The following is a 57,671-nucleotide window of genomic DNA, read 5'->3' as shown; positions in this document are numbered from 1 at the left end:
GCGTTTAAGCCGGCCCGGGAAACCTGAAGTCAGAAACCCGCCGTCAGAAGTCGACCGGCGCGCGGAAGGTCATCGCGTTGCCGAAAGCGGGATGGGTGATGGTCAGCATCTCCGCGTGCAGCAGCAGGCGCGGGGCCATAGCCAGCGCTTCCGGCGTCGCATAAAAGCGGTCGCCGAGAATCGGGTGACCGAGGGCCAGCATATGCACGCGCAGCTGGTGCGAACGCCCGGTAATCGGCTTCAGGCGCACGCGGGCGCTGTTATCATCCGCGTACTCCAGCACCTCATACTCGGTTTGCGCCGCCTTGCCGGTTTCGTAGCACACCTTCTGCTTTGGCCGGTTCGGCCAGTCGCAAATCAGCGGCAAATCCACCAGGCCTTCTGCTTTCTGCGGGTGACCCCACACGCGGGCGACGTACTGCTTCTTCGGCTCACGCTCGCGAAACTGACGCTTCAGCTCGCGCTCCGCCGCTTTGGTCAGCGCCACCACAATCACGCCGCTGGTGGCCATATCCAGCCGGTGAACCGACTCGGCCTGCGGAAAGTCGCGCTGCACGCGCGTCATCACGCTGTCTTTATGCTCCTCCAGCCGCCCCGGCACGGACAACAGGCCGCTCGGCTTGTTGACCACCATAATGTGCTCATCCTGATAGAGGATAACCAGCCAGGGGTCCTGCGGCGGATTGTAGTTTTCCATCGCCATATTCGCGTTCCGTTACTGGTGAGTGACGACGATTAAGCGCAGCGCATCGAGACGCCAGCCGGCCTGGGACAGCGCATCCATCACCTGTTGACGGTTGCTCTCAATGGCCGACAGTTCGTCATCGCGGATGTTCGGGTTCACCGCCTTAAGCGCTTCCAGACGCGACAGCTCCGCCGACAGCTTGTCGTTAGCCTCATCGCGCGCCGCGTCGATTAGCGCCTGAGCGGCTTTAGCGACCTGCGCTTCGCCGAGCTGGAGGATCGCGTGAACGTCCTGCTGCACCGCGTTGACCAGCTTGCTGCCGGTATGGCGGTTAACGGCGCTCAGCTGGCGGTTGAAGCTCTCGAACTCCACCTGGCCGGCGAGGTTGTTGCCGTTCTTATCCAGCAGCATACGCACCGGCGTGGCCGGCAGGAAGCGATTAAGCTGCAGCTGCTTCGGCGCCTGCGCTTCGACGACGTAAATCAGCTCGAGCAGCAGCGTGCCGACCGGCAGCGCCTTGTTCTTCAGCAGCGAGATGGTGCTGCTGCCGGTATCGCCGGAGAGGATCAGGTCCAGGCCGTTGATAATCAGCGGATGCTCCCAGGTGACGAACTGCGCGTCTTCGCGGGAGAGCGCGACGTCGCGCTCAAAGGTGATGGTGCAGCCGTCTTCCGGCAGGCCCGGGAAGTCCGGAACCAGCATATGATCGGACGGGGTCAGCACGATCAGGTTCTCGCCGCGATCGTCCTGGTTGACGCCGACGATATCAAACAGGTTCATGGCAAAGGCGATCAGGCTGGTGTCGTCATCCTGCTCTTCAATGCTTTCGGCGAGCGCCAGCGCCCCTTCGCCGCCGTTAGAGTGGATCTCCAGCAGGCGGTCGCGGCCCTGCTCCAGCTGCGCTTTCAGCGCATCGTGCTGCTGGCGGCAGGATTTAATCAGCTCGTCGAAGCCGTCGGTGGTTTCCGGCGCGGCAAGATAGTTAATCAGCTGGTCATGGACGCTATCGTAAACGGTACGGCCGGTCGGGCAGGTGTGCTCGAAGGCATCAAGCCCTTCGTGATACCAGCGGACCAGCACCGACTGGGCGGTTCTTTCCAGGTACGGCACGTGGATCTGAATATCGTGCGCCTGGCCGATACGGTCCAGACGGCCAATACGCTGCTCCAGCAGATCCGGGTTAAACGGCAGATCGAACATCACCAGGTTGCTGGCGAACTGGAAGTTGCGGCCTTCGGAGCCAATTTCAGAACACAGCAGCACCTGCGCGCCGGTGTCCTCTTCGGCAAACCACGCGGCGGCGCGGTCGCGTTCGATGATCGACATGCCTTCGTGGAAGACCGCAGCGCGAATACCTTCACGCTCGCGCAGCACCTGTTCCAGCTGCAGCGCGGTGGCGGCTTTCGCGCAGATCACCAGCACCTTCTGCGAACGGTGGCTGGTCAGGTGGCCCATCAGCCACTCGACGCGCGGGTCGAAGTTCCACCAGGTTCCGCTATCGCCTTCAAACTCCTGATAGATCTGCTCCGGATAGAGCATGTCGCGAGCGCGCTCTTCGGCGGTTTTACGCGCGCCCATAATGCCGGAGACCTTGATGGCCGTCTGGTACTGCATCGGCAGCGGCAGGCGAATGGTGTGCAGTTCGCGTTTCGGGAAGCCTTTCACGCCGTTACGGGTGTTACGGAACAGAACGCGGCTGGTGCCGTGGCGGTCCATGAGCATGGAGACCAGCTCCTGACGCGCGGACTGGGCTCCGTCGCGATCGCTGTTGGCGGTCTGCAGCAGCGGCTCGATATCCTGCTCGCCGATCAGCTCGCCGAGCATATTCAGATCGGCATCGCTCAGCCTGTTGCCTGCCAGCAGCAGGGCGACGGCGTCGGCCACCGGGCGGTAGTTCTGCTGCTCTTCAACGAACTGGGCAAAGTCGTGGAAACGGTTTGGATCCAGCAGGCGCAAACGGGCGAAATGGCTCTCCATTCCCAGCTGCTCCGGCGTGGCGGTCAGCAGGAGGATCCCCGGCACGCGCTCGGCCAGCTGTTCAATGGCCTGGTATTCACGGCTCGGCGCATCTTCGCTCCACACCAGGTGGTGCGCCTCATCGACGATCATCAGATCCCATTCGGCGTCGCACAGGTGCTCAAGGCGCTGCTTGCTGCGGCGCACGAAGTCCAGGGAGCAGATCACCAGCTGCTCGGTTTCAAACGGATTATAAGCGTCGTGCTGCGCTTCGGCGTAGCGCTCGTCGTCAAACAGCGAGAAGCGCAGGTTGAAGCGGCGCAGCATTTCGACCAGCCACTGGTGCTGCAGGGTTTCCGGGACGACGATCAGCACGCGCTCGGCGGCGCCGGCCAGCAGCTGCTGATGCAGGATCATCCCGGCTTCGATGGTTTTACCGAGCCCGACCTCATCCGCCAGCAGCACGCGCGGGGCGTGGCGACGGCCAACGTCGTGGGCGATGTGCAGCTGGTGCGGGATCAGGCTGGTGCGCTGGCCGCGCAGGCCGCTCCACGGCATCCGGTACTGCTCGCTCTGATATTTACGCGCGCGGTAGCGCAGCGCAAAGCGGTCCATACGGTCGATCTGCCCGGCGAACAGGCGATCCTGCGGCTTGCTGAAAACCAGCTTGCTGTCGAGCAGCACTTCACGCAGAACCACGTTGGCTTCCTCGGTATCCAGACGGGTACCGGTATAGGCCAGCAGGCCGTTCTCTTCATTAACTTCGTCAACCTGGAGCTGCCAGCCTTCGTGGCTGGTGATGGTGTCGCCCGGATTAAACATCACGCGGGTGATCGGGGAGTCGTTGCGTGCGTACAGACGATTTTCGCCGATGGCGGGGAAAAGAAGGGTAACCATGCGCGCATCCAGCGCTACGACCGTCCCTAATCCCAGTTCGCTCTCTGTGTCGCTAATCCAGCGTTGACCAAGTGTAAAAGGCATATGTGTTCGGCTCTTTAGTTCTTAAATTGCAGGCAATAGTTGATCATCTCCGAATAGGCTGGAGAGGGATCAAGATTGGGTCCAGGAGTGGAAAGGGCGCTATGGTACTGGATGCCGCGGTGATAGTCACCTGTCAAAATAGCCCCAGCTGCCCTGTCACTATTGTAGCAAAATCATCGTCGACAAAGGGAAGTATTCCTTCCGCGACCGGCTGTAATTGTTTCGACAAATAGTGCTCGTAATCGAGCGGCGACTGCTGATAATCGACCGGCTCCGGCCCGCCGATGGTCCAGACATATTTGATGCTGCCGCGCTGCTGGTACTGCTGCGGCCTGCCCAGCCTGACGTTGTGCTCGTCGGCGAGCCTTGCCGCGCGGACGTGCGGCGGAACGTTGCGCTGATATTCCGCCAGCGGCCGGCGCAGCCGCTTACGGTAGATCAGCCGATCGTCGAGCTCGCCGTTCATCAGCCGATTAATCGTCTCCAGGACGTAGTCGCGATAGGGCTGGTTGCGGAAAATGCGCAGGTACAGCTCCTGCTGAAACTGCTGGGCCAGCGGCGTCCAGTCGGTTCGCACCGTCTCCAGCCCTTTAAAGACCATTCTCTGCTCCTGCGCCTCCTGAATCATTCCGGCGTAGCGCTTTTTGCTGCCGGTATCGGCGCCGCGGATGGTCGGCATTAAAAAGCGGCAGAAGTGGGTTTCAAACTCCAGCTCGAGGGTGCTGGTGAGGCGCGATTTCCCCAGCTCGGTGGCCCACCAGCTGTTGACGTAAGCCACCAGCGACCGGCCGATTTTCGCCGCCTCTTGTTCATCATGGGCGCGCCTGAGCCAGACAAAGGTGGAGTCGGTGTCGCCGTAGATAACGTCATAGCCCTGCGACTCAATCAGCGCTTTGGTCTGGCGCATGATGGCGTGGCCGCGCATGGTGATTGACGAGGCCAGCCGCGGGTCGAAAAAGCGACAGGCGCTGGTGCCGAGCACGCCGTAAAAGGCGTTCATAATGATCTTCAACGCCTGCGACAGCGGCTTGTTTTTATGCCGCTTGGCGTCGTCGCGCCCGTGCCAAATCTGGCCGACGATATCCGGCAGACAGTGCTTCTCGCGGGAGAAGCGCGCGCCGAGAAAGCCTTCGGTGCTGTGCTCGTCGTCGGGCAAGGCGCCGCCTTCGACGAGCCCCACCGGGTCAATCAGGAAGGTGCGGATAATCGAGGGGTACAGGCTTTTGTAGTCCAGCACCAGCACCGAATCGTACAGGCCGGGGCGGGAGTCCATCACGTAGCCGCCGGGGCTGGCCTGCGGCGGCACTTCGCCGAGATTGGGCGCAACGTAGCCCAGCCGGTGCATGCGTGGAAAATAGAGGTGGCTAAAGGCGGCCACCGACCCGCCGTGGCGGTCGGCAGGCAGGCCGTTAACCGTGGCGCGCTCCAGCAGAAAGGGCACGATCTCCGTTTTCTGGAAGATGCGCGTCACCAGCTCGCAGTCCTGCAGGTTGTAGGTTGCCAGCGCCGGCTTATCCTCGCTGAAGCGGCGGTCGATTTCGTCCATCCGATCCCAGGGATTATCGATGGCTTTGCCTTCACCCAGCAGCTCGCGCGCTACCGCCTCAAGTGAAAAAGAGGGGAAGCTCCAGAACGCGGATTTCAGCGCCTCAATGCCGTCGATAATCAGCCGCCCGCTGGCCTGGGCGAAGAATACGCCATTTTTAAAACCGTGCTCGCGCCACTCCAGCTCGCTGTTGCCGCGGCCGAGCAGCAGCGGAATACGGTAGCGCTCGGCGTGTTTTTGCAGCACGCGCAGGTCGAACTGCACCACGTTCCAGCCGATCAGGATGTCCGGGTCGTGGGCGGCAAACCAGGCGTTGAGCTTTTCCAGCAGCTGCGGGCGGCTGGCGACATACTCCAGCTGAAAATCAACCGCGGGAGCGGCCGCCGGCTCTGGGCCGAGCATGTAGACAACCCGCTGGCCGCAGCCCTCCAGGCCGATGCAGTACAGCTCGCCGTGGCGGCTGGTTTCGATATCCAGCGAGACCCACTTCAGCGGCGGTCGGTAGTGCGGGCTGGCCTTCATGCGGGCGTTGATCAACCCTGCGCCGCGCGCTTCGCCTTCGACCCAAACCGGAGCGGTAATAAAGCGCTCCATCAGATAGCGTTCCGGCGGGCGGATATCGCCTTCGTAGACGGTAACGCCCTGTTCGCGCAGCTTCTTTTCCAGGCGCATCAGCTGGCGATGGGCGCGGCAGTAAAGGCCAAAAACCGGCTGGCGGTGAAAGTCTTTTAGGCTTAGCGGGGCGAGGCGCAGGCCGTTTTCGCCCTGCAGCAGGCGCTCAGCCTGGGCACGCTGCGCTTCGGGGATAAAGGCCACGGACTCCTGCGGCGGCAGGGTGACCTGAAGGGGACCGTCGTCGGTTGCCAGCCAAAAGGTCAGCTCCGTGCCCTGGGGGGTATCCCGCCAGTGACGGGTCAATAAAAAACCTTCTCGTGGCTGAGTCACGCCGCGCTCTCATCAAGTCAAACCAGGCCTGAGTATAGCCTGGTTGATGACAAGGTGCTGGGGTTTTATACAGGCGTTTGACGCTACTGCCCGTAATAGGCCTTCGCGCCGTGCTTGCGCAAATAGTGCTTATCCAGCAGGGTTTGCTGCATATCCGGCAGCTGCGGCGCCAGCTGGCGGCAGAAAATCCCCATATAGGCGATCTCTTCCAGCACGATGGCGTTATGCACCGCGTCTTCCGCGTTTTTGCCCCACGCGAACGGGCCGTGGGAGTGCACCAGCACGCCGGGCATTTGCGCCGGGTCGATGGCGTTCTCGCGGAAGGTTTCGACGATAACGCGCCCGGTTTCCCACTCATACTCCCCGTTGATTTCGCCGTCGGTCATCAGGCGGGTGCAGGGAACCGCGCCGTAGAAGTAGTCGGCGTGGGTGGTGCCGGTTGCCGGGATCGACTGGCCCGCCTGCGCCCAGATGGTCGCGTGGCGCGAATGGGTATGGACGATACCGCCGAGGGTCGGGAAGGCCTGGTACAGCAGGCGATGGGTTGGGGTATCCGACGAAGGTTTCTTTTTCCCTTCCACCACTTCGCCGGTTTCGAGGCTCACCACCACCATATCCTCAGCGCTCATCGCGCTATAGTCGACGCCCGACGGCTTGATCACCAGCAGGCCGCGCTCGCGGTCGACGGCGCTGACGTTGCCCCAGGTTAAGGTCACCAGGTTGTGCCTGGGCAGCGCGAGGTTTGCTTCCAGCACCTGACGTTTCAGATCTTCTAACATTGTGTACTCCGAATTGCGGGTCAGCGCGGTTTCCCCTTTTCCCCTCTTTGCCGCGGCGCAGAGGGAGAAAAGGGGCGACCTCTTAACGTTTACCGGCGTAATAAACTTCGTTCCAGCGCAGCGCGTCTTTGAAAGAAGGCAGGCGGGTTTCGCTATCAATGACGGTCAGCTCGATATCCTGCAGCTCCGCAAACTGGCGCATATCGTCGAGCGTCAGGGAGTGGCTGAAGACCGTATGGTGCGCGCCGCCGGCAATGATCCAGGCTTCGGAGGCGGTGCGGAGATCCGGCTGCGCTTTCCACAGCGCGTTGGCAACCGGCAGCTTCGGCAGTTCGTGCGGGGTCGGCACCGTTTCAACGGTGTTAACCAGCAGGCGATAGCGATCGCCGAGATCGATCAGGCTGGCGACGATCGCCGGGCCGGTCTGGGTGTTGAAGATCAGGCGCGCAGGGTCGGCTTTACCGCCGATGCCCAGCGGCTGGACGTCGAGGATCGGTTTTTCCGCCGTGGAGATGGTTGGGCAGACCTCCAGCATATGCGAGCCGAGCACCAGATCGTTGCCGTTGTCGAAGTGGTAGGTGTAATCCTCCATAAAGGAGGTGCCGCCCTGCAGACCGGTTGACATCACCTTCATGATGCGAAGCAGGGCGGCGGTTTTCCAGTCGCCTTCGCCCGCAAAGCCGTAGCCCTGCTGCATCAGACGCTGCACGGCGAGGCCCGGAAGCTGCTTCAGGCCGTGTAAATCTTCAAAGGTAGTGGTGAAGGCGTGGAAGCCGCCCTGCTGCAGGAAGCGCTGCATTCCCAGCTCGATACTCGCGGCATCGAGAACGTTCTGCCGCTTATCGCCGCGGACCTGCGCCGCCGCGGTCAGGCGGTAGCTGCTTTCATACTCATCAACCAGGGCGCTGATATCGCCTTCGCTGACGTCGTTGACCACCTGCACCAGATCGCCCACCGGCCAGGTATTGACCGAGAAGCCGAATTTGATCTGCGCGGCGACCTTATCGCCATCGGTGACCGCCACTTCGCGCATGTTATCGCCAAAGCGGCAGACTTTCAGATGACGGGTATCCTGCTTCGAGACCGCCTGGCGCATCCACGAGCCGATGCGCTCATGGGCGTCGCGATCCTGCCAGTGGCCGGTCACCACGCTATGCTGCTGGCGCATACGGGCGCCAATAAAGCCGAACTCGCGGCCGCCGTGCGCGGTCTGGTTGAGGTTCATAAAGTCCATATCGATGCTGTCCCACGGCAGCGACGCGTTGTACTGGGTGTGGAACTGCAGCAGCGGTTTATTGAGGATGGTCAGGCCGTTAATCCACATCTTGGCCGGAGAGAAGGTGTGCAGCCACACCACCATGCCGGCGCATTTATCATCGTAGTTAGCGTCGCGGCAGATGTGGGTGATTTCGTCCGGCGTGGTGCCCAGCGGCTTTAATACCAGCCGGCACGGCAGTTTTGCCTCGGCGTTCAGGCTGTTCACCACGTGCTCGGCATGCTTTGTGACCTGACGCAGCGCTTCCGCGCCGTACAGATGCTGGCTGCCAATCACGAACCAGACTTCATAGTTAGCAAAAATCGTCATTTTGGTGTCCTTAATGGGTGAGAGCTGGCTGAGATTGCGAGGCTTTTTCCGCCCGTGCAGCCGAAGGGAGATACTGTTGTTCAGCGCTGACTGACCATTGCTGGTAGCGCTGATAGAGCTGTTCGAAGCGCTGTGCCTCGGCCGGACGCGGCTGCAGGGTGCTTTCGACCCGGCTTGCCATATGCTGCTGGGCCGTTGGAATATCGCGATACACGCCGGCGGAGACGGCGGCAAAGATGGCCGCACCCAGCGCACAGCACTGATCGGAGGCGACAATCTGCAGCGGGCGGTTCAGCACGTCGCAGCAGGCCTGCATGATGACCGGGTTTTTGCGCGCGATGCCGCCCAGCGCCATCACGTTGTTGACCGGGATCCCCTGGTCGGTGAAGCACTCCATAATGGCGCGCGCGCCGAAGGCGGTTGCCGCCACCAGGCCGCCAAACAGCGCCGGCGCATCGGTGGCGAGATTCAGATCGGTTATTACGCCTTTCAGGCGCTGGTTAGCGTTTGGGGTGCGCCGTCCGTTGAACCAGTCCAGCACCACCGGCAGATGGTCGAGGGAGGGATTTTTCGCCCACGCCTCGGTCAGCGCCGGCAGCAGCTGCTTCTGGCTGGCGCGGATCGGCTCTTTCAGCTCCGGATGGGCAAGCGCCAGCTGCTCCAGCGGCCAGCCGAGAATGCGGCCAAACCAGGCGTAGATATCGCCAAAGGCCGACTGCCCGGCTTCCAGACCGATAAAATCGGGCACTACGCTGCCGTCGACCTGGCCGCAGATGCCTTTCACCGTGCGGGAGCCAACGCTGTGCTTATCGGCAATGAGGATGTCGCAGGTGGAGGTGCCGATAACCTTAACCAGCGTATTCGGCTGCGCGCCGGCGCCCACCGCGCCCATATGGCAGTCGAAGGCGCCGCCGGAGATGGTCACCGTTTCCGCCAGGCCCAGGCGCTGCGCCCATTCGGCGCTGAGCGTGCCGACCGGCACGTCGGCGGTCCAGGTGTCGCTAAACAGCGGCCAGCTGAGGTGCTGATTGATAATCGGGTCGAGTTCGTCGAAGAAGCTGGCCGGCGGCAGGCCGCCCCAGTCGGCGTGCCACAGGGATTTGTGCCCGGCGCTGCAGCGGCCGCGGCGAATATCCTGCGGGCGGGTGGTCGCGGAGAGCAGCGCCGGAACCCAGTCGCACAGCTCAATCCATGAGGATGCTGCCTGCGCAACGGCGCTATCCTGACGGGTGACGTGGAGGATCTTGGCCCAGAACCATTCGCTGGAGTAGATGCCGCCGATATAGCGGGAGTAGTCCTCTTTGCCCGGCTGGTGGCACAGGCGGGTGATGGCCTCCGCCTCTTCCACCGAGGTATGGTCTTTCCACAGCACGAACATCGCATTCGGGTTGTTAGCGAACTCTTCCCGCAGGGCCAGCACGTTGCCGTCGGCGTCAATCGGCGCCGGCGTCGAGCCGGTGCTGTCAACGCCGATACCGACGACGGCGGCGCGCTGCTCGGGGCTCAGCAGCGCCAGCACGCTTTTCAGCGCGGCTTCCATTGATTCAATGTAATCACGCGGGTGGTGGCGAAACTGATTATTCGGGGCGTCGCAAAACAGCCCCTCCTGCCAGCGCGGGTACCACTCTACGCCGGAGGCGAGCTCTTCGCCGGTGGCGCATTCCACCGCCAGAGCGCGAACTGAATCACTACCAAAATCGAGGCCAATCGCAATTGCCATGCTGTTACTCCATGCTGAAAACCATTCATGGTGAAACAGTAGATATCCTCAGGAAAAACCGTCAGGCCGTATTCGCTAATCTTATGGATTATATTGCTATGCCATCGCAAAGTGTGACGCCGTGCAAATATTCAATGTGGACTTTCCTGCCGTATTTATAGACACTTTTGTTATGCGCTGGAATGGCTTACATTGAGCGTTGTTGTCGATTTTTGCTGAAGTCAGGCGGGTTTTAATTCGAATTTCAACCCGCATCCCATTACGGGAAGCGCGCTTAGCGATAAAATAACGAATATGGACAATTGGTGTCCAGTACCTCTCCGGGAGAGCTGAGTTTATGGCTGAAACACAAAACGATCCTTTGCTACCGGGCTACTCTTTTAACGCCCACCTGGTGACGGGGCTGACGCCGATTGATGCGGAAGGCTATCTGGATTTCTTTATTGACCGCCCGCTCGGCATGAAGGGCTTCATCCTCAATCTGACGATCCGCGGGGAAGGGGTGATCAACAACCAGGACGAACAGTTTGTCTGCCGGCCTGGCGATATTCTACTCTTCCCTCCGGGGGAAATTCATCACTACGGCCGCCACCCGGATGCCCGCGAGTGGTATCACCAGTGGGTCTACTTCCGCCCGCGGGCCTACTGGCATGAGTGGCTGAACTGGCCGACGATTTTCGCCCACACCGGATTTTTCCGTCCCGATGAGCAGTGGCAGGCGCGCTTTGGCGAGCTTTTCGGCCAGATCGTCGACGCCGGGCAGGGGGCCGGGCGCTACTCTGAGCTGCTGGCGATCAATCTGCTGGAACAGCTGCTGCTGCGGCGCATGGAGGCGATTAACGAATCCCTCTATCCGCCGCTGGATAACCGGGTTCGCGACGCCTGCCAGTACATTAGCGATCGCCTGGCGGACAGCCATTTTGATATTGCCAGCGTCGCCCAGCACGTCTGCCTGTCGCCGTCGCGGCTGTCGCACCTGTTCCGCCAGCAGCTGGGCATCAGCGTGCTGGGGTGGCGGGAAGATCAGCGCATCAGCCAGGCCAAGCTGCTGCTGAGCACCACGCGAATGCCCATCGCGACGGTGGGACGCAACGTTGGCTTTGAAGATCAGCTCTATTTCTCGCGGGTATTTAAAAAATGCACCGGCGCCAGCCCGAGCGAATTCCGCGCAGGATGTGAATAAAACGTAAATAAAGTGAAATGATGCCCCGGAAAATTGTCACAACCGGTAAACTATTCAGACAATTGATGGCTTGACGAAGGCGCGACGGCTCTGGAGAATCCGTGCTTCGTTTTTAAACCGGGCACACTATGCAAGCATTGCTGGAACATTTTATCACCCAATCCACGGTCTACTCGCTGATAGCCGTGATGCTGGTCGCCTTTCTTGAATCGCTGGCGCTGGTCGGGCTGATACTGCCGGGCACGGTGATGATGGCCGGGCTGGGCGCGCTGATCGGCAGCGGTGAGGTTAACTTCTGGCAGGCGTGGCTGGCGGGGATTGTCGGCTGTTTATTCGGCGACTGGATCTCATTCTGGCTTGGCTGGCGGTTTAAAAAACCGCTGCATCGCTGGTCGTTTATGAAGAAAAACAAGGCGCTGCTTGATAAGACCGAGCACGCGCTGCACCAGCACAGCATGGTCACGATCCTGATCGGACGCTTCGTCGGGCCGACGCGGCCGCTGGTGCCGATGGTTGCCGGAATGCTTGACCTGCCGGTGGCGAAATTTATTCTGCCGAATATTATCGGCTGCCTGCTGTGGCCGCCGCTCTACTTTTTGCCGGGCATTCTTGCCGGCGCGGCCATTGATATTCCCGCCGATGAGAACAGCGCCAGCTTTAAGTGGCTGCTGCTGGGCGCCGCGCTGCTGGCGTGGCTGGCGGGCTGGCTCTGCTGGCGCCTGTGGCGTAGCGCGAAAACAAGCGATCGTCTGACCCGGCTGCTGCCGCGTACGCGTCTGCTGTGGCTGTCGCCGCTGGCGCTGGTGCTGGCGGGCGTGGCGTTAACCCTGGTGATTCGCCACCCGCTGATGCCGGTCTATCTCAATATTCTGCACCACGTTATCGCGCGCTGATCCCGAGCAGATGCGAGGCGCTGCTGCTGCCGCTTAAGAGCGCATCGGTGGCACCATCCCAGGCGATGCGCCCGTCGGCCACCACCAGCGACCGAGGGGCGATGCGGGCGGCATCCTCCACGCTATGCGACACCATCAGCAGCGTCAAATTCCGGCGCTGGCAAACCTCCGCAACCAAAATCAGCATCTCCTGGCGCAGCGCCGGATCGAGCGCGGAAAACGGCTCATCCAGCAGCAGTATCGGCTGCTCGCGGACCAGACAGCGCGCCAGCGCCGCGCGCTGGCGCTGGCCACCGGAGAGCTCGCCGGGAAGCCTCTCCAGCAGGGAATCGATGCCCATCTGTTCGGCAATGGCCAGCAGGCTGGCGTTTTGCCCGGCGCTCAGCTTAAGGCCGGGGTGCATGCCGAGGCCGATGTTCTGGTGGATGGTGAGATGGTTGAAGAGGTTATTTTCCTGAAACAGCATTGATACCGGGCGACGGGCGGGCGGCGTCGCGGTATGCGGCTCGCCGTCGATGACGATGCTGCCGCTCGCCGGCGGCAAAAAGCCGGCAATCAGGTTCAGCAGCGTGCTTTTCCCCGCCCCGCTGGGGCCGAGCACCGCAATGCGTTCGCCGCGCCGTACGGAAAGGGTGAAACGCATCGGCAGGTGCTGATACAGCCAGGTTACATCATTCAGTTTTAACATCACGCCCCGGTAGCTTCTCAATCACGGTAAAGAGGACAAAGCACAGCGCCAGCAGCAGCAGGGCGGTCACGGCACCGTCCTGGCTGCGATAGGCGCCAATCTGCTGATACAGATAGAACGGCAGGGTGCGGAAATCGTCGTTGCCGAACAGCGCCACCACGCCGAAATCACCGATCGACAGCACGCAGGCAAAGGCCAGCGCCTGGGCCAGCGGACGCTTCAGGGCGCGGAGCTCAACGACCCTCAGGCGGGTAAAGCCGCTGATTCCCAGCGAGTGGCAGAGCATGCCGTAGCGCACGGCGACGTCGCGCATCGGATTTTCCAGCACCTTCAGCGCATAGGGGATCGCCATCAGCGCATTGGTGAAGATAACGATGCCGTCGGCGGAGTCGGGCAGGCCAACGCTATTATTGAGCAGTAAAAAGAAGCCGGTCGCGAGCACAATTCCCGGCATGGCGAGGATCAGCATTCCGCTGAGCTCCAGCGCCTGGCCGGCCAGCGGTCGGCTGCGGATGCGCAGCTCGCGGCTGCTCCACAGCAGCATCATCGTCAGAACAACGCTGAGTATGCCGGCGGCCAGCGCGATACGCAGGGAGGTCGATAAGGCTTGCCATAGCGCAGGCTGGGCCAGCACCCGCGGCAGATTGTTATTCAGGCCATCGATGACGACCGCCAGCAGCGGCGGCAGCAGCAGCAGCAGTGCGATCGCGATGAGCACGAAATCGGTCAGGCGGCTGTGCAGGCGATCGTCGGGGTCGCGCCAGCCGCGCACGTGGGTCACGCCGATCGCCACGGTCTTGCTCAGGCGCTGGCTGAGCAGCACCAGCCCGAGGCAGCAGCTCATCTGGATCAGCGCCAGCATCGCCGCGCGGGCCGGATCGTAATCAAAGCTCAGCGCCTGGTAGATCGCCAGCTCGATGGTAGTGGCCCGCGGGCCGCCGCCAAGGGAGAGGACGGTCGCGAAGCTGGCAAAGCAGAGCATAAAGATTAGCGCCGCCACCGGAGGAATTTGCCGCCGCAGCCACGGCCACTCGACGAAGCGGAAAAAGTGAAAGCCGCGCATGCCAAGCTGGGCCGCTATTTGCCGCTGTTCGCCGGGGATATTCTCCAGCGCCTGCAGCAGCAGGCGGGTCGCCATCGGCATATTGAAGAAGACGTGCGCCAGCAGAATTCCCTGCAGCCCGTAGGGGGAGAAATCCCACCGCCATCCCAGCGCGCTAAATGCCGCCGCCAGCCAGCCCTGGCGGCCGTAAACGCTCAGGATGCCAAATACCGCCACCAGTACCGGCAGGATGAGCGTCATCGCGCACAGGCGCAGCAGCAGCGTGCGGCCGGGAAAGCGGCGCCGGTAAAGGGCGCGGGCAAGAAAAATAGCCGGTACCACCGAAAGCAGCGCCGAGAGAAACGCCTGCCAGAAGGAGAAGCGGACGACGTGCCAGAGATAGCTGTCGCGAACGATCGCCAGCCAGGCCGCCTCCGGCGCGCTGCTCCAGAGCGCCAGAAAAGCAGCCAGCGCCACCACGACCAGCACGGCGGCGGCCGTCAGGCCCGGCAGCAGCCAGCCGATAGTTAGCGGCTGACGGCGCGTTGCCATGCGTTAATCCAGTTCTGTCGTTCGCCAGCGACCTGCTGCGGAGTGAACTCCAGGGTGGTCTGCGGTTTGATCAGCGCGTCAAAGCCGGCAGGGAGCGTCACCTGGGTGACGGGGTACATCCAGTTGCCCGCCGGAATCGCATTCTGGAATCCCGGAGAGACCATAAACTTAAGGAACTTCTCCGCCAGCTCCGGCTGCTTGCTGGCCGCGGTGCGGGCCGCCACTTCGACCTGCAGGTAGTGGCCTTCGCTGAAGCCGGCCGCCGCATAGTTATCTTTTTTCTCTTCGATGATGTGATAGGCCGGAGAGGTGGTATAGCTCAGCACCAGGTCGCTTTCCCCCTTCAGGAACAGGCCGTAGGCCTCGCTCCAGCCCTTGGTCACGGTGACGGTTTTCGCCGCCAGCTTCTCCCACGCCTGCGGGGATTTGTCGCCGTACACTTTCTGCATCCACAGCAGCAGGCCGAGCCCCGGCGTGCTGGTGCGCGGATCTTCATAGATCACCCGCCATTTTTGGTCGCTCTCAACCAACTCCTTCAGACTTTTGGGCGGGTTTTTGAGCTTGTTTTTATCGTAGACGAAGGCGAAATAGCCGTAATCAAAGGGGACGAAGGTATCGTTGTTCCAGCCGCCGGGCACCGTAAGCGCGTCGGTCGGCACGTTGCTTTTGGCGAACAGCTTGCTTTGCGCCGCCGCTTCCAGCAGGTTGTTGTCCAGTCCGAGCACCACGTCGGCTTTGCTGTTTTTGCCTTCCATGCGCAGGCGATTCAGCAGCGAGACGCCATCTTCCAGCGCCACGAACTTCAGCTCGCAGCCGCAGTCGGCTTCAAAGGCCTTTTTGACGGCCGGGCCCGGCCCCCAGTCCGCGGAAAAGGAGTCGTAGGTATAGACGGTGAGAACGGGTTTTGCCAACGCGGGAGCGGCGACCAGCACCAGCAGCGGGAGTAATTTTTTCAACACTTTGCACCTCACAAAAAAGGGGTGGCAAAGGATTTTGAGTGAGCCTCAAATCCCTTCGCCGGCGTTATCCGGATCAGGTTCGACGGGTATTTTCTCAGCCCATACGCTTCATCCTGCAGGCTGTCTCAATGCAACCTGAATGAAGCGGCGTATGTTTATTAGCACCCCGTTGAGAACGGCGACCAGTGTAATGATTTTGTTAGCGGACCGAAAGTGCTTAAGCGCCCGCCGGGGAAGGCGCTAGGGTTCCGGCGGCGCAAACCACGCCGATTTAAAATCAAACCAGCCGAGGGTGTTCATCCTCACGCCGCGCATGCTGCGCTGGCCCTGGATCATCAGCCAGTGGTGGATCAACGGGACGATCGTTTGGTTGGCCAGCAGCTGCTGGCTCCAGGTCGCAGGGTTTAACTCGCCCGCATGCCAGCGGCCGGCGTCCTCCTCCCAGTCAATTGGGATGCAGTGACGAATGAGCGGGACTTCATACAGCCAGGCGAAGAGGGAGAAGTCGATCGGCAGGGTAAAGTTGGCGCTGTTTAACCAGATGTCGCTGACCACCTCGCCGCGGTGCCACTCCGCGTATTCCAGCTCGCGGATCTCCAGCCTGACCTGATGCTCGGCTAACAGCGTCGCCATAATGCCGCCGATCGCGCGATGCTCAATGTGGTCCTGATAATAGGTCAGCGTCACCGACTCGAGGCCCGCGGGCTTCTCGCAGGCGTGGCTGCGCGCGTGGTGCCAGCGCGGCAGCAGGCCGTAGGCCGGGAACCAGTTTCCCTGGTAATGTTCGCCCGCGTGGTAGAGCAGGTTCGCCGGCTGGAACAGGTAGCTCAGCCACTGGCGGACGGCGGCATTGGCGCCAAGCGGGCTGCGGGAATCAAACAGCAGGTAGTAGCAGCCCTCTTCCAGGCGGCTTTCGACGGCTTTCTCGCTCTGGGTGGTGCCCTGCAGGGTTAAGCCGCCGTTCGACTCTTCGCCAATCTCCGGCAGCACCCAGACGTTGACCTCGTCAATTAATGCCCGATAGCCGAAGTAGTCGTCGAAGGCGTGGATCTTCAGCTGGTTTTGGTTATTGCGCGCGACGGCATAAGGGCCGGTACCGATCGGCATCGCGGAGTAGTTCTCCATCGACTGCCATTCGCGCGGCAGTATCACCGCCGAAACCTGGCCCAGCAGCCACGGTAGCCAGCGATCCGGCTGCGTCAGATGGATATCCAGCGTCCAGGCGGTCGGCGAGACGATGCGCTCAATATGGGCGTACAGCGGCAGGGCGTTGCTGCGCAGCAAAGAGGCGATCACGTCCTCCATTTCCAGCTCGCGCCCGTGGTGAAAGTGGATGCCGGGACGCAAAAAAAAGCGCCAGTGGGTGGCCGATAGCTGCTGCCAGTGGTGGGCAATATCGGCTTCCAGTTCCCCGTTTTCCTCATTTACCCGCGTCAGGGCGCTAAAGATTTGCCGGGCGATATGGTTTTCCGAGCGGCGCAGCGCGCTGCCGGGGAGCAGATTTTTCATCGGCCGGTAGTAGAGCACGCGCAGAATATGCCGCCCCTGGCGAAAGCTCCGTCCGAGGTGGGAGACCAGCATCTGGCGCACGGCGGCCTTATCGCCGACCAGCTGCACCAGCTGATCGATGCGATCCTGCTCCAGCAGATCTTCCGCCCGCTGCTGCTGCAGCGCCAGGCCGGTGTAGAGGAAAGCCAGCTTCGAGCGCTTACCGCGACCCGCTTCCGCCTCCCAGGTTAGCCAGCCGCGCTCTTCCATCATGTTCAGCAGGGTTCGCATATGGCGGCGCGAGCAGCTTAGCATCTCAGCCAGCTCGTTGAGCGTCGTCTCCTGCGACCTCCCTTCGCAGCATTGCCACAGGCGGATGAACTGTTGTTGCAGACGGGCAGAAGACATAAAAGGGGAACTCCTGATGAAAACTCAGCAATTTATTAATCCTCATATTAGGCCAATAATAGATTTCGATGAAGCGAGGAGATGAATATGACGAGGTCAACCGCTAAACAGTTCTACCAACGCTACTTTTCTGCGACGCAGGATGCGTCATGGCTAGCCCGCCTGATGGCAGGACGACAGCAGGAAATACTCGGCGAGCTGATGCAGTGGGGAGTTACGTCGCCGACCTCCGATCGTTAACTTGCCGATATCATGTGTGACTGAGTATTGGTGCGTACCTGTCCGCTTTCGCGTTCCCGGCATTAGCGCGGCCTGCTTGTAGCGGCCGCCGGCCTGTAACCTGAAGCAGATAGAGTATAAAATCACCCGCCAGCAGATGACTTCTGCTGGCTTTTTTCGTTTTCTTCGCGTGCTAAGGACATGACATGCTGTGGTTAATGACGATGGGACGGCGGCTTAACGGCGTCTATGCGGCTTTTATGCTGGTCGCTTTTATGATGGGGATTGCCGGTGCGCTGCAGGCCCCGACGCTCAGCCTGTTTCTCAGCCGTGAGGTGGGCGCGCAGCCTTTCTGGGTCGGTCTGTTTTACACCGTTAACGCCATTGCCGGGATCGCGGTCAGCCTGGCGCTGGCGAAGCGCTCCGACAGCCAGGGCGACCGCCGCCGGCTGATTATGTTCTGCTGCCTGATGGCCGTGGGCAACGCGCTGCTGTTTGCCTTCAATCGCCACTACTTAACCCTGATTACCTGCGGCGTGATGCTGGCATCCATCGCCAATGCCGCGATGCCGCAGCTGTTCGCCCTGGCGCGGGAGTATGCCGACAGCTCGGCGCGGGAAGTGGTGATGTTCAGTTCGATCATGCGCGCCCAGCTGTCGCTGGCGTGGGTTATCGGCCCGCCGCTGGCCTTTATGCTGGCGCTGAACTACGGCTTTACCACCATGTTCTCCATTGCGGCCGCTATTTTTGTGATTAGCCTGGTGCTGATCGCCTGCAAGCTGCCGTCGGTGGCGAGGGTGGAGCAGCCTTCGGAGGCGGCAGGTGCGTTGGCGCAGGCCGGCGGCTGGCAGGATAAAAACGTGCGCATGCTGTTTATCGCCTCGACGCTGATGTGGACCTGCAACACCATGTACATCATCGATATGCCGCTGTGGATCAGCAGCGATCTCGGCCTGCCGGATAGCCTGGCGGGGATCCTCATGGGCACCGCGGCCGGTCTGGAGATCCCGGCGATGATTCTGGCGGGCTACTACGTCAAACGCTGGGGCAAGCGTCGCATGATGGTCGCCGCCGTGGCCGCCGGGGTGCTGTTCTACGCCGGACTGATCCTGTTCCACGACCGTACGGCGCTGCTGGCGCTGCAGCTGTTTAATGCGATTTTTATCGGTATTGTCGCCGGGATCGGTATGCTGTGGTTCCAGGACCTGATGCCGGGACGCGCGGGAGCGGCCACCACGCTGTTTACCAACAGTATTTCCACTGGCGTGATCCTGGCCGGCGTGCTGCAGGGGGCGCTGTCGCAGAGCTACGGCCACGCCAGCGTTTACTGGGCGATCGCGGCGATTTCGCTGGTGACCCTGTTTTTAACCGGCAAAGTGAAAGATATTTAGCCCGTTATCCGCCCGCGGATCGCCGCGGGCGGGCGAGTTCAGGAGAGGATATCGATCGTTTCCCGCAGCTGGCGGATGGCGATTTGCCCCGGCGCAGAGGCCTGGCCCGCGCTGCCGAACGTCATCGCTGAACCAAATAGTCGCCCGGTAACCCGGCTGATGCCACCCATTTTGCCCATCGACATGGTGACGATCGGGCCGGTAGCGTGCTTCTCCTTCATCGCCAGCGTGGCGGAGAGGAGCGTCAGCACATCCTGCGGAGACTGCGGCATGACCGCTATTTTCGGCAGGTCGGCGCCCAGCTCCTGCATGCGGCAGAGGCGGCGAATAATCTCCTCTTCGGGCGGTGTTTTCTGGAAATCATGATTGCTGACGATCGCCTTCACGCCGGCGGCGTGGGCATCGTCGATCAGCGATCGGATCTGCGTCTCATCGTTAAAGAGCTCGATATCAATCATCTCGACCAGCCCGCTGAGCGCGACCTGACGATTAAGGGCAAAGTACTCCGCCTCGTCGAGCTGCGCCTCGCCGCCCTCCTTTTGGCTGCGGAAGGTGAACAGCAGCGGCGTATCGGCGAGGATCTGGCGAACTTCAGCCAGCGCCAGCAGTACCTGTTCGCTCCTGCCGGCCTGGGCAAAGCCGTCGGCGCGCCATTCGATAATATCGGCGTCGACTTCTACCAGCGCCCGGGCACGAGCCTTCAGCTCATTGAGGGTTTGGCCCATCAGCGGGACGCAGATTCGGGTGGTACCTTCCTGGAAGGTGAGGTTCTTAACCGTTACGGTTGTCGTCATATCGGCGCCTGTGCGAATTTCCTGAGGACTTCTCAGCTCAGAAGGCATAAAAAAATGCCCGGTCATGGACCGGGCAGGGGAGCCGCTGGCGGCTTTAGTTCATAAAGGCCGGCTGCTTGTTCTCGTAGGCGGAGATCGCCTCTTCGTGCTGCAGCGTCAGGCCGATGCTATCGAGGCCGTTCAGCATGCAGTGGCGGCGGAAGGCGTCGATTTTAAAGCTGTACGATTTGTCGCCCGCTTTCACCACTTCGGATTCCAGATCCACCTCGAAGGTAATGCCCGGGTTGGCCTGCACCAGCTTAAACATCTCGTCGACCTGCTCGTCGCTCAGGGTCACCGGCAGCAGCTGGTTGTTAAAGCTGTTGCCGTAGAAGATGTCGGCAAAGCTGGGGGCGATAACCACCTTAAAGCCGTAATCGGTCAAAGCCCAGGGCGCGTGTTCGCGCGATGAGCCGCAGCCGAAGTTTTCCCGCGCCAGCAGAATAGAGGCGCCCTTGTACTCCGGGAAGTTGAGGACGAATTCCGGATTCGGCTGCTGCCCCTGGTCATCGAGGAAGCGCCAGTCGTTGAACAGATGCGCGCCAAAACCGGTGCGGGTCACTTTCTGCAGGAACTGCTTGGGAATGATCGCATCGGTATCGACGTTTGCGGCATCCAGCGGAACCACCAGGCCAGTATGTTGGGTAAATTTCTCTGCCATGATGGTCTCCTTATTTAATGTCGCGAATGTCGGCGAAATGGCCGCTGACGGCCGCCGCTGCGGCCATGGCCGGGCTGACTAAGTGGGTACGTCCGCCGCGGCCCTGGCGGCCTTCAAAGTTACGGTTGCTGGTGGATGCGCAGCGCTCGCCGGGGTTCAGGCGGTCGTTGTTCATCGCCAGGCACATGGAGCAGCCCGGCAGACGCCATTCAAAGCCGGCTTCGATAAAGATCTTATCCAGGCCTTCCGCTTCCGCCTGCGCCTTCACCGGGCCGGAGCCTGGGACAACCAGCGCCTGCACGCCCGGCGCGACTTTACGCCCTTTGGCAATTTCGGCCGCCGCGCGTAAGTCTTCAATACGCGAGTTGGTACAGGAGCCGATAAAGACTTTATCAATCGCGACGTCGGTCAGCGGGATGCCCGGCTTCAGGCCCATATAGGCCAGCGCTTTTTCCGCGCTTGCGCGCTCTACCGGATCGGCGAAAGAGGCAGGGTCGGGAATCATGTCGGTGACGGAGATAACCTGGCCCGGGTTGGTTCCCCAGGTGACCTGCGGAGCAATCTCTGCGGCCTGTAAGGTGACGACGGTGTCAAAGGTAGCGTCGGCGTCGGTGGTCAGGGTTTCCCAATAGGCGACCGCGTCGCTAAAGTCCTGGCCTTTAGGCGCGTGCAGACGGCCCTTCACGTAATCAAAGGTGGTCGCGTCCGGCGCTACCAGGCCCGCTTTCGCGCCCATCTCGATGGCCATATTGCACAGGGTCATGCGACCTTCCATGCTCAGGTTGCGAATGGCTTCGCCGCAGAATTCGACCACGTGGCCGGTACCGCCGGCGCTGCCGGTTTTGCCGATGATCGCCAGCACGATATCCTTCGCAGTGATCCCTGGCGCCGCCTGGCCCCGAACTTCAATCTTCATCGTTTTGGCGCGGCCCTGCTTCAGGGTCTGGGTGGCCAGCACGTGCTCGACTTCGGAGGTCCCGATGCCGAAAGCCAGCGCGCCGAACGCGCCGTGGGTCGCGGTATGGGAGTCGCCGCAAACGATGGTCATCCCCGGCAGGGTTACGCCCTGCTCGGGGCCCATTACGTGAACGATCCCCTGATACGGGTGGTTCAGGTCATACAGCTCAACGCCGAATTCGTTACAGTTCTTAATCAGCTCCTGCATCTGGATACGCGCCATTTCGCCGGACGCGTTGATGTCTTTGGTCTGAGTCGAAACGTTATGATCCATGGTGGCGAAGGTTTTCCCCGGCTGGCGAACCTGGCGGTTGTGCGCGCGCAGGCCGTCAAACGCCTGCGGGGAGGTTACTTCGTGTACCAGATGACGGTCGATGTACAGCAGCGGGGTTTCGTTTTGCGCTTCATAAACCACGTGAGCATCAAACAATTTTTCATACAACGTCTTCGCCATGATTACACCCCTTCAGCGACATAGCGGGCAATGATGTCGCCCATTTCATCGGTACTGACAGCCGCCGCGCCGCGCGCTAAATCGCCGGTACGGATGCCTTCTTCTAATGCGCGGTTGATCGCGCTTTCGATAGCCGTTGCCGCCGCGTCCGCGTCGAGGCTGTAGCGCAGCAGCAGCGCCAGCGACAGGATTTGGGCTATCGGGTTAGCGATGTTCTTGCCGGCGATATCCGGCGCCGAGCCGCCTGCGGGCTCGTACAGGCCAAAGCCTTGTTCATTGAGGCTGGCGGAGGGTAGCATGCCCATTGAGCCGGTGATCATCGCGCATTCGTCGGACAGGATGTCGCCGAACAGGTTGGAGCACAGCAGCACGTCGAACTGGGACGGGTCTTTAATCAGCTGCATGGTGGCGTTGTCGATATACATGTGCGCCAGCTCAACGTCCGGGTACTCTTTGGCGATTTCGCCGACGATTTCTCGCCACAGAATGGAGGACTGCAGCACGTTGGCTTTGTCGATAGAGGTCACTTTGCTCCGGCGCTTGCGGGCCGATTCAAACGCGATGTGCGCAATGCGCTCGATCTCAAAGCGGTGGTAAACCTCGGTATCAAACGCTTTCTCGTGATGGCCGCTGCCTTCACGACCCTTCGGCTGGCCGAAGTAAATGCCGCCGGTCAGTTCACGGACGCACAGGATATCGAAGCCGTTGGCGGCGATATCCGCGCGCAGCGGGCAAAACTCTTCCAGCCCCTGATACAGCTTCGCCGGACGCAGGTTGCTGAACAGCTTGAAATGTTTACGCAGCGGCAGCAGCGCGCCGCGCTCCGGCTGCTCTGCGGGCGGCAGGTGCTCCCATTTTGGGCCACCGACCGAGCCGAACAGAATGGCGTCTGCCTGCTCGCAGCCGTCTACGGTTGCCTGCGGCAGCGGGGTGCCCTGGCGGTCGATGGCGATGCCGCCAACGTCATACTGGCTGGTGGTAATGCGCATATCAAAACGGTTACGGACGGCTTCCAGTACTTTCATCGCCTGGTTCATGACTTCCGGGCCAATGCCATCACCTGGCAAAACAGCAATATGATAATTCTTCGACATTACACGGTTTCCTTATTGTTCTCGTTATTCTGAGCTTTGCGTTGCAACTCTTTTTCGACTTCAGCGGCGCGCCAGATGTTGTTCAGGACGTGAACCATCGCCTTCGCCGAGGACTCCACGATATCCGTCGCCAGCCCGACGCCGTGGAAGCGGCGGCCGTTGTAGTTAACGACGATATCCACCTGGCCCAGCGCGTCTTTACCGTGGCCCTTGGCGCTTAAACCATACTTAACCAGCTCGATGTCATACGCCGTAACGCGGTTGATGGCCTGATATACGGCATCGACCGGGCCGTTGCCGTTAGCCGCTTCGGACTTCACTTCGTCGCCGCAGGCCAGCTTGACGGAGGCGGTGGCGATGGCGTTGGAGCCGGACTGCACGCTGAAGTAGTCCAGGCGGAAATGCTCAGGCTCTTCCTGCTGCTTGTTAATAAAGGCCAGCGCCTCCAGGTCGTAGTCGAAGACCTGACCTTTTTTGTCCGCCAGCTTCAGGAAGGCGTCATACAGGTGGTCCATGTTGTAGTCGCTTTCCTTGTAGCCCATCTCTTCCATGCGGTGCTTCACCGCCGCGCGGCCGGAGCGGGAGGTCAGGTTCAGCTGCACCTGATTCAGGCCGATGGATTCCGGGGTCATGATTTCGTAGTTTTCGCGGTTCTTCAGCACGCCGTCCTGGTGAATACCGGAAGAGTGGGCGAAAGCGCCGGTGCCGACGATGGCTTTGTTCGCCGGGATCGGCATGTTGCAAATCTGGCTGACGGTCTGGCTGGTGCGCCAGATTTCGCTGTGATTGATGCGGGTGCGTACGTCCATAATATCTTTACGCACCTTGATGGCCATGATCACTTCTTCCAGCGAACAGTTGCCCGCACGTTCGCCGATGCCGTTCATGGCGCCTTCAACCTGGCGCGCGCCGGCGTGGACGGCGGCAATGGCGTTGCCGACGGCTAAGCCCAAATCGTCATGGGTGTGAACTGAAATGATCGCTTTGTCGATGTTCGGCACGCGCTCGTACAGGCCGGTAATGATGTTGGAGAATTCGAACGGCATGGTATAGCCGACGGTATCCGGGATGTTAATGGTGGTAGCGCCGGCGCGGATGGCGGCTTCAACGACGCGCGCCAGGTCAGCAATCGGCGTACGGCCGGCATCTTCGCAGGAGAACTCAACGTCGTCGGTATAGTTACGGGCGCGTTTAATCATATAGATCGAACGCTCAATCACCTCATCGAGGGTGCTGCGCAGCTTGGTGGCGATGTGCATCGGCGAGGTGGCGATAAACGTATGAATACGGAACGCTTCGGCGATTTTTAAGGATTCGGCCGCGACATCGATATCTTTCTCTACGCAGCGCGCCAGGGCGCAGACGCGGCTGTTTTTGATGGTGCGCGCGATGGTCTGTACGGATTCAAAGTCGCCCGGAGATGAGACAGGGAAGCCGACTTCCATCACGTCTACGCCCATACGCTCAAGGGCCAGGGCAATCTGCAGCTTCTCTTTAACGCTCAGGCTGGCCTGTAACGCTTGTTCCCCGTCACGTAAGGTCGTATCGAAAATAATGACTTGCTGGCTCATGGTTAAATCCTTAATCGGTGTCCTGGGCGCCTTGCTGACGAGCATAAAAAAACCCGCGCAATGGCGCGGGTTTTATAGTCTTACTGGAAGATGACTAACGCTTAACGTCGCCCAGCAGCCTACCGCGCAAATTGGATGCGTTTAGTAGTAGTAGGCTGGTGAAACGAGTGCTGCGAATCATTGCGTCATGCTCCAGATGAAATCGATATGCTCTTAGAGTTACTGGATACGCCTTTTGATGTCAACCCCGGAGGGGGAAAAACGCCTTTTTACCTTGTCACTGAATTAGCTAATTGTGCTGAAGATCGCGCTTTTTTGCCGACAATCGTTTTTAGCGCCGCGGCAGGGGCGAGGCCATTTAAAACATTCGCACAATTTCCTTTTCATTCAAGGCCTCACGCTGGCGGGGTGGCAACGGCAGCCATCTTAATGAAAAGACTGAGGATATTTGCCATGTGAATATATTTAAATGAGTCCAGGCTAATTATCTATGATAACGACATGTTAATTTTAATAGCGTATTCAATCGATACTTTAATACCGCTTAAATTTAAGTTAACTATTCCTGCCGTTGTTTATCCTTATAACTTATGAGTAAACTGAGCGCCATCAAGTAATCGATATAGTTAAAATGAAACGGCCATTTTCTAATTCTGCTTATTTTTGCTGAAATCATAACTTTGATATATTCCTAAAATTCATTTTTACCCTTTTGCAAATTTCATATGCGTGCTAAATGATATTTTCAGCATTAATTACTGTACTTGTGCAAAGGGAATTTAGCCTGATGGTGAAATTAGATATGATAATTGAAAGTATTGAATATCAAGCAGCCCCGGCGGCGGAGGTGACGAAACCTCAGCTACGCATGGTCGATCTCAATCTGCTCACCGTCTTTGATGCGGTGATGCAGGAGCAGAATATCACTCGCGCGGCGCATTCTCTGGGGATGTCGCAGCCGGCGGTCAGCAACGCCGTATCGCGTCTGAAGGTGATGTTTAATGACGAGCTGTTCGTTCGCTACGGCCGCGGAATTCAGCCAACGGCGCGTGCGTTCCAGCTGTTTGGCTCGGTACGCCAGGCTCTGCAGCTGGTGCAGAACGAGCTGCCGGGCTCCGGCTTTGAGCCAATAAGCAGCGAGCGGGTGTTTAATTTATGCGTGTGCAGCCCGCTGGATAACTATTTGACCGCCACAATCCTCAATAAGGTTAGCGAAACCGCGCCAAATATTCATTTGATTTTTAAATCGGCGCTGAATCAAAATACCGACCATCAATTACGTTATCAGGAAATTGAATTCGTGGTGGGCTATGAAGAGTTTCGTCGTCCTGAATTTGCCTGCGTGCCGCTGTTTAACGATGAGATGGTATTAGTCGCCAGTCGTCAGCATCCGCGTATTAGCGGATTGCTGGCAGAAGAGGACATTTATCGGGAAGAGCACGCGGTTGTGGCCCTGGATCGCTATGCTTCATTCAGCCAGCCCTGGTATGACACTCTCGATAAACAGGCGCGAATTGCCTATCAGGGCAATGCGATGGTCAGCGTATTAAACGTGATTTCGCAAACGCAAATGGTGGCTATTGCGCCGCGTTGGCTGGCGGCTGAATTCGCGGATAAGCTTAACCTGCAGCTGGTCACGCTGCCGCTGCAGGTTAATAGCCGGACCTGCTATCTCTCATGGCACGAAGCCGCGGGTCGCGATAAAGGCCACCAGTGGATGGAAGAACTGCTGGTCAGTATCTGCCGGCGCTAATCTGTGCGTATATCACCACAAACGGGAGCCGCGGCTCCTGCTTTGTGAGCGGGCTGCAGGGGATATTTGGGCCTGCCGCTGACCGGGGCTAACGCCGCGGTGCTTTACGGATGGTTTTATCTATTATTAAGTAATAATCCAGAATTTTATTCTGTTTATCTGCGGCGGCTGGCGGCAGATTCAGATGAAAAATGGATGATTTCCTGCGGTGTGGCAATTTGTCCGAGTAATGATTTGCGTCAATTCCTGTCGGTGAAGTTTTCCACCTGATTTTTTATCAAATCTTATTTTTTATTCTTTTAATACCTCTCATGTACCCGCGGTGGCGAATTGCCTGCCCGTTAGCGACCAGTTATGGTAAAGGCACGCAGTCCATTCACCTCAATGCGAAGACGAAACTCTGCGCATTGTGCGAGCGCGCGGAAATTGAGTTCCGCTGTCGTTAAAAACAATAAGCCGGGAGGCAAACCATGGAGATGTTGTCAGGAGCCGAGATGGTCGTCCAGTCGCTTGTCGATCAGGGCGTCAAGCAAGTATTCGGTTATCCAGGGGGGGCGGTCCTCGATATCTATGATGCTCTACATACCCTCGGCGGTATCGATCATATTTTGGTCCGCCACGAGCAGGCCGCGGTGCATATGGCGGACGGTCTCGCCCGCGCAACGGGCGAGGTCGGGGTCGTACTGGTGACCTCCGGGCCCGGGGCCACGAACGCCATTACCGGCATTGCGACGGCGTACATGGACTCTATCCCTCTGGTGATCCTCTCCGGACAGGTGGCGACTTCCCTGATTGGTTACGACGCTTTCCAGGAGTGCGACATGGTCGGTATTTCCCGACCGGTGGTGAAGCACAGCTTCCTGGTTAAGCAAACCGAAGATATCCCCGGCGTCCTGAAGAAAGCCTTCTGGCTGGCGGCCAGCGGCCGTCCCGGCCCGGTTGTCGTCGATCTGCCGAAAGATATCCTCAACCCGGCGAACAAGCTGCCGTACGTCTGGCCGGATGCGGTCAGCATGCGCTCCTATAACCCGACAACCAGCGGGCATAAAGGACAAATTAAACGCGCTCTGCAAACGCTGATCGCGGCCAAACACCCGGTGGTATACGTTGGCGGCGGGGCGATTAACGCTCAATGCGAAGAGCAGCTGTATAGCCTGGTGGAGAAACTGAATCTGCCGGTCGCGTCGTCGCTGATGGGGCTGGGCGCTTTCCCGGCCTCGCACCAGCAGGCGCTGGGCATGCTGGGCATGCACGGCACCTATGAAGCCAACATGACGATGCATCACTCCGACGTGATTTTCGCCGTTGGCGTCCGCTTTGACGATCGCACGACCAACAATCTGGCAAAATACTGCCCGAATGCCACGGTGCTGCATATCGACATCGATCCGACGTCAATTTCGAAAACGGTGCCGGCGGACGTGCCGATCGTTGGCGATGCTCGCCTGGTGCTGGAGCAGATGCTGGAGCTGCTGGAGCAGGAAGAGGCGCTGCAGCCGCTGGATGAGCTTCGCGACTGGTGGCGGCAGATCGAGCAGTGGCGCGCGCGTCACTGTCTGCAATACGATACGCAAAGCGGCAAGATCAAACCGCAGGCGGTGATCGAGACCATCTGGCGTCTGACCAACGGGGATGCCTACGTCACCTCCGACGTCGGTCAGCATCAGATGTTTGCCGCGCTCTATTATCCCTTTGATAAGCCGAGACGCTGGATCAACTCCGGCGGCCTGGGCACGATGGGCTTTGGCCTGCCCGCGGCGCTCGGCGTGAAGATGGCGCTGCCGGATGAGACCGTTATTTGCGTCACCGGCGACGGCAGTATTCAGATGAATATCCAGGAGCTTTCCACCGCGCTGCAGTACGAACTGCCGGTTCTGGTGCTGAACCTGAACAATCGCTATCTCGGAATGGTGAAACAGTGGCAGGACATGATCTATTCCGGCCGCCACTCGCAGTCGTATATGGAGTCGCTCCCGGATTTTGTCCGCCTCGCAGAAGCGTATGGTCACGTAGGGATTCGCATTAACGAGCCGCAGGAGCTGGAGTCGAAGCTGACCGAAGCGCTGGAGCAGGTGCGTAATAATCGTCTGGTCTTCGTCGACGTAACGGTTGACGGCAGCGAGCACGTGTATCCGATGCATATCCGCGGCGGCGGGATGGACGAGATGTGGTTGAGCAAAACGGAGAGAACCTGATTATGCGCCGGATATTATCGGTATTACTGGAAAACGAATCGGGCGCCTTATCGCGCGTTATTGGTCTCTTTGCGCAGCGTGGGTATAACATTGAAAGCCTGACGGTGGCACCCACCGATGACCCGACGCTCTCGCGGATGACGATTCAGACCGTGGGCGATGAGAAAGCGATCGAGCAGATCGAAAAGCAGCTGCATAAGCTGGTGGACGTGCTGCGCGTCAGCGAGCTCGGACAAAACTCGCACGTTGAGCGCGAGATCATGCTGGTGAAGGTGCAGGCCAGCGGTTTTGGCCGCGAGGAGGTCAAGCGTAACACCGAGATCTTCCGCGGGCAGATTATTGACGTCACCCCGTCTATCTACACCGTTCAGCTGGTTGGCACCAGCGATAAGCTGGATGCATTCATCGCCTCGCTGCGTGACGTTGCGAGAATCGTTGAAGTTGCGCGCTCGGGCGTCGTTGGCCTGTCGCGCGGCGACAAAATAATGCGCTGAGTCGCTGAAATTGAGCTAAAAATAGCCCGGCACAAACTGTCGGGCTATTTTTTTGCGAAATCGGTAGGAACTGGAGACAAAACCGGTTGCTGTGCTAACTGTTCTGCGTTTAGATGTTATGAAAATGAATCCATACCTGAAGAAAGGTTATGTTCTGTACTAAATTACCCAAGGGGCAATTGTGAAACTGGATGAAATCGCCCGGCTGGCCGGTGTCTCGCGAACCACCGCTAGCTATGTGATTAACGGTAAAGCGAAGCAGTACCGCGTGAGCGATAAAACGGTCGAAAAGGTGATGGCTGTGGTTCGTGAACACAACTATCATCCGAATGCGGTCGCTGCCGGCCTGCGTGCAGGACGCACGCGTTCTATTGGTCTGGTCATTCCGGATCTGGAAAACACCAGCTATACCCGCATTGCTAACTACCTCGAGCGGCAGGCGCGCCAGCGCGGCTATCAGCTGCTGATCGCCTGTTCGGAAGATCAGCCCGATAACGAGATGCGCTGCATTGAGCACCTGCTGCAGCGCCAGGTCGATGCGATTATCGTGTCGACCTCATTACCGCCCGAGCACCCGTTCTATCAGCGCTGGGCCAACGATCCGTTCCCGATAGTCGCGCTCGATCGCGCGCTCGATCGCGAACACTTCACCAGCGTTGTCGGCGCCGATCGCGACGATGCGGAAATGCTCGGCGCCGAGCTGCGTAAATTCCCCGGCGACAGCGTGCTGTATCTTGGCGCTCTGCCTGAGCTGTCGGTGAGCTTCCTGCGCGAGCAGGGCTTCCGGACCGCGTGGCAGGACGATCCGCGTGAGGTGCAGTATCTCTACGCTAACAGCTACGAGCGCGAAGCGGCGGGTCAGCTGTTCGAGAAGTGGCTGGAAACCCATCCGATGCCGCAGGCGCTGTTTACCACCTCCTTCCCACTGCTGCAGGGCGTGATGGACGTGACGCTGCGTCGGGAAGGCAAGCTGCCCTCCGAGCTGGCGATTGCGACCTTCGGCGATAACGAACTGCTGGATTTCCTCCAGTGTCCGGTACTGGCGGTGGCTCAGCGCCACCGTGACGTTGCCGAGCGCGTGCTGGAGATCGTCCTCGCCAGCCTCGACGAACCGCGCAAGCCAAAGCCTGGCCTAAGCCGGATTCGCCGGAATTTGTATCGCCGCGGGAGCCTGAACCGCCGTTGAATATTTCCGGCAGCGGGCTGCCGGGATAATTCTGCCGCTGCTCGCCAGACGGATGCACGTCTGGCGATAATCCATACAAATTGCCTTAAAAATGCAAAACTGAATATCTTTCAGACAAATCCCTAAACTTCTTTACGCATTATTTTGTTTTATTCTGGAGTAGGGGCTTTCTTGCACCTGATGGGTATAAGAAAAGATCTCCCGGCCGATATTTGTATTATTTTGTTACATTCACTAAGTTAATCGCTGAATTAACACTCATTTTATCGCAGACAATACCCCCAATCTTCTCTACCCCGCGACAAGAGAGCCTCTCCGCAGACATCAGGCACTGTTAACGGGCATCAGAATCGCCTAAAATGCCGCTCGCGTCGCAAACTGACACTTTATATTTTCCCGCCGAAGATATTTTGTTGCTTTTAACTGTTACGAATTTGTTGGTTGTTTTCTTACACGTATTCATGACGTTAATTTGCCTCGTTTGTTGGTGATTTTATCATCAGGCCTAATATCGGCGGCAAATAATGGGTTTTTAAGCTTCGTTGGTATTCGTGCTGGCTTGACAAGCTTTTCCTCCGCTCCGTAAACTCCTTCTGGTGGGAATTTGTGGGTTAAAGTGGCGAAAAGGGGTGAGGCTGGCATGTTCCGTGGGGCAACGTTAGTCAATCTCGACAGCAAAGGCCGTCTGGCCGTACCGACGCGTTACCGCGACGGGCTGATTGAGAGCGCTTCCGGTCAATTGGTTTGCACCATTGACATTCATCACCCGTGCCTGCTGCTTTACCCCTTGCCTGAATGGGAAATCATCGAGCAAAAATTGTCGCGTTTGTCGAGCATGAATCCCGCTGAGCGGCGCGTACAGCGTCTGCTTCTGGGACATGCCAGCGAATGTCAGATGGATAATGCCGGGCGGCTATTGATCGCTCCGGTGTTACGGCAGCATGCCGGGCTGACAAAAGAAGTGATGCTGGTCGGGCAGTTCAATAAGTTTGAGCTGTGGGATGAAACGACCTGGTATCAACGGGTCAAGGAAGATATCGACGCTGAGCAGTCCGCAACCGGGGAACTGCCGGAGCGACTGCAGGATTTGTCTTTATAAAATGATGGAAAATTTTAAACATACTTCGGTACTTCTGGATGAAGCCGTTAACGGCCTGAATATTCGCCCGGATGGTATCTACATTGATGGCACTTTTGGTCGCGGTGGTCACTCGCGCCTGATCCTCTCCCAGCTGGGAGCGGAAGGTCGTCTGCTGGCAATCGATCGCGATCCGCAGGCAATCGCCGTGGCGAAGACCATTGATGACCCCCGTTTTTCCATCGTACACGGACCTTTTTCTGCGCTTGCAGATTATGTTAGTGAGCGCGAACTGACGGGCAAGATCGACGGGATTCTTCTCGATCTTGGCGTCTCGTCGCCGCAGCTGGATGACGCGGAGCGCGGCTTCTCGTTTATGCGCGACGGCCCGCTGGATATGCGCATGGATCCGACGCGCGGCCAGTCGGCCGCCGAATGGCTGCAGACGGCCGAAGAGGCCGATATCGCCTGGGTGATTAAGACCTTTGGCGAAGAGCGCTTCGGTAAGCGCATCGCGCGCGCCATCGTCGAGCGCAACCGCATTGAGCCGATGACCCGCACCAAAGAGCTGGCGGAAGTGGTGACGGCGGCAACGCCGGTGAAGGATAAGTTCAAACATCCCGCGACCCGTACCTTCCAGGCGGTGCGCATTTGGGTGAACAGTGAACTGGAGGAGATAGAGCAGGCGCTAAAAAGCTCGCTCAGCGTGCTGGCCCCGGGCGGGCGGCTTTCGATCATCAGTTTCCACTCGCTGGAAGACCGTATTGTGAAGCGCTTTATGCGCGAGCAAAGCCGCGGTCCGCAGGTTCCGGCAGGGCTACCGATGACCGAAGAGCAGCTGCGTAAACTGGGCGGCCGTGAGCTGCGAGCATTAGGCAAGTTGATGCCGGGCGAAGAAGAGGTAGCTGAAAATCCTCGTGCCCGTAGTTCAGTTCTGCGCATTGCAGAGAGGACGAACGCATGATCGGCAGAGTGACAGAAGCCCTAAGCAAGGTTAAAGGGTCGATAGGAAGCAACGAGCGCCATGCCTTGCCTGGCGTGATCGGAGACGACCTTCTGCGGTTTGGGAAGCTGCCACTCTGTCTGTTCATTTGCATCATCATTACGGCGATTACGGTGGTAACGACGGCGCACCATACCCGCTTGTTAACCGCCCAGCGCGAGCAGTTAGTTCTGGAACGTGACGCGCTGGATATTGAATGGCGCAACCTGATCCTCGAAGAGAACGCCCTGGGCGATCACAGTCGGGTTGAGCGGATCGCGACCGAGAAGTTGCAGATGCAACACGTCGATCCATCACAAGAAAATATCGTTGTACAAAAATAAGGATTATTGCGACGCATGAAAGCAGCGCCGAAAACGCCAAGACCAAAACGTCAGGAAGAACAGGCCAACTTTATCAGTTGGCGTTTTGCGTTGCTGTGCGGCTGTATTCTGCTGGCTCTGACTTTCCTGCTGGGCCGCGTGGCGTGGCTGCAGGTTATCAGTCCGGACATGCTGGTGCGTCAGGGCGATATGCGCTCCCTGCGCGTGCAGGAAGTGTCGACCGCGCGCGGGATGATTACCGACCGCTCGGGCCGCCCGCTGGCGGTGAGCGTGCCGGTGAAGGCGATCTGGGCCGATCCGAAAGAGCTGCACGATGCCGGCGGCGTCACCCTCGACAACCGCTGGAAAGCGCTGGCGGATGCGCTGAATATGCCGCTGGATCAGCTGGCGTCGCGCATCAATACCAACCCGAGAATGCGCTTTATCTATCTGGCTCGTCAGGTCAATCCTGATATGGCCGACTACATCAGAAAGCTCAAGCTGCCGGGGATCCACCTGCGCGAAGAGTCGCGCCGCTACTACCCGTCAGGCGAAGTCACCTCTCACCTTATCGGTTTTACCAACGTCGATAGCCAGGGCATTGAGGGCGTTGAGAAGAGCTTTGACAAATGGCTTACCGGCCAGCCGGGCGAGCGTATCGTGCGTAAAGACCGCTATGGCCGCGTCATCGAGGATATCTCTTCCACCGACAGCCAGGCCGCGCATAACCTCGCGCTGAGCATCGACGAGCGCCTGCAGGCGCTGGTTTATCGCGAACTGAACAACGCGGTGGCGTTTAACAAGGCGGAGTCGGGAAGCGCGGTGCTGGTTGACGTCAGCACCGGCGAAGTGCTGGCGATGGCCAACAGCCCGTCCTACAACCCGAATAATTTCTCCGGCACGGCAAAAGACATCATGCGTAACCGCGCCATCACCGACGTCTTCGAGCCGGGTTCCACGGTGAAGCCGATGGTGGTGATGACGGCGCTCCAGCGCGGGATCGTCAACGAAAACACCGTGCTGAATACCATTCCTTACCGTATTAACGGCCACGAAATCAAAGACGTGGCGCGCTATAGCGAATTGACCCTGACCGGGGTACTACAGAAGTCGAGTAACGTCGGTGTTTCCAAGCTGGCGTTAGCGATGCCGTCCTCAGCGTTAGTAGATACTTACTCACGTTTTGGGCTCGGAAAAGCGACCAATTTGGGGTTGGTCGGAGAACGCAGTGGCTTATACCCTCAAAAACAACGGTGGTCTGACATAGAGAGGGCCACCTTTTCTTTCGGCTATGGGCTAATGGTAACCCCGTTACAGTTAGCGCGAGTCTACGCAACGATCGGCAGCTACGGCGTGTATCGCCCGCTGTCGATTACTAAAGTTGATCCACCGGTTCCGGGCGAGCGAGTCTTCCCGGAACCTCTCGTTCGTACCGTTGTGCACATGATGGAAAGCGTGGCGCTGCCGGGCGGCGGCGGCGTGAAGGCGGCGATTAAGGGCTATCGCATCGCGATCAAAACCGGTACGGCGAAAAAAGTGGGGCCAGACGGTCGCTACATCAACAAATATATTGCTTACACCGCAGGCGTTGCGCCCGCCAGCCACCCGCGTTTCGCGCTGGTGGTGGTGATCAACGACCCGCAGGCGGGTAAATACTACGGCGGCGCCGTTTCCGCGCCGGTCTTCGGTGCCATCATGGGCGGCGTTCTGCGCACCATGAACATCGAACCGGATGCGCTGGCAACGGGCGAAAAAAGTGAATTTGTGATTAATCAAGGCGAGGGAACAGGTGGCAGATCGTAATTTGCGCGACCTTCTCGCTCCGTGGGTGCCAAATGCGCCGGAGCGAATTCTGCGAGAGATGACGCTGGACAGCCGGGTGGCTGCTTCCGGGGATCTCTTTATCGCGGTATTAGGTCATCAGGCGGACGGGCGTCGTTATATCCCGCAGGCGATAGCGCAAGGTGTTGCTGCCATTATAGCTGAGGCCAAAGATGAGGCTGGCGACGGTGAAATCCGTGAAATGCACGGCGTGCCGGTCATTTATCTTAGCCAGCTCAACGAGCGCCTGTCGGCGCTGGCCGGGCGTTTTTACCATCAGCCTTCGCAGCAGCTGCGCCTGATCGGCGTAACCGGGACCAACGGCAAAACCACCACCACTCAGCTACTGGCGCAGTGGGGCCAGCTGCTCGGCGAAACCAGTGCGGTCATGGGTACGGTAGGTAACGGCCTGCTGGACAAGGTTATCCCGACGGAAAATACCACCGGCTCTGCGGTAGACGTTCAGCACGTGCTGTCCGGGCTGGCAGGGCAGGGCGCGACCCTGGCGGCGATGGAGGTTTCTTCCCACGGCCTGGTTCAGCACCGCGTAGCCGCGCTGCAGTTTGCCGCCTCGGTGTTTACCAACCTGAGCCGCGATCACCTGGACTATCACGGTGATATGGCGCACTACGAAGCGGCGAAATGGCTGCTCTATTCCACCCACCACTGCGGTCAGGCGATCGTCAACGCCGATGATGAAGTGGGCCGTCGCTGGCTGGCGAAGCTGCCGGATGCGGTTGCGGTATCGATGGAAGACCATATCAATCCGAACTGCCACGGCCGCTGGCTGAAGGCAACCGCGGTGAGCTATCACGACAGCGGGGCGACCGTTCAGTTTGATTCCAGCTGGGGCAAGGGCGAAGTCGAAAGTCGCCTGATGGGCGCCTTTAACGTCAGCAACCTGCTGCTGGCGCTGGCTACCCTGCTGGCGCTGGGCTATCCGCTGGCCGAGCTGCTGAAAACGGCTTCTCGTCTGCAGCCGGTTTGCGGGCGTATGGAAGTGTTTAGCGCGCCGGGCAAAGCGACCGTGGTGGTGGATTACGCTCATACGCCTGATGCGCTTGAAAAAGCGCTGCAGGCCGCGCGTCTGCACTGCAACGGTAAGCTGTGGTGCGTATTTGGCTGCGGCGGCGATCGCGATAAGGGCAAACGTCCGCTGATGGGCGCTATCGCCGAAGAGTTCGCCGATATTGCCGTTGTCACCGACGATAACCCGCGTACCGAAGATCCTCGCGCCATTATCAACGATATCCTGGCCGGCATGCTTGATGCCGGGCACGCGAAGGTGATGGAAGGTCGGGCGGAAGCCGTGACCAATGCCGTTATGCTGGCGAAAGAGGGGGACGTGGTGCTGGTCGCCGGTAAGGGCCACGAGGATTACCAGATTGTTGGCAATCGCCGCCTGGACTACTCCGATCGCGTGACCGTCGCGCGTTTACTGGGGACGGTAGCATGATTCGCTTTACGCTTTCTCAGCTTGCCGACATCGCCAGCGGCGAACTGCAGGGTAGCGATCTGGCCATCGATGAGGTCACATCGGATACCCGCAAAATAACGGCGGGCTGCCTGTTTGTAGCCCTCAAAGGCGAGCGCTTCGACGCCCACGACTTTGCCGCGCAGGCAAAACAGGCCGGCGCCGGCGCGCTGCTGGTCAGCCGCAGGCTGGAGTGCGATTTACCCCAGGTGGTGGTGAAAGATACCCGGCAGGCTTTCGGCGAGCTGGCCGCGTGGGTTCGCCAGCAGGTACCGACCCGCGTGGTCGCGCTGACCGGCTCCTCCGGGAAAACCTCGGTGAAAGAGATGACCGCGGCGATCCTCGGGCAGTGCGGCACCACGCTGTATACCGCCGGCAACCTGAATAACGATATTGGCGTCCCGATGACGCTGCTGCGCCTGACTCACGAGCACCGGTATGCGGTGATTGAGCTGGGCGCCAACCACCAGGGTGAAATTGCCTGGACCGTGAGTTTGACGCGTCCGGAAGCCGCGCTGGTGAATAACCTGGCCGCCGCGCACCTTGAGGGCTTCGGCTCGCTGGCGGGCGTGGCGAAGGCGAAAGGCGAAATCTTTACCGGCCTGCCGGCAAACGGCATCGCCATTCTCAACGCCGACAATAACGACTGGCTGAACTGGCAGAGCGTCATTGGCGATCGTAAGGTTTGGCGCTTCTCGCCCAACGCCGCCAACAGCGACTTTACGGCGACCAATATTCATGTCACCAGCCACGGTACGGAATTTACCCTGCAAACCCCAACGGGGAGCGTGGACGTTCTGCTGCCGCTGCCGGGCCGCCACAATATCGCCAACGCGCTGGCAGCAGCCTCGCTGGCAATGGCGGTCGGCGCTGATTTAGCCGCGGTGAAGGCCGGACTGGCTCAGCTTACCGCGGTGCCGGGGCGCCTGTTCCCGATCCGGCTTACGGAAAATCAGCTGCTGCTTGATGATTCCTATAACGCCAACGTCGGCTCGATGACCGCCGCGGTGCAGGTACTGTCCGAAATGCCGGGCTACCGGGTGCTGGTGGTTGGCGATATGGCCGAGCTCGGCGCGGAAAGCGCCGCCTGCCATCGCCAGGTTGGCGAAGCGGCGAAGGCGGCAGGGCTCGATCGCGTACTGAGCGTCGGCGCGCTGAGCGCTGATATCAGCTCCGCCAGCGGCGTGGGTGAGCACTTTAGCGAGAAATCCGCGCTGGTGGCTCGTCTGCGCGAGCTTATCGCAGAGCATAAAATTCTGACCGTTTTAGTGAAGGGTTCACGTAGTGCCGCCATGGAAGAGGTAGTACGCGCATTACAGGAGAATGGAACATGTTAGTATGGCTGGCCGAACATTTGGTCAAATATTATTCAGGCTTTAACGTCTTTTCCTACCTGACGTTTCGCGCCATCGTCAGCCTGCTGACCGCGCTGTTCATCTCTTTGTGGATGGGCCCGCGTATGATCGCTCGTCTGCAAAAACTCGCTTTCGGCCAGGTTGTGCGCAACGACGGTCCGGAATCTCACTTCAGCAAACGCGGTACGCCGACCATGGGCGGGATCATGATCCTCACCGCGATTGTGGTATCGGTCCTGCTGTGGGCTTATCCCTCTAACCCGTACGTCTGGTGCGTTCTGACGGTGCTGATAGGCTACGGCATCATTGGCTTCGTTGATGACTATCGCAAAGTGGTGCGCAAAGACACCAAGGGCCTGATTGCCCGCTGGAAATACTTCTGGATGTCGGTGATTGCGCTGGGCGTTGCCTTTGCGCTCTATATGGCCGGGAAAGACACGCCGGCTACTCAGCTGGTGGTGCCGTTCTTCAAGGACATCATGCCGCAGCTGGGGCTGCTGTACATTCTGCTGGCCTACTTCGTGATTGTCGGTACCGGCAACGCGGTTAACCTCACCGATGGTCTCGACGGCCTGGCGATTATGCCAACCGTGTTTGTGGCCGCCGGTTTCGCGCTGGTGGCGTGGGCGTCGGGCAACATGAACTTCGCCAACTACCTGCATATTCCCTATCTGCGTCACGCCGGCGAGCTGGTTATCGTCTGTACGGCGATCGTCGGTGCGGGCCTTGGCTTCCTGTGGTTTAACACCTATCCGGCTCAGGTCTTTATGGGCGACGTGGGTTCACTGGCCCTCGGCGGCGCGCTGGGCATCATTGCCGTGCTGCTGCGTCAGGAATTCCTGCTGGTTATTATGGGTGGCGTTTTTGTTGTTGAGACCCTGTCGGTCATTCTGCAGGTCGGCTCCTTCAAGCTGCGCGGTCAGCGCATCTTCCGAATGGCGCCGATTCATCACCACTATGAACTGAAAGGCTGGCCGGAACCGCGCGTGATCGTGCGCTTCTGGATTATTTCGCTGATGCTGGTGCTGATTGGCCTGGCGACGCTGAAGGTACGTTAATCATGGCAGATTATCAGGGTAAGAAAGTCGTCATTATTGGGCTGGGTATGACCGGCCTGTCTTGCGTGGACTTTTTCATGGCCCGCGGCGTGACGCCGCGCGTCATGGATACTCGCGCTGCGCCTTCCGGCCTGGATAAGCTGCCGGAAGAAGTGGAGCGCTACGTTGGCGGCCTGAACGAGGATTGGCTGCTGGCGGCCGATCTGATCGTGGCAAGCCCGGGTATCGCCCTGGCGCATCCCTCTCTGAGTGCGGCGATGGACGCCGGCGTGGAAATCGTTGGCGACATCGAGCTGTTCTGCCGCGAGGCGCAGGCGCCGATTGTGGCGATTACCGGTTCAAACGGTAAAAGCACCGTCACCACCCTGGTGGGTGAAATGGCGAAAGCGGCCGGCGTAAACGTCGGCGTCGGCGGCAATATTGGCCTGCCGGCCCTGATGCTGCTGGATGCTGAACGCGAGCTGTACGTTCTCGAACTTTCCAGCTTCCAGCTGGAAACCACCTCCAGCCTGCGGGCGGTTGCCGCGACGATCCTCAACGTGACCGAAGATCATATGGACCGCTACCCGCTCGGCCTGCAGCAGTATCGGGCGGCCAAGCTGCGCGTCTATGAAAATGCGAAGAGCTGCATTGTGAATGCCGATGACGGATTGACGATGCCGGTGCGCGGGGCCGATGACCGCTGCATTAGCTTTGGCGTTGACGTCGGCGACTACCACCTTAACCGCCAGCAGGGAGAAACCTGGCTGAGGGTGAAGGGTGAGAAAGTGCTGAACGTCAAAGAGATGCCGATAACCGGCCAGCATAACTACAGCAACGCCCTGGCGGCGCTGGCGCTGGCGGATGCCGCGGGTCTGCCGCGAGCCAGCAGCCTCAAGGCGTTGACCACCTTTACCGGCCTGGCGCACCGTTTCCAGCTGGCGCTGGACCATAACGGCGTGCGCTGGATAAACGATTCCAAAGCCACCAACGTTGGCAGCACCGAAGCGGCGCTGAACGGCCTGCATCTGGAGGGCACGCTGTATCTGCTGCTCGGCGGTGACGGCAAATCCGCTGATTTCGCGCCGCTGAAGCGCTACCTGGCCGGGGATAATATCCGCCTGTACTGCTTCGGTCGCGACGGCGAGCAGCTGGCGGCGCTGCGCCCTGAGGCGGCGACGCAGACGGAAACCATGGAGCAGGCGATGCGTCAGATTGCGCCGCTGCTGAAGCCGGGCGATATGGTGCTGCTGTCACCGGCCTGCGCCAGCCTCGATCAGTTTAAAAGCTTTGAACAACGGGGGGATATCTTTACCCGCCTGGCGAAGGAGTTAGGCTGATGCGTCTCTCTCTCCCGCGCCTGAGAATGCCCCGACTGACGCTGCCGCGTTTGCCGGGAATGCGTATCTTCTCCTGGCTGTTTGCCGCGCTGAAGGGCTGGGTGATGGGCTCGCGGCAGAAAGATAACGACAGCCTGGTGATGTATGACCGGATGCTGCTGTGGCTGACGTTTGGCCTGGCGGCGGTCGGTTTCATCATGGTGACCTCGGCCTCGATGCCGGTGGGCCAGCGTCTGGCAAACGATCCGTTTTTGTTTGCCAAGCGCGACGGACTCTACATTCTGCTGGCGCTGGGGCTTGCGCTGGTGACCCTGCGCCTGCCGATGGAATTTTGGCAGCGGCACAGTACCGCGATGCTGATCGCCTCGATAGTGATGCTGCTGATCGTGCTGGTGGTCGGGAGCTCGGTAAACGGGGCATCGCGCTGGATTGCGCTGGGCCCGCTGCGCATTCAGCCCGCGGAGTTTACCAAGCTGTCGCTGTTCTGCTACATCGCCAACTACCTGGTGCGTAAGGGCGATGAGGTGCGTAATAACCTGCGCGGCTTCCTGAAACCGATGGGCGTGATTTTCGTGCTGGCGATCCTGCTGCTGGCGCAGCCGGACCTCGGAACGGTGGTGGTGCTGTTCGTGACGACTCTGGCGATGCTGTTCCTCGCCGGCGCCAAGCTGTGGCAGTTCATTGCCATTATCGGTATGGGGATCTCGGCGGTGGTGCTGCTGATCCTCGCCGAGCCGTATCGTATTCGCCGCGTAACCTCCTTCTGGAACCCGTGGGAGGATCCGTTTGGCAGCGGCTACCAGCTGACCCAGTCGCTGATGGCCTTTGGCCGCGGCGAAATGTGGGGCCAGGGCTTAGGCAACTCGGTACAAAAACTGGAGTATTTACCGGAGGCGCACACTGACTTCATCTTCGCCATCATCGGCGAAGAACTCGGTTATATCGGTGTGGTACTGGCCCTTTTAATGGTATTCTTCGTCGCTTTTCGCGCCATGTCCATCGGCCGCAAAGCGCTGGAGATTGACCACCGTTTCTCCGGCTTTCTGGCCTGTGCGATCGGGATCTGGTTTAGCTTCCAGGCGCTGGTTAACGTCGGCGCGGCTGCGGGCATGCTGCCGACCAAGGGCCTGACGCTGCCGCTGATCAGCTACGGCGGCTCCAGCCTGCTGATTATGTCGACGGCGATCATGTTGCTGTTGCGTATTGATTATGAAACGCGTCTGGAAAAAGCCCAGGCGTTTACACGGGGTGTTCGATGAGCGGTCAGGAAAAGCGGTTAATGGTGATGGCGGGCGGTACCGGCGGGCATGTGTTCCCGGGACTGGCGGTCGCGCACCATTTAATGGACCAGGGCTGGCAGGTTCGCTGGCTGGGTACCGCCGATCGTATGGAAGCGGACTTAGTGCCGAAGCACGGTATTGAGATCGATTTTATCCGCATCTCCGGCCTGCGTGGCAAAGGCCTGAAGGCGCAGCTGCTGGCGCCGGTGCGTATTTTCAACGCCTGGCGTCAGGCGCGCGCGATTATGCAGCGTTTCAAGCCGGACGTCGTGCTGGGGATGGGCGGATACGTTTCCGGCCCCGGCGGGCTGGCGGCATGGTCGCTGGGCATTCCGGTGGTGCTGCACGAACAGAATGGTATTGCCGGCCTGACCAATAAATGGCTGGCAAAAATTGCGAAGAAAGTGATGCAGGCGTTTCCCGGCGCGTTCCCCCACGCTGACGTGGTGGGAAACCCGGTGCGCACCGATGTGCTCGCGCTGCCTCTGCCGGAGCAGCGGCTGGTTGGGCGTCAGGGGCCGACCCGCGTTTTAGTGGTTGGCGGCTCGCAGGGTGCCCGCGTACTGAACCAGACTATGCCGCTGGTGGCCGGGAAGCTGAACGGCGCGGTCACCATCTGGCACCAGAGCGGCAAAGGCGCCCAGCAGACGGTACAGCAGGCGTACGCTGATGCCGGGCAGCCGCAGCACAAGGTGACCGAATTTATTGATGACATGGCGGCAGCATATGCCTGGGCCGACGTGGTGGTATGTCGTTCCGGCGCGCTGACGGTGAGCGAAATCGCCGCCGCAGGATTACCGGCGCTGTTTGTGCCGTTTCAGCATAAGGATCGTCAGCAGTACTGGAACGCGCTGCCGCTGGAAAAAGCGGGAGCCGCGAAAATTCTCGAACAGCCCCAGTTCACGGTGGATGCCGTGGCGCAAACCCTGGCCGGCTGGGATCGTGAAACGCTGCTGGATATGGCGGAACGAGCGCGTAGAGCCTCGATTCCGGATGCTACCGAGCGGGTAGCGGAAGAAGTGAGCGCCGCAGCACTGGCGCGCTAATCGCGGTGAATCTCACCGCCCGAATAGAGAAGTTGATGGCGTAACGAATGAATACACAAGATTTGGCAAAACTGCGTTCCATAGTGCCCGAGATGCGTCGCGTCCGGCACATTCACTTTGTTGGCATTGGCGGTGCCGGTATGGGCGGTATTGCCGAAGTTCTGGCCAACGAAGGCTACCAGATTTCCGGCTCCGACCTGGCGCCGAATCCGGTTACGCAGCAGCTGGCTAAGCTTGGCGCCACTATCTATTTCAACCATCGTCCTGAAAACGTGCGCGATGCCAGCGTGGTGGTGGTTTCCAGCGCAATCTCTGCGGAAAATCCGGAGATTGTTGCCGCTCATGAAGCGCGTATTCCGGTTATCCGTCGCGCAGAGATGCTGGCGGAGCTGATGCGTTTTCGCCACGGCATCGCTATCGCCGGCACGCACGGTAAAACCACGACCACCGCGATGGTCTCGAGTATTTATGCGGAGGCCGGCCTCGATCCGACTTTCGTCAACGGTGGGCTGGTTAAGGCCGCGGGCGTGCACGCCCGTCTTGGGCACAGCCGCTATCTGATTGCGGAAGCGGATGAGAGCGACGCATCGTTCCTGCATCTGCAGCCGATGGTTGCCATTGTGACCAATATCGAAGCCGATCACATGGATACCTACCACGGTGATTTTGAAAACTTAAAGCAGACGTTCGTTAACTTCCTGCACAACCTGCCGTTCTACGGACGCGCGGTGATGTGCGTGGACGATCCGGTCATTCGTGAACTGCTGCCGCGCGTCGGCCGCCAGACGACGACCTACGGCTTTAGCGACGATGCCGACGTGCGTATTGAAGAGTATCGCCAGCTTGGCGCGCAGGGCCATTTCCGCCTGGTGCGCCAGGACAAAGAGGTTATTCAGGTCACGCTAAACGCACCGGGTCGCCATAATGCCCTGAATGCGGCGGCGGCCGTGGCGGTGGCGACGGAAGAGGGCATTGAAGACGACGCGATCCTGCGGGCGCTGGAAGCCTTCCAGGGCACCGGCCGTCGCTTTGATTTCCTCGGCGAATATCCGCTGGCTGAGGTCAACGGTAAAAGCGGCAGCGCGATGCTGATTGATGATTACGGCCATCACCCGACGGAGGTGGATGCGACCATCAAGGCGGCCCGCGCCGGCTGGCCGGATAAAAATCTGGTGATGCTGTTCCAGCCGCACCGCTTTACCCGTACGCGCGATCTGTACGACGATTTTGCCAACGTGCTGACCCAGGTCGACGCGCTGCTGATGCTGGACGTTTACTCCGCCGGCGAAGCGCCGATCCCGGGGGCGGATAGCCGCTCCCTGTGCCGCACAATTCGCGGCCGCGGCAAGGTGGACCCGATTCTGCTTTCTGACCCGGCCCAGGCGGCAGAGATGCTGGCATCGGTGCTGACCGGGAACGATCTGGTGCTGGTGCAGGGCGCGGGGAATATCGGAAAAATTGCCCGCCACCTGGCTGAAATCAAACTCATGCCGCATAAAGCGGAGGAGGAGCGCCGTGGCTGATAAGATCGCGGTTCTTTTCGGCGGGACCTCCGCCGAGCGAGAGGTGTCGCTCAACTCCGGCGCGGCGGTGCTTGCCGGGCTGCGTGAGGCGGGCGTTGATGCTCATCCTGTCGATCCCCGTGATGTCGACATTACCCAGCTAAAGCAGCTGGGTTTTCAGAAAGCGTTTATTGCTTTGCACGGCCGCGGTGGAGAAGATGGAACGTTGCAGGGGCTGCTGGAGCTGATTGAGCTGCCATATACCGGCAGCGGCGTGATGGCTTCGGCGATCTCGATGGATAAAGTGCGCAGTAAACTACTGTGGCAGGGCGCGGGCTTACCCGTTGCTCCCTGGGTGGCGCTGACCCGTTCGCAGTTCAGCGCGGGCCTTACCGCGGAGGTCGCGCAGCAGATTACGGCGCTTGGGCTGCCGCTGATTATTAAGCCGAGCCGTGAAGGTTCAAGCGTCGGCATGTCGAAAGTGAGCGAAAGCTGTGAATTACACAATGCATTGGCGCTGGCTTTTCAGCATGATGATGAAGTTCTGATTGAGAAATGGCTCAGTGGACCGGAATTCACCGTTGCTATCGTCGGTGAAGAAATTTTACCGTCAATTCGTATCCATGTGGCTGGAACCTTCTATGATTATGAAGCGAAGTATCTCTCTGATGAGACGCAATATTTCTGCCCAGGTTGTGAGGATCCTGCCCGCGAGTCAGAAATTCAGGCCCTGGTACTGAAAGCCTGGAATGTTCTCGGCTGTAGCGGCTGGGGACGGATTGACGTCATGCTGGACAGCGATGGCCAGTTTTATCTGTTGGAAGCGAATACTTCTCCTGGCATGACCAGCCATAGCCTGGTGCCGATGGCGGCGCGTCAGGCGGGGATGAGCTTCTCACAGCTTGTTGTTCGAATTTTGGACCTGGCGGGGTGATATGTCGCAGGCTGCGCTGAATACGCGGAACCACGAAGAAGAAGAGGAAATGTCTTCTTCGCGCCGAAGTAATGGAACTCGTCTGGCGGGGATTTTCTTCCTGCTGGCGGTGCTGTGTACCGTATTGGTCAGCGGGTGGATGGTTCTGGGCTGGATGGAAGACGCACAGCGTTTACCGCTGTCCAAGATGGTGGTAACCGGTGAGCGTCACTACACGCGTAATGACGATATTCGCCAGGCAATTCTGGCGCTGGGTTCTCCGGGAACCTTTATGACCCAGGATGTGAATATCATCCAAAGTCAGATTGAGCGCCTGCCGTGGATTAAACAGGCGAGCGTCAGAAAGCAGTGGCCGGACGAATTGAAGATTCATCTGGTTGAATATGTGCCGATTGCGCGTTGGAATGATCAGCATATGGTGGACGTAGAAGGTAATTCTTTCAGCGTCCCGGCGGATCGCACCAATAAACAGAATTTACCGATGCTGTATGGCCCGGAAGGCAGCGAGAACGAAGTGTTGCAAGGATATCGCGACATGGGGCAGGTGCTGGCAAAGGATAAATTCACGTTGAAAGTGGCGGCGATGACCGCGCGTCGCTCCTGGCAGCTGACGCTTAATAACGATATTAAGCTCAACCTTGGCCGCGGCGACACCATGAAACGTCTTCAGCGCTTTATGGAACTTTACCCGGTTCTTCAGCAGCAGGCGCAGACCGATGGCAAACGGATAAGCTACGTTGATTTGCGCTATGACTCGGGCGCGGCGGTAGGCTGGGTGCCTGCTCCCGCTGAGGAAACTAATCAACAACAGAATCAGGCACAGGCAGAACAACAATGATCAAGGCGACGGACAGAAAGCTGGTAGTTGGACTGGAGATTGGCACCGCGAAGGTTGCCGCTTTAGTAGGGGAAGTTCTGCCCGACGGCGTGGTTAATATCATTGGCGTGGGCAGCTGCCCATCGCGTGGTATGGATAAAGGCGGGGTTAACGACCTGGAATCCGTGGTGAAATGCGTACAGCGCGCCATTGACCAGGCCGAACTGATGGCTGATTGCCAGATTTCGTCAGTGTACCTGGCGCTTTCAGGTAAACATATTAGCTGTCAAAATGAAATTGGTATGGTGCCGATTTCAGAAGAAGAGGTGACGCTGGACGACGTTGAGAACGTGGTGCATACCGCCAAGTCGGTCCGCGTACGCGATGAGCATCGCGTGCTGCACGTCATCCCGCAGGAGTACGCCATTGACTACCAGGAGGGGATTAAAAACCCGGTTGGCCTGTCTGGCGTGCGTATGCAGGCAAAAGTACATTTGATTACCTGCCATAACGATATGGCAAAAAATATTGTTAAAGCGGTGGAGCGCTGCGGTCTGAAAGTGGATCAGCTCATTTTCGCCGGTTTAGCGGCCAGTTATTCCGTGTTGACGGAAGATGAACGTGAGCTGGGTGTCTGCGTTGTGGACATCGGCGGTGGTACAATGGATATCGCCGTGTATACCGGCGGCGCGCTGCGTCATACCAAAGTGATCCCGTACGCGGGCAACGTGGTGACCAGCGATATCGCCTACGCCTTCGGTACGCCGCCGAGCGATGCCGAAGCGATCAAGGTGCGCCACGGCTGCGCGCTGGGCTCAATCGTCGGTAAAGACGAAAACGTCGAAGTTCCGAGCGTAGGCGGACGCCCGCCGCGCAGCCTGCAGCGTCAGACGCTGGCAGAGGTTATTGAGCCGCGTTATACCGAACTGCTCAACCTGGTCAATGAAGAGATCCTGCAGCTGCAGGAGCAGCTCCGCCAGCAGGGCGTGAAGCACCATCTGGCTGCGGGGATTGTGTTAACCGGCGGCGCGGCGCAAATTGAAGGCCTTGCCGCCTGTGCGCAGCGGGTGTTTCATACGCAGGTGCGTATCGGTGCACCGCTGAACATTACCGGTTTAACGGATTATGCCCAGGAGCCGTATTATTCAACGGCGGTTGGGTTGCTGCACTACGGGAAGGAGTCTCATCTTAGTGGTGAAGCAGAAGTGGAAAAACGCGTAACTGCATCAGTTGGCTCGTGGATTAAGCGACTAAATAGCTGGCTGCGAAAAGAGTTTTAATTTTTTAAGAGAACGCAGAAAATTAGCGTTCTCAGGCGACAGGCACAAGACGGAGAGAAACTATGTTTGAACCAATGGAATTAACCAACGACGCGGTGATTAAAGTCATCGGCGTCGGTGGCGGCGGCGGTAATGCCGTAGAGCACATGGTGCGCGAGCGCATCGAGGGTGTGGAATTCTTCGCGGTGAACACCGACGCGCAGGCGCTGCGTAAAACGGCCGTTGGCCAGACTATTCAGATTGGTAGCGGTATTACCAAAGGTCTGGGCGCGGGCGCCAACCCGGAAGTCGGCCGCAATGCGGCGGATGAAGACCGTGAAGCGCTGCGTGCTGCTCTCGACGGCGCAGACATGGTGTTTATCGCGGCAGGTATGGGCGGTGGTACCGGTACCGGTGCGGCACCTGTGGTCGCAGAAGTGGCGAAGGATCTTGGTATCCTGACCGTCGCGGTTGTGACCAAGCCCTTCAATTTTGAAGGCAAGAAGCGTATGGCTTTTGCCGAGCAGGGGATCACCGAGCTCTCCAAGCACGTCGATTCACTGATCACTATTCCGAACGACAAGCTGCTGAAAGTTCTTGGCCGCGGCATTTCGCTGCTGGACGCCTTCGGCGCAGCAAACGATGTGCTGAAAGGCGCTGTGCAGGGTATCGCCGAACTGATTACCCGTCCGGGTCTGATGAACGTCGACTTTGCGGATGTGCGCACCGTGATGTCCGAAATGGGCTACGCGATGATGGGCTCCGGCGTGGCGAGCGGTGAAGACCGTGCGGAAGAAGCAGCTGAAATGGCGATTTCTTCTCCGCTGCTGGAAGATATCGATCTGTCCGGCGCGCGCGGCGTTCTGGTCAACATCACCGCTGGCTTCGACCTGCGTCTGGATGAGTTCGAAACCGTAGGTAACACTATCCGCGCATTCGCATCGGATAACGCCACCGTGGTTATCGGTACTTCTCTGGATCCGGATATGAACGACGAGCTGCGCGTGACCGTGGTTGCGACCGGTATTGGCATGGACAAACGTCCGGAAATTACCCTGGTAACCAACAAGCAGGTTCAGCAGCCGGTAATGGATCGCTACCAGCAGCACGGTATGGCGCCGCTGAATCAAGAGCAGAAACCGGCAGCGAAAGTGGTGAACGACAATACGCCGCAAACCGCGAAAGAGCCGGATTATCTGGATATCCCGGCCTTCCTGCGCAAGCAAGCCGATTAAGAATTGGCTGGAAGTTGGGCATCAGCGCTCTTTGTGCTAAACTGCCCGTCCGAAAGTGTTATACACTTCGGTTGGATAGGTAACTTGGCGAGATTATACGATGATCAAACAAAGGACTCTTAAACGTATCGTTCAGGCGACTGGCGTCGGTTTGCATACCGGCAAGAAAGTCACACTGACGTTACGACCTGCGCCGGCAAATACCGGGGTCATCTATCGTCGCACCGACTTGAATCCACCGGTTGATTTTCCGGCTGATGCCAAATCTGTGCGTGATACCATGCTCTGTACTTGCCTGGTGAACGAGCATGACGTGCGGATTTCAACGGTCGAGCACCTGAATGCCGCACTGGCTGGCCTGGGCATTGACAACATTGTTATTGAAGTCGATGCACCGGAAATCCCGATTATGGACGGCAGTGCTGCTCCGTTCGTTTATCTGCTGCTGGATGCCGGCATCGATGAACTGAACTGCGCCAAGAAATTTGTGCGCATTAAAGAGACCGTTCGCGTTGAAGATGGCGACAAGTGGGCTGAGTTTAAGCCGTACAATGGTTTTTCGTTGGACTTTACCATCGATTTTAACCATCCGGCGATTGACTCAAGCAACCAGCGCTATGCGATGAACTTCTCTGCTGATGCATTTATGCGCCAGATTAGCCGTGCGCGTACCTTCGGTTTTATGCGTGATATCGAATATCTGCAGTCCCGCGGCCTGTGCCTGGGCGGCAGCTTCGATTGTGCCATCGTTGTTGACGATTATCGCGTACTGAACGAAGACGGCTTACGCTTTGAAGATGAGTTTGTCCGCCACAAAATGCTGGATGCGATTGGTGACCTGTTTATGTGTGGTCACAATATCATCGGCGCATTCACGGCGTTCAAATCAGGTCACGCGTTGAACAACAAACTGCTGCAGGCCGTTCTGGCAAAACAGGAAGCCTGGGAGTATGTGACCTTCGAAGACGAAGCAGAAATGCCGCTGGCATTCCGCGCGCCATCAATGGTTATGGCGTAAGCCTGACCATTCAGTAAAATCGACTGGTAACCTGGTACTCTCTCCGGCCAGGGAGCCAGTCGTTTTTCTTTTTTACCTCCCGATTCTCATTTCACCCCGATTCAACCATCGCTGACGCCGCGCGTTCGCTGCTTAATTGACCGCTTTTACCTGTGCAAAGCTTTCATTCCTGCTGCCGTGACGCGGTATTAATGGTAATATTTGGGCGCAAAATTATTTCCTGGGGTTGCTTCAACTAAAGGTAATGGACGTGAGTGGATTGCTGACGCGCTGGCGACAGTTTGGCAGACGGTATTTCTGGCCGCATCTCCTGTTGGGGATGGTCGCGGCTAGCTTTGGCCTGCCTGCGTTAAGCAATAGTCACGAAACGGCATCACCGGCGAAAGCAACGGCCAGCAGCCACACGCCGAATAAAGTTAATTTCTCCCAGCTTGCTCTGCTGGAAGCCAACCGCCGGCCAAACTTTACCGTCGACTACTGGCATCAGCACGCCATCCGCACGGTTATCCGTCATCTCTCATTTGCCATGGCGCCCCAGGCGCTGCCGGTTGCGGAAGAATCTTCGCCATTACAGGCGCAGCATCTGGCCCTGCTCGATACGCTCAGCGCGCTGCTGACGCAGGAAAGCAAGCCGCCGGTCATTGTGCGCCAGGCGACATACAACCCCTCCCATCGCGCCTTTTGCGTCTCCGCCTGGATTAGCCAGGTCACCGGGATACGCGCCGGACCCCAACGCCTCAGCTGAACTAAAAACGGATCATTCTATTTTTTGTGACTCCGCATCGCGGGGCGTTTGAGATTTTATTATGCTAATCAAATTATTAACTAAAGTTTTCGGTAGCCGTAACGATCGTACACTGCGCCGTATGCGCAAAGCCGTGACGCTGATTAACTCCATGGAACCTGCCATGGAGAAGCTCTCTGATGATGAGCTGAAGGCTAAAACAGAAGAGTTCCGCGCGCGTCTGGCAAAAGGCGAAAGCGTAGAAAGCCTGATCCCGGAAGCCTTTGCCGTGGTACGTGAAGCCAGTAAGCGCGTATTCGGTATGCGTCACTTTGACGTACAGCTGCTTGGCGGCATGGTGCTCAACGAGCGCTGCATCGCGGAAATGCGTACCGGTGAAGGTAAAACGCTGACCGCTACCCTCCCGGCCTATCTGAACGCACTGTCAGGTAAAGGCGTGCACGTCGTGACCGTCAACGACTATCTGGCGCAGCGTGATGCTGAAAACAACCGTCCGCTGTTTGAGTTCCTCGGTATGACCGTCGGTATCAATATGTCGGGCCTGCCAGCTCCGGCCAAGCGTGAAGCTTACGCCGCCGATATCACCTACGGCACCAACAACGAATACGGCTTCGACTATCTGCGCGATAACATGGCGTTCAGCCCGGAAGAGCGCGTACAGCGTAAGCTGCACTATGCGCTGGTGGATGAGGTTGACTCCATTCTTATCGATGAAGCGCGTACGCCGCTGATCATTTCCGGTCCGGCTGAAGACAGCTCGGAAATGTACAAGAAAGTGAATAAGATCATCCCTCACCTGGTGCGCCAGGATAAAGAGGACTCCGACACCTTTACCGGTGAAGGCCACTTCTCGGTAGACGAGAAGGCGCGTCAGGTGAACCTGACCGAACGCGGGCTGGTGCTGATTGAAGAACTGCTGGTCAACGAAGGCATTATGGATGAAGGTGAATCCCTGTATTCACCGACTAACATTATGCTGATGCACCACGTGACCGCGGCGCTGCGCGCGCACGTGCTGTTTACCCGCGACGTTGACTACATCGTAAAAGATGGCGAAGTCATTATCGTCGATGAGCACACCGGTCGTACCATGCAGGGTCGTCGCTGGTCAGACGGTCTGCACCAGGCCGTCGAAGCCAAAGAAGGCGTTGATATCCAGAACGAGAACCAGACGCTGGCGTCCATCACCTTCCAGAACTACTTCCGTCTGTACGAGAAGCTGGCGGGGATGACAGGTACTGCGGATACCGAAGCTTTCGAATTCAGCTCTATCTATAAGCTGGATACCGTCGTGGTACCGACCAACCGTCCGATGATCCGTAAGGATATGGCGGATCTGGTCTATATGACCGAAGCAGAAAAAATTCAGGCGATCATCGAAGATATCAGAGAGCGTACTGCCGCCGGCCAGCCGGTTCTGGTGGGTACGATTTCTATCGAAAAATCGGAAGTGGTTTCGCAGGAGCTGACCAAAGCGGGCATCAAACACAATGTCCTGAACGCCAAGTTCCACGCCAGCGAAGCGGATATCGTGGCTCAGGCCGGCTACCCGGCCGCGGTGACCATCGCCACCAACATGGCCGGTCGTGGTACGGATATCGTGCTGGGCGGCAGCTGGCAGGCGGAAGTCGCCGCGCTGGAAGATCCGACTCCAGAGCAGATCGCGCAGATCAAAGCCGACTGGCAGGTGCGTCACGAAGCGGTGCTGGCCTCCGGTGGTTTACACATTATCGGTACCGAGCGTCATGAATCTCGCCGCATCGATAACCAGCTGCGCGGCCGTTCAGGTCGTCAGGGTGATGCCGGTTCTTCTCGTTTCTATCTGTCGATGGAAGATGCCCTGATGCGCATCTTTGCCTCTGACCGCGTGTCGGGCATGATGCGTAAGCTGGGGATGAAGCCGGGCGAAGCGATTGAACACCCGTGGGTCACCAAAGCGATCGCCAACGCGCAGCGTAAGGTTGAAAGCCGCAACTTTGATATTCGTAAGCAGCTGCTGGAATATGATGACGTGGCTAACGACCAGCGTCGTGCCATCTACAGCCAGCGTAACGAACTGCTGGACGTCTCTGATGTTAGCGAAACCATCAACAGCATTCGCGAAGACGTTTTCAAAACGACTATCGATGCGCACATTCCGCCGCAGTCCCTGGAGGAAATGTGGGATGTCGAAGGCCTGCAGGAACGTCTGAAAAACGACTTCGATCTCGAGCTGCCGCTCAAAGAGTGGTTGGACAAAGAGCCTGAGCTGCATGAAGAAACCCTGCGTGAGCGTATTCTGCAGAGCGCGGTAGAAACCTATCAGCGTAAAGAAGAAGTCGTGGGTACCGAAATGATGCGTCATTTCGAAAAAGGCGTGATGCTGCAGACTCTGGACTCACTGTGGAAAGAGCATCTGGCGGCGATGGACTACCTGCGTCAGGGTATCCATCTGCGCGGTTACGCGCAGAAAGATCCGAAGCAGGAATACAAGCGTGAATCGTTCTCGATGTTTGCGGCGATGCTTGAATCCCTGAAGTATGAAGTGATCAGCACCCTGAGCAAGGTACAGGTGCGGATGCCGGAAGAAGTTGAAGCGATGGAGCAGCAGCGTCGCGAAGAGGCGGAGCGCCTGGCGCAGATGCAGCAGCTGAGCCATCAGGATGACGATACCCTGGCGGCGGCCGCACTGGCTGAGGAAACCGGCGAGCGTAAGGTTGGCCGGAACGATCCTTGCCCGTGTGGTTCCGGTAAAAAATATAAGCAGTGCCATGGTCGTCTGAGCTAAGCTCAGAGAATAAAAATAAAGGCGCAGATATCTGCGCCTTTTTTATGGAATTAACGCAATGAAAATACTGCAAATCTCCGTTGGAATCATCCGTAACCCGCAGGGTGAAATCTTTATTACCCAGCGTGCCGCCGATGCGCATATGGCAAATAAGCTCGAGTTTCCCGGTGGCAAAATTGAAGCGGGAGAGTCGGCCGAGCAGGCGCTGGTGCGCGAGCTGCAGGAAGAGGTCGGCATTACCGTACGCGCGTCCAGCCTGTTTGATAAGCTCGAGTATCAGTTCCCCGACCGGCACATCACGCTGTGGTTCTGGCTGGTGGACGACTGGGAGGGCGAACCCTGGGGTAAAGAGGGGCAGCCGGGGCGCTGGATTGCCCAGCGTGCGCTGCTGGCCGAGGAGTTTCCGCCGGCCAACGAACCAATTATCAGCAAATTAGTGCACGCCGCCCGCTGAGAAAATCACCCGGACAGGACGCAAGGTCATCTCCGGGATTTTCTGCCGCCGCGGCGCTACTGCTGCTGTTCGCTCCAGTCATCGGTATCGGACAGGTCGCCCGCGCTAGGAATGCGTTTTTCTTCCGCCGCCCATTCACCTAAGTCAATGAGCTGACAGCGTTTTGAGCAAAATGGCCGAAACGGGCTGCGCTCATTCCAGACCACATTTTTACCGCAGGTCGGGCAGTTAACGGTTGTCTCTTTTGACATCTTTCCTCCTTAACAACAGGCCAGTTCAAAATCAAAGCGCTCGGGGACGATACCGAGCTCGCTGTCCAACGGGAGAAAGCGAATGGCAAAGCGGCTTTTATGGCCAGAAATTTGCGGATACAGCTGGCTGGCAAGATCGAGGCGTAAGCGCAGCAGATCGGCATCATCGCCGTTATCCTGATAAAAACCGTTGAGGCTGGTCTGCTTGCGAAAGGGCGCAGAGTTGCGGATCAAATCGAGGATCAGCACCAGCGCCTGGGTGAGCGGCTGCAGGCTCGCTAACCATCTATCAACCTGCTCGTCGCGATACTCCTGAGGCATATGCAGCCAGATATGCAGCGTGGGCAGATCGAAACTGCAGCAGCCGCCGGGAATGCTCAGACGCTGGCGAACCAGCGCAATTAAACGATCCTCTCGCAGGAACTGACCGATGCGCGGAGCGGACATCAGCGCGCTGCCGGCGTGCTTCAGCTGTTGGCGCAATTCGTCAATACGCCCGCGGTCGACGCCCGGTACTTCTGCCCAGGACTGCAGTTTACGCTGCTGCCGCTCGAGCTCTTTGAGAAGATCCGTCCGCACCTCGCCGCGTTCGAGAACGTCCAGCAGATCGCCCGTATTACGGAAGAAGTGGAGCGCATCCGAGTAGGTGGCGATCGTCGGGTGCACGGAGAGCTGTTGAATCAAAAATTCAATACGCAGCCAGGTGCGCATTTTCTCATTGAGGGGATGTTCAAATAGAACGGGGGTATGCATTACGATTTTTCCTGTGAGGCGGCCTGCGATGCCAGCATTAGATACTTTTCGTGCAGGCGGGCGACATCCGATGCGATGGCATCCGGAGGGCCCATATTTTCAATGACATCATCCGCAGCGGCGAGGCGTTGTTCACGCGTGGCCTGGGCGGCGAGAATGCGTTCTGCGTGCTCACGGCTAACCCGATCGCGCAGTATGGTTCGCGCTATTTGCGTCTCTTTTGCAACATCGACGACCAGCACGCGGTCGGCGTTGGCGACGAGATTGTTTTCGACCAACAGGGGAACGACCCAGAGAACATAGGGAGAGGACGCCGCCTGAATTTGACGGCGGGTTTCCTGCTGAATGAGCGGATGCAGCAGCGCGTTAAGCCAGGTTTTATCTTCAGCGTGAGCGAAGATGCGTTCCCGCAGGCTGCGGCGGTTCAGCGTGCCGTCATCGTTAATCATCTGTTGGCCGAAACGAGCGGCAATCGCCAGTAGCGCAGAGGTTCCAGGCTCGACCACCTGGCGGGCGATAACGTCGGCGTCAATAACGTTAACACCGAGGTGAGAGAATGCATCGGCTACGGTGCTTTTACCGCTACCGATGCCGCCCGTTAACGCTACCGTATACCTCATATACCCCGTTCCTGAAACTGACCATACACACATTGACTTTTCAGCAGCGCCCGCGCTTCACGAGCCGTGACTCTGCGGTGGGTGTCCCGTCAGGCTGCTTCGAGCCGGAAGAGACTTTTACGACGAATACTGGATTGCTTTGTACATATAAATCAAATGGTTAAAAATAACGCTCTGGCCGTTGATTGTCGCGTTCGCGCATTTCTCAATTCACCAGGTAAATTTGTACGATTGTAGCGTAAAAAAAGTGAAAATCGCAGTCTTGCGCGGTCATGATTCGTGCGTATGATAACGTCACTGGAGTTGTGCTCTCACAATAATGCAATTAACCCCAGGAATTCGCACATGCGTATTGAAGAAGATCTGAAGCTTGGTTTTAAAGACGTTCTTATCCGCCCCAAGCGCTCTACCCTCAAAAGTCGTTCTGATGTTGAACTGGAACGTGAATTCACTTTTAAACATTCTGGCCTCTCCTGGTCCGGCGTGCCGATCATCGCCGCGAATATGGATACCGTTGGTACCTTTGGCATGGCAAAAGCGCTGGCCTCATTCGGGATCCTGACTGCCGTCCATAAGCACTACACCGTAGAAGAGTGGCGCAGCTTTGTGCAGACCACGCCCGCCGATGTGCTGAAGTACGTCATGGTTTCTACCGGCACGTCGGATGTTGATTTCGAAAAAACCAAACAGATCCTGACGCAGAACCCGCAGCTCGGCTTCGTTTGTATTGATGTGGCAAACGGTTATTCCGAGCATTTTGTGCAGTTCGTGGCGAAGGCGCGCGAAGCCTGGCCGCTGAAAACGATCTGCGCGGGTAACGTCGTGACCGGCGAAATGTGCGAAGAGCTGATTCTGTCCGGTGCGGATATCGTGAAGGTCGGCATCGGTCCGGGTTCGGTTTGTACTACCCGCGTGAAAACCGGCGTTGGCTACCCGCAGCTCTCTGCGGTTATCGAATGCGCCGATGCGGCCCACGGCCTGGGCGGTCAGATTGTCAGCGACGGCGGGTGCACCACGCCGGGTGACGTCGCCAAAGCCTTCGGCGGCGGCGCTGATTTCGTCATGCTGGGCGGTATGCTGGCAGGTCACGAAGAGAGCGGCGGCACCGTTGTTGAAGAGAACGGCGAGAAGTTTATGCTGTTCTACGGCATGAGCTCCGAATCCGCGATGACCCGTCACGTTGGCGGCGTAGCTCAGTACCGCGCGGCGGAAGGTAAAACCGTTAAGCTGCCCCTGCGCGGCCCGGTTGAGAACACCGCCCGCGATATTCTCGGCGGCCTGCGCTCTGCCTGCACCTATGTCGGCGCATCTCGTCTAAAAGAGCTGACCAAACGCACGACCTTTATTCGCGTACAGGAACAAGAGAACCGCGTGTTCAACAGCCTGTAATGCCGTTTTGCTGGCGCACCTCCTGCGCCAGCCGCTATCCCCCCATTCCGCTAATGGCGTCGCCCAGATGAAAAATGGGCAAATACATCGCCACCACCAGGATGCCAACGACGGCGCCGGTTATCAGCAGCAGCATCGGTTCCAGCAGCGTGGCCAGGCCCTCTGCCTGGCGGTGCGTGCGTTCGCTATGATGGCGGGCAAGGTTCTCCAGCATGATATCCAGCGACCCTGAAGCCTCCCCGGTGCGGATGAGCTGCAGGCATAGCGGGGTAAATCCCTCACAGTTCGCCAGCGCCTGCCAGATGGCAGTCCCGCGGGCAATCTGCGTATTAACCTGATGGATCCTCTGGCGCCAAAGCGGGCAGCTTAGCGTCTCTTCGACGCTTTCCAGGCCCTGCATAAAGCTGATGCCGGCGCTCTGCGTGAGGGTTAAAACGGTAAATATCTGGCTGAGCCGCTGTCCGCCTATTAGCTTTCCGACTACCGGCAAAGCGTGAAGCAGCCTTTGTCGTCGGAGTAGCCATGAGCGGCGACGATGGGCCAGCCGGTTGAGGAGAAACGGCAGTATCGCCATCAGCAGCAGCAGCGGCCAACTGCCGCTGAGGCCTTCTCCGGCGCTTATCACCACTTTGGTCAGCAGAGGGAGCGGCGTGTTGAACGTCTGGTAGATAGCGGCAAACTCCGGCAGGACAAAAGTGAGCATACCCATTACCACCAGCAGCGCCAGCAGCAGAACGATCAGCGGATAGCGCAGCGCCTTTTTGACCTTTTCGCTCAGCTGCAGCTGTTCCTGCTGCTGACGAGCCAGATGAAAGCAGCAAAGATCCAGCTTACCGGTAAGTTCCCCGGTACGGATCATCGCCAGATAGAGCGGAGGAAACGCCTGCGGCCATCTTTCCAGCGCGCTGGAAAGCGCGATGCCCTGCGCGAGATCCTGAGCCAGCGTTCGCAGCAGCGCCTGCCACTGGGCGCCCGTCTGCTGCTGCGCCAGCAGCTCCAGCCCCTCGGCGAGCGGCAGTCCCGCCTGCAGGAGGGTTGCCAGCTGGTGGATAACCTGACCGCTGTAGCGCGGATGCCAAAGCGCGCTGCGTACCGCGCAGCGGCGGAGCGCGAGGGGGATAATCCGTTCATGCTGCAGCGCCTGCATCGCCTCCTGGCGGGAGCTTTTCCACAGCGAGCCGTGGCACAGCGATCCTTTAGCATCAAGCCCGCGCCAGCGCCAAAGGCGTTCAGTCGCCATGGGGGAGCCCCAGCACGCGGACCACCTCTTCAAAACAGGTCAGCCCCTGCTCAATGGCCAGGCAGCCGCTTTCAAATAGCGTCGTCATTCCGGCCTCACGCGCCAGGGCCTCAATTTCCACCGCGCTCAGCCCCCGGGAAATAGCCTGCTGCAGCGCGGTGCCTATCGGGAGCACCTCAAATAGCGCCAGGCGCCCATAGTAGCCGTGATAGCAGTGCCGACAGCCCGTCGCCTGCCAGCGGGGCAGCCGACGCGGCCACAGGCTGTGCGGCACGTCAATGCCGCCATCAGCCTTCCGGCGGCAGTGCGGGCAGAGCCTGCGCACCAGGCGCTGGGCAATGACCAGCGATAGCGCGGATGAGAGCATCCAGCAGGCAATCCCCATCTGCTGCAGGCGAATCAGCGTTTCGCTGGTCGAGTTGGTGTGCAGCGTTGAGAGCACGAGGTGTCCGGTTTGCGCCGCTTTGATCGCAATTTCTGCGGTCTCCGCATCGCGGATTTCGCCAACCATAACAACGTCCGGATCCTGACGCAGCAGCGCGCGCAGAACGCTGTTAAAGGTGAGTCCGGATCGCGGGTTGATCTGCGTTTGATTCATGCCGGCGATGGGGATTTCCAGCGGATCCTCTACGCTGCAAATATTAACCTCATCGCGGTTTCGCTTCTGCAGCGCGCTGTAGAGCGTGATGGTCTTACCGCTGCCGGTTGGGCCGGTGACCAGCAGCAGCCCCTG

The 57,671-nt window shown here is 58.8% G+C and carries 51 protein-coding genes and 1 riboswitch (1 of these 52 cut by a window edge); of the genes, 30 read left to right on the top strand and 21 right to left on the bottom strand.

Annotated elements, in window-relative coordinates; all coding sequences use genetic code 11:
- Nucleotides 1–43: 43 nt before the first annotated feature.
- The 6 genes from rluA to araB all read right to left on the bottom strand — a co-directional run bounded on the left by rluA (nt 44) and on the right by araB (nt 10,197).
- Nucleotides 44–703, bottom strand: a complete 660-nt coding sequence (gene rluA / locus EDF75_RS20225; RefSeq protein ID WP_041144020.1) for a bifunctional tRNA pseudouridine(32) synthase/23S rRNA pseudouridine(746) synthase RluA — start codon at nt 701–703, stop codon at nt 44–46.
- A gap of 12 nt (nt 704–715) precedes the next feature.
- Nucleotides 716–3,622 (bottom strand): RNA polymerase-associated protein RapA, encoded by a 2,907-nt coding sequence (rapA, locus tag EDF75_RS20220; RefSeq protein WP_133600676.1) that lies wholly within the window; start codon nt 3,620–3,622, stop codon nt 716–718.
- A 133-nt stretch (nt 3,623–3,755) separates the two neighbouring features.
- Nucleotides 3,756–6,113 carry a DNA polymerase II gene (gene polB / locus EDF75_RS20215; protein ID WP_133600675.1) on the bottom strand — a complete coding sequence of 786 codons (2,358 nt, stop codon included), beginning with the start codon at nt 6,111–6,113 and terminating at the stop codon, nt 3,756–3,758.
- 83 nt (nt 6,114–6,196) lie between these two features.
- A complete protein-coding gene (araD, locus tag EDF75_RS20210) occupies nt 6,197–6,892 on the bottom strand; it encodes an L-ribulose-5-phosphate 4-epimerase (protein WP_133600674.1) in 696 nt (231 codons plus the stop codon).
- A gap of 82 nt (nt 6,893–6,974) precedes the next feature.
- Nucleotides 6,975–8,477, bottom strand: coding sequence for an L-arabinose isomerase (gene araA / locus EDF75_RS20205; RefSeq protein WP_133600673.1), 1,503 nt, complete (start codon nt 8,475–8,477; stop codon nt 6,975–6,977).
- 10 nt (nt 8,478–8,487) lie between these two features.
- On the bottom strand, nt 8,488–10,197 hold the full coding sequence (gene araB / locus EDF75_RS20200) for a ribulokinase (protein ID WP_133600672.1): 1,710 nt from the start codon (nt 10,195–10,197) through the stop codon (nt 8,488–8,490).
- A gap of 337 nt (nt 10,198–10,534) precedes the next feature.
- Here araB and araC point away from each other — a divergent pair, with 337 nt between their 5' ends.
- Both araC and EDF75_RS20190 read left to right on the top strand, forming a co-directional pair.
- Nucleotides 10,535–11,380 (top strand): arabinose operon transcriptional regulator AraC, encoded by an 846-nt coding sequence (gene araC / locus EDF75_RS20195; protein WP_133600671.1) that lies wholly within the window; start codon nt 10,535–10,537, stop codon nt 11,378–11,380.
- Between the two features lie 128 nt (nt 11,381–11,508).
- Entirely contained in the window at nt 11,509–12,273 is a 765-nt protein-coding gene (locus tag EDF75_RS20190; RefSeq protein WP_133600670.1) for a DedA family protein, read from the top strand.
- Here EDF75_RS20190 and thiQ read toward each other — a convergent pair.
- The 4 genes from thiQ to sgrR form a co-directional block, all read right to left on the bottom strand.
- Nucleotides 12,260–12,961, bottom strand: coding sequence for a thiamine ABC transporter ATP-binding protein ThiQ (gene thiQ / locus EDF75_RS20185; protein ID WP_133600669.1), 702 nt, complete (start codon nt 12,959–12,961; stop codon nt 12,260–12,262). The genes EDF75_RS20190 and thiQ overlap by 14 nt on opposite strands.
- Entirely contained in the window at nt 12,945–14,555 is a 1,611-nt protein-coding gene (gene thiP, locus EDF75_RS20180) for a thiamine/thiamine pyrophosphate ABC transporter permease ThiP (RefSeq protein ID WP_133600668.1), read from the bottom strand. Before thiP ends, thiQ begins: the two co-directional genes overlap by 17 nt.
- On the bottom strand, nt 14,531–15,514 hold the full coding sequence (thiB, locus tag EDF75_RS20175) for a thiamine ABC transporter substrate binding subunit (RefSeq protein ID WP_133600667.1): 984 nt from the start codon (nt 15,512–15,514) through the stop codon (nt 14,531–14,533). Before thiB ends, thiP begins: the two co-directional genes overlap by 25 nt.
- Nucleotides 15,515–15,546: 32 nt before the next feature.
- Nucleotides 15,547–15,693: riboswitch (TPP riboswitch) on the bottom strand.
- Between the two features lie 61 nt (nt 15,694–15,754).
- Nucleotides 15,755–17,410, bottom strand: coding sequence for an HTH-type transcriptional regulator SgrR (gene sgrR / locus EDF75_RS20170; protein ID WP_133600666.1), 1,656 nt, complete (start codon nt 17,408–17,410; stop codon nt 15,755–15,757).
- Nucleotides 17,411–17,497: 87 nt separating this feature from the next.
- Here sgrR and sgrT point away from each other — a divergent pair, with 87 nt between their 5' ends.
- Nucleotides 17,498–17,650 (top strand): glucose uptake inhibitor SgrT, encoded by a 153-nt coding sequence (gene sgrT / locus EDF75_RS20165; RefSeq protein WP_072051895.1) that lies wholly within the window; start codon nt 17,498–17,500, stop codon nt 17,648–17,650.
- A 185-nt stretch (nt 17,651–17,835) separates the two neighbouring features.
- Nucleotides 17,836–19,020 (top strand): sugar efflux transporter, encoded by a 1,185-nt coding sequence (locus EDF75_RS20160; protein ID WP_123710120.1) that lies wholly within the window; start codon nt 17,836–17,838, stop codon nt 19,018–19,020.
- 38 nt (nt 19,021–19,058) lie between these two features.
- Here the strand turns inward: EDF75_RS20160 and aroD are convergent, their stop codons facing one another.
- The 6 genes from aroD to leuL all read right to left on the bottom strand — a co-directional run bounded on the left by aroD (nt 19,059) and on the right by leuL (nt 24,771).
- A complete protein-coding gene (gene aroD, locus EDF75_RS20155; RefSeq protein ID WP_133600665.1) occupies nt 19,059–19,814 on the bottom strand; it encodes a type I 3-dehydroquinate dehydratase in 756 nt (251 codons plus the stop codon).
- A 94-nt stretch (nt 19,815–19,908) separates the two neighbouring features.
- On the bottom strand, nt 19,909–20,514 hold the full coding sequence (leuD, locus tag EDF75_RS20150) for a 3-isopropylmalate dehydratase small subunit (RefSeq protein WP_123710118.1): 606 nt from the start codon (nt 20,512–20,514) through the stop codon (nt 19,909–19,911).
- A 10-nt stretch (nt 20,515–20,524) separates the two neighbouring features.
- A complete protein-coding gene (gene leuC / locus EDF75_RS20145; protein WP_133600664.1) occupies nt 20,525–21,925 on the bottom strand; it encodes a 3-isopropylmalate dehydratase large subunit in 1,401 nt (466 codons plus the stop codon).
- Nucleotides 21,926–21,927: 2 nt separating this feature from the next.
- Nucleotides 21,928–23,019, bottom strand: coding sequence for a 3-isopropylmalate dehydrogenase (leuB, locus tag EDF75_RS20140; RefSeq protein WP_041144036.1), 1,092 nt, complete (start codon nt 23,017–23,019; stop codon nt 21,928–21,930).
- Nucleotides 23,019–24,590, bottom strand: a complete 1,572-nt coding sequence (gene leuA / locus EDF75_RS20135; protein WP_045859921.1) for a 2-isopropylmalate synthase — start codon at nt 24,588–24,590, stop codon at nt 23,019–23,021. Before leuA ends, leuB begins: the two co-directional genes overlap by 1 nt.
- 94 nt (nt 24,591–24,684) lie before the next feature.
- Complete coding sequence (gene leuL / locus EDF75_RS20130) at nt 24,685–24,771, bottom strand: leu operon leader peptide (RefSeq protein WP_115193567.1); 87 nt, start codon at nt 24,769–24,771, stop codon at nt 24,685–24,687.
- Between the two features lie 26 nt (nt 24,772–24,797).
- On the opposite strand from leuL, the gene EDF75_RS20125 reads away from it, so the two are divergent.
- The 25 genes from EDF75_RS20125 (at nt 24,798) to mutT (ending at nt 52,685) form a co-directional block, all read left to right on the top strand.
- The gene (locus EDF75_RS20125) at nt 24,798–25,049 is read left to right on the top strand and encodes a hypothetical protein (RefSeq protein WP_133600663.1); all 252 of its coding nucleotides are present in this window, start codon (nt 24,798–24,800) and stop codon (nt 25,047–25,049) included.
- A 325-nt stretch (nt 25,050–25,374) separates the two neighbouring features.
- A complete protein-coding gene (gene leuO, locus EDF75_RS20120) occupies nt 25,375–26,343 on the top strand; it encodes a transcriptional regulator LeuO (protein ID WP_133600802.1) in 969 nt (322 codons plus the stop codon).
- Nucleotides 26,344–26,409: 66 nt separating this feature from the next.
- Nucleotides 26,410–26,613: a hypothetical protein gene (locus EDF75_RS20115; RefSeq protein ID WP_133600662.1), complete on the top strand. Its 204-nt coding sequence runs from the start codon at nt 26,410–26,412 to the stop codon at nt 26,611–26,613.
- 200 nt (nt 26,614–26,813) lie between these two features.
- Nucleotides 26,814–28,538, top strand: a complete 1,725-nt coding sequence (gene ilvI, locus EDF75_RS20110) for an acetolactate synthase 3 large subunit (protein ID WP_133600661.1) — start codon at nt 26,814–26,816, stop codon at nt 28,536–28,538.
- 2 nt (nt 28,539–28,540) lie between these two features.
- Nucleotides 28,541–29,032: an acetolactate synthase small subunit gene (gene ilvN, locus EDF75_RS20105; RefSeq protein WP_041144039.1), complete on the top strand. Its 492-nt coding sequence runs from the start codon at nt 28,541–28,543 to the stop codon at nt 29,030–29,032.
- A 181-nt stretch (nt 29,033–29,213) separates the two neighbouring features.
- Nucleotides 29,214–30,218, top strand: a complete 1,005-nt coding sequence (gene cra / locus EDF75_RS20100) for a catabolite repressor/activator (RefSeq protein WP_041144040.1) — start codon at nt 29,214–29,216, stop codon at nt 30,216–30,218.
- A gap of 640 nt (nt 30,219–30,858) precedes the next feature.
- The gene (mraZ, locus tag EDF75_RS20095) at nt 30,859–31,317 is read left to right on the top strand and encodes a division/cell wall cluster transcriptional repressor MraZ (RefSeq protein WP_041144041.1); all 459 of its coding nucleotides are present in this window, start codon (nt 30,859–30,861) and stop codon (nt 31,315–31,317) included.
- Nucleotide 31,318: 1 nt separating this feature from the next.
- Nucleotides 31,319–32,260, top strand: coding sequence for a 16S rRNA (cytosine(1402)-N(4))-methyltransferase RsmH (gene rsmH, locus EDF75_RS20090; RefSeq protein WP_133600660.1), 942 nt, complete (start codon nt 31,319–31,321; stop codon nt 32,258–32,260).
- Nucleotides 32,257–32,622, top strand: a complete 366-nt coding sequence (gene ftsL, locus EDF75_RS20085; protein WP_002888550.1) for a cell division protein FtsL — start codon at nt 32,257–32,259, stop codon at nt 32,620–32,622. Before rsmH ends, ftsL begins: the two co-directional genes overlap by 4 nt.
- Nucleotides 32,623–32,637: 15 nt before the next feature.
- Nucleotides 32,638–34,404, top strand: coding sequence for a peptidoglycan glycosyltransferase FtsI (locus tag EDF75_RS20080; RefSeq protein WP_041144043.1), 1,767 nt, complete (start codon nt 32,638–32,640; stop codon nt 34,402–34,404).
- Entirely contained in the window at nt 34,391–35,878 is a 1,488-nt protein-coding gene (gene murE, locus EDF75_RS20075; protein ID WP_133600659.1) for a UDP-N-acetylmuramoyl-L-alanyl-D-glutamate--2,6-diaminopimelate ligase, read from the top strand. Before EDF75_RS20080 ends, murE begins: the two co-directional genes overlap by 14 nt.
- The gene (gene murF / locus EDF75_RS20070; RefSeq protein ID WP_133600658.1) at nt 35,875–37,233 is read left to right on the top strand and encodes a UDP-N-acetylmuramoyl-tripeptide--D-alanyl-D-alanine ligase; all 1,359 of its coding nucleotides are present in this window, start codon (nt 35,875–35,877) and stop codon (nt 37,231–37,233) included. Before murE ends, murF begins: the two co-directional genes overlap by 4 nt.
- Nucleotides 37,227–38,309 (top strand): phospho-N-acetylmuramoyl-pentapeptide-transferase, encoded by a 1,083-nt coding sequence (mraY, locus tag EDF75_RS20065; RefSeq protein ID WP_041144046.1) that lies wholly within the window; start codon nt 37,227–37,229, stop codon nt 38,307–38,309. Before murF ends, mraY begins: the two co-directional genes overlap by 7 nt.
- Nucleotides 38,310–38,311: 2 nt before the next feature.
- Nucleotides 38,312–39,628, top strand: coding sequence for a UDP-N-acetylmuramoyl-L-alanine--D-glutamate ligase (gene murD, locus EDF75_RS20060; RefSeq protein ID WP_133600657.1), 1,317 nt, complete (start codon nt 38,312–38,314; stop codon nt 39,626–39,628).
- Nucleotides 39,628–40,887: a cell division protein FtsW gene (gene ftsW / locus EDF75_RS20055; protein ID WP_133600656.1), complete on the top strand. Its 1,260-nt coding sequence runs from the start codon at nt 39,628–39,630 to the stop codon at nt 40,885–40,887. The genes murD and ftsW overlap by 1 nt, the downstream gene beginning before the upstream one ends.
- Nucleotides 40,884–41,954: an undecaprenyldiphospho-muramoylpentapeptide beta-N-acetylglucosaminyltransferase gene (murG, locus tag EDF75_RS20050; protein ID WP_041144049.1), complete on the top strand. Its 1,071-nt coding sequence runs from the start codon at nt 40,884–40,886 to the stop codon at nt 41,952–41,954. The genes ftsW and murG overlap by 4 nt, the downstream gene beginning before the upstream one ends.
- A gap of 47 nt (nt 41,955–42,001) precedes the next feature.
- Nucleotides 42,002–43,477, top strand: a complete 1,476-nt coding sequence (gene murC, locus EDF75_RS20045; RefSeq protein ID WP_123710108.1) for a UDP-N-acetylmuramate--L-alanine ligase — start codon at nt 42,002–42,004, stop codon at nt 43,475–43,477.
- Nucleotides 43,470–44,390, top strand: a complete 921-nt coding sequence (locus EDF75_RS20040; protein WP_133600655.1) for a D-alanine--D-alanine ligase — start codon at nt 43,470–43,472, stop codon at nt 44,388–44,390. Before murC ends, EDF75_RS20040 begins: the two co-directional genes overlap by 8 nt.
- A 1-nt stretch (nt 44,391) precedes the next feature.
- The gene (gene ftsQ / locus EDF75_RS20035; RefSeq protein WP_041144052.1) at nt 44,392–45,228 is read left to right on the top strand and encodes a cell division protein FtsQ; all 837 of its coding nucleotides are present in this window, start codon (nt 44,392–44,394) and stop codon (nt 45,226–45,228) included.
- Nucleotides 45,225–46,487 carry a cell division protein FtsA gene (gene ftsA, locus EDF75_RS20030; RefSeq protein ID WP_004857881.1) on the top strand — a complete coding sequence of 421 codons (1,263 nt, stop codon included), beginning with the start codon at nt 45,225–45,227 and terminating at the stop codon, nt 46,485–46,487. Before ftsQ ends, ftsA begins: the two co-directional genes overlap by 4 nt.
- A gap of 62 nt (nt 46,488–46,549) precedes the next feature.
- Nucleotides 46,550–47,701 (top strand): cell division protein FtsZ, encoded by a 1,152-nt coding sequence (gene ftsZ, locus EDF75_RS20025; RefSeq protein WP_041144053.1) that lies wholly within the window; start codon nt 46,550–46,552, stop codon nt 47,699–47,701.
- 100 nt (nt 47,702–47,801) lie between these two features.
- Nucleotides 47,802–48,719 (top strand): UDP-3-O-acyl-N-acetylglucosamine deacetylase, encoded by a 918-nt coding sequence (gene lpxC / locus EDF75_RS20020; protein WP_041144054.1) that lies wholly within the window; start codon nt 47,802–47,804, stop codon nt 48,717–48,719.
- 250 nt (nt 48,720–48,969) lie between these two features.
- A complete protein-coding gene (secM, locus tag EDF75_RS20015) occupies nt 48,970–49,464 on the top strand; it encodes a secA translation cis-regulator SecM (RefSeq protein WP_200851438.1) in 495 nt (164 codons plus the stop codon).
- 61 nt (nt 49,465–49,525) lie between these two features.
- Entirely contained in the window at nt 49,526–52,231 is a 2,706-nt protein-coding gene (secA, locus tag EDF75_RS20010; RefSeq protein WP_133600653.1) for a preprotein translocase subunit SecA, read from the top strand.
- 58 nt (nt 52,232–52,289) lie between these two features.
- Complete coding sequence (gene mutT / locus EDF75_RS20005) at nt 52,290–52,685, top strand: 8-oxo-dGTP diphosphatase MutT (RefSeq protein ID WP_076946387.1); 396 nt, start codon at nt 52,290–52,292, stop codon at nt 52,683–52,685.
- A 56-nt stretch (nt 52,686–52,741) separates the two neighbouring features.
- Here the strand turns inward: mutT and yacG are convergent, their stop codons facing one another.
- The 3 genes from yacG to coaE are packed head-to-tail and all read right to left on the bottom strand — an operon-like array spanning nt 52,742 to nt 54,309.
- Entirely contained in the window at nt 52,742–52,936 is a 195-nt protein-coding gene (yacG, locus tag EDF75_RS20000; protein WP_133600652.1) for a DNA gyrase inhibitor YacG, read from the bottom strand.
- A 9-nt stretch (nt 52,937–52,945) separates the two neighbouring features.
- Nucleotides 52,946–53,689: a cell division protein ZapD gene (zapD, locus tag EDF75_RS19995; protein WP_045859881.1), complete on the bottom strand. Its 744-nt coding sequence runs from the start codon at nt 53,687–53,689 to the stop codon at nt 52,946–52,948.
- A complete protein-coding gene (gene coaE / locus EDF75_RS19990) occupies nt 53,689–54,309 on the bottom strand; it encodes a dephospho-CoA kinase (protein ID WP_133600651.1) in 621 nt (206 codons plus the stop codon). Before coaE ends, zapD begins: the two co-directional genes overlap by 1 nt.
- 345 nt (nt 54,310–54,654) lie before the next feature.
- On the opposite strand from coaE, the gene EDF75_RS19985 reads away from it, so the two are divergent.
- A complete protein-coding gene (locus tag EDF75_RS19985) occupies nt 54,655–55,698 on the top strand; it encodes a GMP reductase (protein ID WP_133600650.1) in 1,044 nt (347 codons plus the stop codon).
- Between the two features lie 34 nt (nt 55,699–55,732).
- On the opposite strand, the gene hofC is transcribed toward EDF75_RS19985, so the two are convergent.
- Together hofC and gspE are read right to left on the bottom strand one after the other, a co-directional pair.
- The gene (hofC, locus tag EDF75_RS19980) at nt 55,733–56,938 is read right to left on the bottom strand and encodes a protein transport protein HofC (RefSeq protein WP_133600649.1); all 1,206 of its coding nucleotides are present in this window, start codon (nt 56,936–56,938) and stop codon (nt 55,733–55,735) included.
- Nucleotides 56,928–57,671, bottom strand: partial view of a type II secretion system protein GspE gene (gspE, locus tag EDF75_RS19975; protein ID WP_133600648.1) — the 3' portion only. The gene runs 645 nt beyond the window's last position; only the last 744 of its 1,389 coding nucleotides appear in the window; its start codon lies beyond the right edge, outside the window; it ends in the stop codon at nt 56,928–56,930. The genes hofC and gspE overlap by 11 nt, the downstream gene beginning before the upstream one ends.

The organism is Klebsiella sp. BIGb0149 (assembly GCF_004362605.1).
Taxonomy (GTDB): Bacteria; Pseudomonadota; Gammaproteobacteria; order Enterobacterales; family Enterobacteriaceae; genus Klebsiella; species Klebsiella terrigena.
The sequence above is the reverse complement of the archived record's forward strand: the minus strand, read 5'-3'. Positions and strand labels throughout refer to the sequence as shown.

Excerpts from the sequence above, each read along its gene's own strand:
- rluA (WP_041144020.1), bottom strand. The coding sequence starts at position 703 with ATGGCGATGGAAAACTACAATCCGCCGCAGGACCCCTGGCTGGTTATC.
- rapA (WP_133600676.1), bottom strand. The coding sequence starts at position 3,622 with ATGCCTTTTACACTTGGTCAACGCTGGATTAGCGACACAGAGAGCGAA.
- araD (WP_133600674.1), bottom strand. The coding sequence starts at position 6,892 with ATGTTAGAAGATCTGAAACGTCAGGTGCTGGAAGCAAACCTCGCGCTG.
- araA (WP_133600673.1), bottom strand. The coding sequence starts at position 8,477 with ATGACGATTTTTGCTAACTATGAAGTCTGGTTCGTGATTGGCAGCCAG.
- araB (WP_133600672.1), bottom strand. The coding sequence starts at position 10,197 with ATGGCAATTGCGATTGGCCTCGATTTTGGTAGTGATTCAGTTCGCGCT.
- araC (WP_133600671.1), top strand. The coding sequence starts at position 10,535 with ATGGCTGAAACACAAAACGATCCTTTGCTACCGGGCTACTCTTTTAAC.
- EDF75_RS20190 (WP_133600670.1), top strand. The coding sequence starts at position 11,509 with ATGCAAGCATTGCTGGAACATTTTATCACCCAATCCACGGTCTACTCG.
- thiQ (WP_133600669.1), bottom strand. The coding sequence starts at position 12,961 with ATGTTAAAACTGAATGATGTAACCTGGCTGTATCAGCACCTGCCGATG.
- thiP (WP_133600668.1), bottom strand. The coding sequence starts at position 14,555 with ATGGCAACGCGCCGTCAGCCGCTAACTATCGGCTGGCTGCTGCCGGGC.
- sgrR (WP_133600666.1), bottom strand. The coding sequence starts at position 17,410 with ATGTCTTCTGCCCGTCTGCAACAACAGTTCATCCGCCTGTGGCAATGC.
- sgrT (WP_072051895.1), top strand. The coding sequence starts at position 17,498 with ATGACGAGGTCAACCGCTAAACAGTTCTACCAACGCTACTTTTCTGCG.
- EDF75_RS20160 (WP_123710120.1), top strand. The coding sequence starts at position 17,836 with ATGCTGTGGTTAATGACGATGGGACGGCGGCTTAACGGCGTCTATGCG.
- aroD (WP_133600665.1), bottom strand. The coding sequence starts at position 19,814 with ATGACGACAACCGTAACGGTTAAGAACCTCACCTTCCAGGAAGGTACC.
- leuD (WP_123710118.1), bottom strand. The coding sequence starts at position 20,514 with ATGGCAGAGAAATTTACCCAACATACTGGCCTGGTGGTTCCGCTGGAT.
- leuC (WP_133600664.1), bottom strand. The coding sequence starts at position 21,925 with ATGGCGAAGACGTTGTATGAAAAATTGTTTGATGCTCACGTGGTTTAT.
- leuB (WP_041144036.1), bottom strand. The coding sequence starts at position 23,019 with ATGTCGAAGAATTATCATATTGCTGTTTTGCCAGGTGATGGCATTGGC.
- leuA (WP_045859921.1), bottom strand. The coding sequence starts at position 24,590 with ATGAGCCAGCAAGTCATTATTTTCGATACGACCTTACGTGACGGGGAA.
- leuL (WP_115193567.1), bottom strand. The coding sequence starts at position 24,771 with ATGATTCGCAGCACTCGTTTCACCAGCCTACTACTACTAAACGCATCC.
- EDF75_RS20125 (WP_133600663.1), top strand. The coding sequence starts at position 24,798 with ATGCTCTTAGAGTTACTGGATACGCCTTTTGATGTCAACCCCGGAGGG.
- ilvI (WP_133600661.1), top strand. The coding sequence starts at position 26,814 with ATGGAGATGTTGTCAGGAGCCGAGATGGTCGTCCAGTCGCTTGTCGAT.
- ilvN (WP_041144039.1), top strand. The coding sequence starts at position 28,541 with ATGCGCCGGATATTATCGGTATTACTGGAAAACGAATCGGGCGCCTTA.
- mraZ (WP_041144041.1), top strand. The coding sequence starts at position 30,859 with ATGTTCCGTGGGGCAACGTTAGTCAATCTCGACAGCAAAGGCCGTCTG.
- rsmH (WP_133600660.1), top strand. The coding sequence starts at position 31,319 with ATGATGGAAAATTTTAAACATACTTCGGTACTTCTGGATGAAGCCGTT.
- ftsL (WP_002888550.1), top strand. The coding sequence starts at position 32,257 with ATGATCGGCAGAGTGACAGAAGCCCTAAGCAAGGTTAAAGGGTCGATA.
- EDF75_RS20080 (WP_041144043.1), top strand. The coding sequence starts at position 32,638 with ATGAAAGCAGCGCCGAAAACGCCAAGACCAAAACGTCAGGAAGAACAG.
- murF (WP_133600658.1), top strand. The coding sequence starts at position 35,875 with ATGATTCGCTTTACGCTTTCTCAGCTTGCCGACATCGCCAGCGGCGAA.
- mraY (WP_041144046.1), top strand. The coding sequence starts at position 37,227 with ATGTTAGTATGGCTGGCCGAACATTTGGTCAAATATTATTCAGGCTTT.
- murD (WP_133600657.1), top strand. The coding sequence starts at position 38,312 with ATGGCAGATTATCAGGGTAAGAAAGTCGTCATTATTGGGCTGGGTATG.
- ftsW (WP_133600656.1), top strand. The coding sequence starts at position 39,628 with ATGCGTCTCTCTCTCCCGCGCCTGAGAATGCCCCGACTGACGCTGCCG.
- murG (WP_041144049.1), top strand. The coding sequence starts at position 40,884 with ATGAGCGGTCAGGAAAAGCGGTTAATGGTGATGGCGGGCGGTACCGGC.
- murC (WP_123710108.1), top strand. The coding sequence starts at position 42,002 with ATGAATACACAAGATTTGGCAAAACTGCGTTCCATAGTGCCCGAGATG.
- ftsQ (WP_041144052.1), top strand. The coding sequence starts at position 44,392 with ATGTCGCAGGCTGCGCTGAATACGCGGAACCACGAAGAAGAAGAGGAA.
- ftsA (WP_004857881.1), top strand. The coding sequence starts at position 45,225 with ATGATCAAGGCGACGGACAGAAAGCTGGTAGTTGGACTGGAGATTGGC.
- ftsZ (WP_041144053.1), top strand. The coding sequence starts at position 46,550 with ATGTTTGAACCAATGGAATTAACCAACGACGCGGTGATTAAAGTCATC.
- lpxC (WP_041144054.1), top strand. The coding sequence starts at position 47,802 with ATGATCAAACAAAGGACTCTTAAACGTATCGTTCAGGCGACTGGCGTC.
- secA (WP_133600653.1), top strand. The coding sequence starts at position 49,526 with ATGCTAATCAAATTATTAACTAAAGTTTTCGGTAGCCGTAACGATCGT.
- mutT (WP_076946387.1), top strand. The coding sequence starts at position 52,290 with ATGAAAATACTGCAAATCTCCGTTGGAATCATCCGTAACCCGCAGGGT.
- yacG (WP_133600652.1), bottom strand. The coding sequence starts at position 52,936 with ATGTCAAAAGAGACAACCGTTAACTGCCCGACCTGCGGTAAAAATGTG.
- zapD (WP_045859881.1), bottom strand. The coding sequence starts at position 53,689 with ATGCATACCCCCGTTCTATTTGAACATCCCCTCAATGAGAAAATGCGC.
- coaE (WP_133600651.1), bottom strand. The coding sequence starts at position 54,309 with ATGAGGTATACGGTAGCGTTAACGGGCGGCATCGGTAGCGGTAAAAGC.
- EDF75_RS19985 (WP_133600650.1), top strand. The coding sequence starts at position 54,655 with ATGCGTATTGAAGAAGATCTGAAGCTTGGTTTTAAAGACGTTCTTATC.
- hofC (WP_133600649.1), bottom strand. The coding sequence starts at position 56,938 with ATGGCGACTGAACGCCTTTGGCGCTGGCGCGGGCTTGATGCTAAAGGA.